Here is a 57,671-nt window from a genome sequence, read left to right on the forward strand (position 1 = left end):
CCATTGCCGCCTCCGTCGTGACGGACGCCTATGAATCACACGACCACCGAAAAGGGAATCCCTCGCGATTCCGCCCATCGTGAAGATGCTCTAGCAGGCACGTTTTGAGCATGAAGATGCGGAAGGACGCCAGCGTGGAGTGCTGCTCCCGCGCGTTTAGCATCACGTCTTGAGCTTCGCTCAAAGGCGGCGGAATGATCAGGTGGGCCAGCGATATCGGAAGGGGGGCGCAGTTCCCGCCGGGCCAGTCGTTTCCGCGTCACCTAACAAGGGCCAGAGTTGGCCTACGGCTATCATATATTCGCAATCATGCGATTTGATAGATTGCGACAGCCTGGACAAAATAGCGCGAAGCTAATTGCTCAATGGTAGCGCTATCTTTAGCATGGCGGAAAATAGAGAATCATCGGGAGAGCGCGGACATGACTCGCGATTTAGGAAAAGGGGGCATGTCGAGCTTTGACGAATGTGCTGCCTCCCTCCGATACGGTCGGGCGCATCACACAGGTCCGCCGCAACTGCCCCTGATGGCTAGCGCGTCGAATGCACTGGCCTCGCCCGCCATGACGGCGGTTAGCATTCAAGGGTCTTCGATCCTCCACGTGTTCGATGCAGCTGCTGCGGCCTCAGCGCATCTCAAAAAGACGCGCGGTGCCGGTTGGTCGAACAGATTCGCCAGCTGAGCGGCCAACCCGAATGGCCGACAGTAGCGCAGTACAGCTTTCACCAAACACCTTCCACCGGCTGATCACCCATCGAGCGAGTCACCGGCAATGACAATTCCCAGGAGAGATGCATGCAACATAAGGTTCTGTTCGCCTTGCTCGCCTCAGTGGCCAACTGCGCCGTTTCGGCTGCAGTGAACGCCCAATCCTTGACGATCACGCCGGCAAACACGCTCGAGAGGCAGGGCCTCACCGTCATTGTCGACCAGAACCAGTTCAGTCCGATCTTCTTCGACGAGAAGAACGCCGGCATCCAGATCGTGCTGCACGGAAACCGGATCGCGACCGACGGGGCGGTGCGCCTCGACAAGACGCCCGAACAATGGGCGCCCGTTCCCGCCTTCGTCGACCGCACCCGCGGCACGGAGCCCAACCAGATAGTGGTTCGCTCGACCTACAAGGACGTAAAGCTCGACTATGCCGTCAAGGTCACGGCCGAGGGTGACGGCTTCCGCATCACGGTCGATCTCGACCGTCCGATTCCTGCCGCGCTGGTCGGCAAAGCCGGCTTCAACCTCGATTTTCTGCCGAGCGCCTATTTCGGCAAGACCTATCTGATGGACGCCGCTCCCGGGCTGTTCCCGCGCCATCCGACCGGCCCGATGGCCAAGGACGGCTCGGGCGACCCGCTGCCGCTGGCGTCGGGCGGAAAGTCGGTCACGCTGGCGCCCGAAGATCCGATGACGCGCGTCACCATCACCTCCGATCGCGGGCCGCTGGCACTCTACGATGCGCGTGCGCGCGCGCAGAATGGCTGGTTTGTCGTGCGATCGATGATCGCCGAAGGCGCAAAGGAGAATGCCGTCGTCTGGCATGTACGCCCCAACGTCGTGAAGGACTGGGTGCGGCCGCCGGTCGTTTCGTTCAACCAGGCAGGCTATACGCCGAACCGGTCCAAGGTGGCCCTGATCGAGCTCGACCCGCACTTCACGGCACCGGCCGAGGCGGAACTGGTCCGCCTGACCGCCGACGGCCGCCAGGAGCCGGTGTTCCGCGCGCGTACGCAGTCGCGCGGGCACTGGACGCGCTACGACTATGCGGCGTTCGACTTCTCCAGCGTGCGAGCGCCCGGCATCTACGCCATCCGCTATGCAGGCACCACGACCAACCCGTTCCGCATTGCGGCCGATGCCTATGCGCGGATCTGGCAGACCTCGCTCGACACGTTCATCGCCGAGCAGATGGATCATGTCGGCATCCGGGAACAATATCGCGTCTGGTCGGCACCGTCGCATCTCGACGACGCCCGCCAGGCGCCGCCGAACATCGTGCATTTCGACGGCTACAAGATGGGCGCGAACCTGGATTCCCCGTTCAAGGCCGGCGAGCACATCCCCGGCCTCGCGGTCGGCGGCTTTCAGGACGCGGGCGACTACGACATCCAGACGCCCGAAAATGCGTCGGTGGTGCGCGATCTGGTCTGGGCTCGCGAACTGTTCGGTCTCGACTGGGACGAAACCAGCGTCGACGAAGCGGCGCGCGCGGTGGAGATACGCAAGCCCGACGGCGTGGAGGATTCGCTGCAGCAGATCCGGCACGGCGCGCTGCAGCTGCTCGCGCAGTACAAGGTGTTCGGTCACGCGATCGTCGGGATCGTCGACCCGGCGCTGCGCCAATATGCACATCTTGGGGATGCCGGCTCGCAGACCGATGGGCTGATCTTCGATCCGTCGCTCAAAGCCAGCGAGCGCAAGAACGGCGCATCGGGCGCGCAGGACGATCGCTGGGCGTTCACCACCGACCTCCCGGCCAACAACCTTTTCGTCGCGGCCGGCCTTGCCGGCGCGAGCCGCGCTCTGGCGGAGAGCGACCCGGCGATGGCAGCCGAAGCGCTCCACGCCGCCAAGGCGCTTTGGGCCAAGCAGCAGCAGGGAGTCATCAAGGCCGGCGACGGCCGCGACGATTCGACGTCGCCGCGCTCGGCGGAAGGCGCCAACGTCACCGCCACGGTGGAACTGCTGATCACCACCAAGGGCGACAAGGTCTACGCCGACCGTCTGCGCGCGCTGCTTCCTTTCATTCGCGACCATTTCGAGTGGACCGCCGCCCCGGCGGTGCGCGCGGTCCCCTTCATGAATGCCGACTATCGCGCGCAACTCGTGCCGCTGGTCCGCGCGATGAAGGCGAAGGTCGATCAGGATCACGTGAGCAACCCGTTCGGCGTGCCGATCGCCACTGGAACCTGGGCCGGCTCCAATCAGGTGGTTGCCTTCGGGTCGACGATGTACCTGCTGCACAAGGCGTTTCCGGAGCTGATCGGCACCAGCTACACGCTGGATGCGATCGACTATGTGCTGGGGCGGCATCCCGCCAACAACCTGTCCCTGGTTTCGACGGTCGGCACAGAGTCGAAGCTGATCGGCTATGGCCATAACCGCGCCGACTACAGCTTTATTCCGGGCGGCCTTGTTCCGGGCGTGCTGATCGTCAAACCCGATTTCCCGGAGGCGAAGACGGACTGGCCGTTTCTGTGGTTCGAGAACGAATATACCGTCAGCACCACCTCCGCCTATATCCTCGCCGCCCGGGCCGCGATGCCGCATCGGAGGAAGCAAACTAGACTAGGGAGACGCTCGCACAGGCGCCCAGCGCTACCGTGCCGCACGTGCCGTCGTGACGATAGTCCCATCGCCAGTACCGGCCGCCGCCAGGCTGAGCGAGGAGGTACATGCCGTGCATGTCCTGGGTTTTGAACGCTTTGTCCCGCGGTTTGCTTCGACGGGAAGCCTGCATGGGTGAGCATGACGGTATCTCCTCCGCTGGCGCAGTGTTGATACCGTCAAACATACCGTCAAGGGCTGTGGGTCCAATGGATCGACCCGGATTTAGGTGGATCAGATACCGCCAAAACCCACGGAGATCCGCCAGCTTTGGATGTCCCTGGATGTCTGTGGAAAGGTGGATGGTGCCGGTTGCAGGAATCGAACCCGCGACCTTCGGTTTACAAAACCGCTGCTCTACCAGCTGAGCTAAACCGGCCCTGGCTTGCTGCGAAGCGAGGCTGCGCCCGCATCTGCGCGGTTTGCCGCAGCGGGTCAAGCGGGAAGGGGGCGGGGGCGCGCTGGAGAAAGCCTAAAAAGATGCGCCCGTCCGGCGGGGCCGGGCGGGCGCAGGAACATGGAAAGCCCAGGATACGGCGCCGGCCAGGCCGGCGCCGTATCTGCACATTACATCCGCAGCGTGGCGCTGAGCGAGAACACGCGGCCGTTCTTGTAGATCGAGGTCGGTGCGTCCGGCGTCGAGCTGTACTGGTAATAGGTCTCGTCCAGCAGGTTCGATGCCGATGCCGTGAACGAGATCGCCTTGTTCAGATTGTACGAAATCTGGGCGTCGAGCTCGCGATAGGCGGCGGTGTAGTCCGAAGACTGCTGGCGGCCGAAGCGGTAGAAATACTTGGACCGGCGATTGTAGCTGACGCGCGCCTGGAACGGGCCCTTTTCGAAATAGGGCGAGATGGTAACGGTGTTGCGCGACAGATAGGGCAGGCCGTTCTTCGACTGGGTGTCGGCGTCGGCGAAGGTGTAGTTCGCCTGGACACCGAAGCCCCAGATCAGGTTGGCGTTGCCCGAGATCGAGAAGCCCGTCACCGATGCCTTGCCGCCGTTGACCGGACGGGTGATCGAGTAGCGGCGGGTCTGGCCGGTCGCGGTGTTGGTGATCAGCACGCCTTGGCCGTCGGGGCCGTCGTCCACCTCGTTGCCGACATAGTTGGAGATGTCGCGGTAGAAGAGCTCACCCGAGATGTAGCTGCCCGGTGCGAAATACCATTCGGTCGAGAAACCGAAATTGGTCGCCGCATAGGGCTTCAGGTCCGGGTTGCCGCCGCTGCCGGTCGAGGTGCTGTCGTCGAGCGAGAGCGAGCCGGCGAGATCGCTGTAGCGCACGCGCGCGATGACCTTCGCCACCGAGCCGCGCAGCACCACGTTCTCCCCCGCCTGGTAGATCAGGTTGGCGGCGGGCAGGAAGCGGTTGTCGTCGGTGTTCGAGCGGGTCAGCGTGTACACGGTCTGATTGGCTGCGTTCTGACCGGAGACATAATAGTTCGACTGGTCCTCGGTGTGGACGAAGCGGCCGCCGATGTTACCGCGGAATTTGCCGACCTCGAAGTTTGCCTGGACGTAGCCGGCGCCGATCCGCTCCTTCACCAGCCAGTAATCGCTTTGCGAGAGGCCGCGATCGACGGTGTAGGTGCCGTACTTGCTGAGCGTCGAGATGATCGAGGCCTGATCAAGCCCGTAGAAGGGCAGGCCGTTGCCGGTCGCGCCGAGACCGTCATACAGGCTCGGGTCGCGCAGCGTCGGGTTCAGGTCTGCCAGCGTGTAGTTCTGGTCGGTGTAGACCGCGTTGGTGTAGGTGGTGTTGCTGTTGGTGTGATCGGCATAGCGTCCGCCGAACAGGATCGTCGTGATCGGGCCCCAATTCACGTCGCGCTTGAAGTTCAGCTCGCCGAACCATTCCTTGTCGACGGTGAAGCCCGACTGGGTGGGAACACCGCCGATCTGGCGCGCGACAAAGGTGCTGCCGTCGGGCCGGGTGATCGTCTCACCGCCAAGCGCGGTGTAGTTGCTCAGCCACTTGCTCGCGTCGTTCGCCGGGCTCTGCCAGTTGACGTTGGTGTCCTGGCCGTTTGCGCCTGCGGTGAAACCCTGCTGGGTGCGGAAATCGAGCAGATATTCGGGATTCTTGCCACCGCTGGCCTTGGTGTAGCCGACATTGCCGGTGACGTCCCAGCCGCCGGGCTTCCAGTCCATCATCACCGAATAGGTATCGTTCTTCACGCGCGTGCGGCGATAATTCGCGTCCAGCTCGCCGGTCGCGCCCTTGCCGTTGGTGATCCCGGCGAAGGAGGCCGAGGTGACGATGCCGGGATTGCCGTCCTTGCCGGGGGTGAAGGTTGCCGACGTCAGGCCCGAACCGTCGTAGCCGAAGGTGTAGATCGAGTTCGACACGTTGTCGTAATTGCCGCGGATCACCATCGCCGTGCCGGTGAAGGTGAGGTTGTCGGCCGGCTTTACCTGGACTGCGCCGTTGAAGCCGATGCGCTCGCGCTGCTGGCGGAAATATTCGCGGGCGAGCATCGAGGCATAGCGAGCGGTACCGAAGGCTGCCTTGTCGGCGGCGCTCAGCGCGCTGATGGCGGTGCCGTTGACGGTTGCGCTCGCAGGGGCATTGCCGAGCAGGTCGGCACCGGTGCGATACCAATAGGTGGCGACGCCGGCGCGGGCGAGCTGCTGCTTGTCGTAATTGGCGCCGAGCAGGATGCCGAAGGTGCCGGCGTCATTGTGCCAGCTGTACAGCCCCGAGCCACGGACGCTGCCCTTCTCGACGCGGCCGTTATACTCGTAGCCGCCGGTTGCTGCGATCGTGTTCGGCTTCAGGTCGAGCGGCTTGCGGGTGACGACGTCGACGCTGGCGCCGATCGCGCCTTCCTGCAGCCGGGCTTCCGGCGTCTTGTAGACGACGGCCTGGCTGATGATCGACGGCGAGAGCAGCGAATAGTTGAAGGTGCGGCTCGAACGATCGGAGGGGTTGCCGCCCCAATCGGCCGACGCGATTGAGTGGCCGTCGATGGTCAGGCGGTTGAGCGCGGGCTCGACGCCGGCGATCGAGAGCTGCTCGCCTTCACCGAACTGGTGATCGACGGTGATGCCCGGCAGACGCGACAGCGATTCCGCGACGTTGGTGTCGGGCAGCTTGCCGACGTCCTCGGCGCTCAGCACGTCGACGATCGAGTTCGCCTTGCGCTTGGTCTCGATCGAGTCCGCGATGCTCTTGCGAATGCCGGTGACGACGATTTCCGATTGGTCGTCGCTCGCCTGCGCCAGTGCGGGCGCCGCATACAGGCCGGTGACGGCGATCGCGGCGATCGCCACCGAATTCAGCAGAGGAACCTTGAACGTCATAGTCTTCCCTTACTCCCCAGAGTGTCAGCCGTGGCTCGCGCCACGAAGGTTTTGTGCCGGCAGGACCGTGGTCTTGCCGGCGAGATCGGTAACCGCATAGGTAAAGCCCGGCTGCAGCGCATAGGCGCCGACCCGGCCGTGGCGGTCGATGGCGAGGAACGCGACCTGCGCGTCCTTCACGGCATCGCCGCGCAATTTGGCGATGTGCAGCACGGCCTCGCGGCAGGCGGCCATCGGATCCATGCCCGCACGCATCGACGAGACGACGCGCGCCGAACCGGCGATGCGCGTCACTTCCTCGCCCACGCCGGTGGAGGTCGCCGCACCCACGTCGGGCTCGACCATCAGGCCGCACCCGGCTTGGGGAGAGTCGCCGACGCGGCCGCGCAGCTTGAAGGCCATGCCCGAGGTGGTGCAGGCGCCGGCAAGGCGGCCATTGGCATCACAGGCGACAATACCAATCGTGTCGTGGTCCAGTGCCGAACCGCGCTGATTTTCTATATTGGCTACAGGCTTGTACTTGGCAGTCTTAAGCCATTCGCGCCACGCCCCCTCGGCCTCCGGGGTCAGCAGACGGGTCTTCGGGAAGCCCTGTTCGAGCGCGAACTGGCGTGCGCCTTCGCCCACCAGGAAGGTGTGCGGCGTCTTCTCCATGACGCGGCGCGCCACCGAAATCGGGTGGAGGATATCTTCGAGTGCAGCGACCGCGCCGACATTGCCGCGATCGTCCATGATGATCGCATCGAGCGTCACATGGCCGTCGCGATCGGGATAGCCGCCCAGGCCCACCGAGTGGTTCTCGGGGTCTGCCTCAGGCACCCAGCCGCCGGCCTCGACCGCGTCGATCAGCGAGCCGGTCTTCTTCCACTGGGCATAGGCGGCGGCGTTCGCGGCCGCGCCAAAGTCCCAGGTTGAGACAATCAGCGCGCGATTGGCCGAGCCTTGCGCCATCGCCGATGCGGCCGGCAGCGCTGCCGCGCCTGCCAGTCCCAATTTCAAAGCCTCGCGTCGATCCAGTCCCATCGTCGCATCCCCACGCGGCACCGCTGCGCCGCTCTCCTTGTTGCAGGCGGTGTCACATTGCTGTCACCGCTTGGCAGGGATGCTGTCATAGGTCCCATCGGTATACAATACCAAATAAAGAAACTGGTTTTATATATGGCAGCGGATGGTCTCATCCGTTACGTTTTTCGGGCGGGTTGTTGCCGAAACGCAACGGGCCGGAGCGCACCACCCGCGCCCCGGCCCGCTTGAAGCCCGCGATCGACTCAGCGCGGCGCGGTGAAGCCGCCGATCTCGGCGATGGCGAGCTTGGGCTCGGGCAGGGCGGTCTCGGCGAAGCGGAGGCGCAGATAGCGGGCGGCGCGCGCCTGTGCAAAGCCGATGCGCTGGGTGGAGAGCGCATAGGCGATGTTGCTGAACTCGCCGCTGGCGGCAGGTTGCCAGGTCTTGCCGTCGGTGCTGACCTCGGCCGCATAGCCCTTGGGCGGGGCGGCATCGGTCATCACGTGGCGCGAGGGCGTGAGGCTGAATCCGGCTAGCGCGGTTTCGCTGCCCAGATCGATCGTCACGTCGACCGGCGCGCCCGGCTTGGGAGCGGGTACGGTCCAGATCGTGCCGGGATCGCGATCGAGCAGCTTCTCGGCGCCCGCACCGGCGGCGCTCACGATCTTCCAGGTGCGCGTGTCGATCACCGTCGGGTCGGACGAGACTATCGGCGCGACCGGCACCGGTGCCACCGAGCGGAACAGCGCGAACTCGCTGATCGCGGGGCAGGCGGGTGCCTCCAGGATGCGCAGCCGCACCCTGCGCGGCGCGATCGGCTGCGGCAGGCGCAGGATGCGCTGGGCCGAGATGCATTCCTTCTCGGCGAGCTGCTGCCATTTGCCGTCGATCTCGGCATCCACGGCGAAGCGCGTCACGCGGACTCCCAGCGGCAGATATTCGCGCAGCCGGATGACGTCGAAGCGGGTGCCGGGCTTGAGGTCGAGCGTCAGCATCGGCGTGGTCGTGCCGTCGGGCGTGGACCAATAGGTCTCGCGGTTGCCGTCGAGGACGCGCGACGCCGCGAAGGCCGAGGCGCGGGTCGCGCTGGCATGGGCGACCGCGCCCTTGGCCAGATCCGTCGCGAAGGTGGCACGGATCGCGTCGCCGAAGCTCTTGAGGATCTTCACGTCCTGGTCGGCGATGCGGCCGCGGCGATCGGGGGGCAGGTTGAGGTTCAGATTGGTCCCACGACCCACCGATTCGTCATAGAGCCGGACCAGCCGCTCGGGGCTCTTCACCCGCGAATCCTCGTCGGCATGGTAGAACCAGCCCGGGCGGATTGAGACGTCGGTCTCGGCCGGCCACCACAGCGCGCCGCCGCGCACGCCTGCATTGCCTTCGCTCTGGACATAGGGGTGGTTGGGCATGGTCGGCCAGCACGGATCGCCCGCCACGCCGTCCTCATTGCCCACCCAGCGAATGTCGGCGCCGAGCGGATCGAAGGTGCAGGCATCGGGCTGGAGCTGGTGGACCAGCGCCACTATCGACGGCCAGTTGTAATAGGCCGGGGCGTCGATCTTCCGCGTCTCGCGCGCGCCGCCATAATAGCCGTCCCCGCCATTGGCGCCGTCGAACCACACTTCGAACAGCGTGCCGTACCGGGTGCAGAGCTCGGTCAGCTGGGCACGGTAATAGGCGATATAGCCGGGGCGGCCGTACTCGGCATGATTGCGGTCCCAGGGTGAGAGATAGACGCCGAAGGGCAGCCCGGCGCGCTTGCACGCGTCCGACATCTCGCGGACGATGTCGCCCTGGCCGTTCTTGTAGGGGCTGTTGCGGATGCAATGTTCGGTCAGCTTGGTCGGCCACAGGCAGAAGCCGTCATGGTGCTTGCAGACCAGGATCAGGCCCTTGAGCCCGCCCGCCTTGGCCGCCGCGACGATCTGGTCGGCGTTGAAGTCGCTGGGGTTGAAGGTCTTGGGATCCTCGTCGCCATAGCCCCATTCCTTGTCGGTGAAGGTGTTCATCGAGAAGTGGATGAAGGCATATTGCTCGCGCTGGTGCCACTTCCACTGGCGGGCGCTCGGCGTCGCGCCATAGGGCTTGGGCGCGGGCGTCCTGGTGGGGGCACCGGTCGCCGCGTGGGCGAGCGCCGGGGTGGCGATGCCGGCAGCGACCAGCGCGCGGCGGGAAATGGTCGTCATTTGTGTTCTCCGGAGAGGGGTTCTGGAATCAGCCAGGTCTCGGCGACCTGATGGCCACGGCCGCTGCCGCCCATGCCGGCAGGCCGCGTCCAGGCGAGATCGAGCGTGCCGCCGCGCGTGGCGGCAGCGGGGATGGGGATGTCCACCGTCATCGGGTTGGTCTTGCGATCGAGCGGCGGGTGAAGCTCGATGCTGCCATTGGCGACGAGCCGCATCGGCAGCCAATAATCCTCGCCGGCATAGGTGGCGACGAGGCGATAGCGGCGCTTCGGGTCGAGGCCGGTATAATGGAGCCGCAGCGGCGCGTCGTAGAGGCTCTCGGCATAGCTGATCCACGACATCCGCCAACCGTCGTTCGGCGTGCGATCGGCAATGCCGTCCACCGCGCCGTCGAAGCGCAGCGGATCGGTGACGGGACTGCTGCCGCGGACGAGATGCGGCGCGTTCCACGGATCGCCGAGATCGTCGTAGAGCGCGCCTTCCTTCGCCCGGGCATAGTCGGCGAGCTGCACCGGGGTGTGCGTGGCGAGCTGGCGTTCGATCCACACGCGGTCGTTGAGGTCGACATCGACGCGGTCGAGATTGGCGCCGCGCTCGATGGTGGTTGCGCCGTACAGCTTCACGCTGAGCTGGAGCCGCGCGCCCTGCCACAGCCGCTCGGCCAGCGCGAACAGCCGGGTGCGGAGCGCCGGCACGGGCGCGGGATCGGCCTCCGCCAGCCTTGCGCGCGCCGTCGCTGCGTCGGGCGCGGCAAGAGCGGCGGCCTCGCGGGCGCGGGCGGCGATCAGGCGGTGGCGGACGATCGCGTCGTACACCGCGCGGTAGCGGAGCGCATCGACCCGCCAATCGGTCCAGGCGGCAGGCTTGAGGCCGTCGACCAGCGCCAGCGTCGCGTCGATGCTTGCGTTCGCGGCGGGATCGCCTGTCCAGTTGTCTTCCAGCGCGAATAATGCCTTGGCCGCTGCCGGGTCTCCAATGAAACCGGTGGCATAGTCGCGCGCAAAAGCCTCGGGCGTGGTGTGCGGATCCCAGCCGAGGCGGAACCAGAGGAACTGGTTCACATCGTCGTTGACGCCCTCGGAATAGGTTACGAAGCCGCTGCTGCCGGGATCGAGATGGTGGAACAGGTGCGTCATCGCCCGCGGGCGCGGATCGATCGGCTCGCGGCCCTCGGTGAGGGCGAAGGCGGGGCTCCAGCGATCGACCGGCACCTGCGCGTGCATGGTGTGGGCGATGTCGGGATAGAGCAGCAGCTGATAGCCGGCAGGCAGGTGGCGCCGCTGGGTGGCGACGGGGTCGCGGGTCTGGGGCCCGGCGAAGATGCCGGTCAGCCAGCGCGGGCGGCGGGCGAGTTGCGCATAGAAGGCGTCGAGCCCCGCCGCGTCGAAGCCCTGGGTGGAGATCCAGACGCTGGCCGCCGGGTTTTGCGCGCGCAAGGTCGCGGCTTCCTCGGCAACCAGCGGGAACAGCCGGTCGGGCGCGGCATGGCCGGGATCGCCGCCGGGAACATAGAGGGCGTCGACCTGGGGCAAGGCGCCGAGCAGGATTCGAAAGCGGCCGAGTTCGTGGTCGCGTTCGGCTTGCGTGTCATAGTCGTGCAGGTTCGGATAATACAGCGCGAAGTCGATGCCCAGCCGGTGCGCGATCTCGCCGATGCCGCGCAGCGTCTCCAGCGGCGGGGCGGGGAAGAGCGGACTGGTGGCGTCGTCGTCGGAGACCGGCGCGATCACCTGCACGCCGCTGGCGCCCCACAGCGCGAAATCCTCGATCCGGCGGCGGAACATCGCCACCGTCCAGGCATCATAGCTGTTGTTCTTGGCGCGGTAGCCGATCTGGGTGAGCCGCACCGGCCGCGCCGGCGCGCTGTCGTAGCGCAGCGGCCGGGCGCCGGTCCGCAGATACCAGCCGGCGCCATAGACCAGCCCGCGTGTGCCCTGTGCGGTGATCACCAGCGTGTCGCCGATCCGCCGGACGGCGAAGCCCTCGCGCGGCAGGCGCTTCGGCGCCACCTTGCGCCACGCCGCGCGGCGCGGGGTGGGAAGGGCGGCCTCGACGGCTTCTTGCGGCGCGAGCAACACCCGCGCGCAGGGCGCGTGCCGCTCCTCCAGCTGCGTGCGCAGCAAGTCGGCCGCCACCGCGCCGCCGGCACCGCCGGCGACGCAGGGCGCCGTCGTCGTCAGGAGCGCGGCGGCGAGCAGCATCAGGCCGGGATGCGGCCGTTGGACGGCGGCCGGTCGGCCAGCGCGCGCCCGAAGCCGGGGTTCGGTTTCGCCGACATGGTGAAGCGCAGCGTGCCGCCCTTCACCAGATCGGCGTGCGCGATCCAGCTCTTGGTCCACGGCTTGCCGTTCCAGCTCACCGCCGCGATGTACGGCGTGTCGGCGCGGTTGCCCGGCGCCTGGATCACCAGCTTCCGCCCCTTGCCGACCATCACCTCGGCCCGCTCGAACAGTGGCGAACCGAACACATAGGCCGCCTCAACCGGATCGACGGGGTAGAAGCCCAGTGCCGAGAAGACGAACCAGGCGCTCATCTGGCCGCAATCGTCGTTGCCGATGATCCCGTCGGGATCGTTCTTGTACATCTCGGTGCACAGCCGCCGGACCATCGCCTGCGTCTTCCAGGCCGCGCCGACATAGGCATAGAGATAGGCGGCGTGCTGATCGGGCTCGTTGCCGTGGGCATACTGGCCGACCAGCCCCGAAATGTCGGGCGGGGCATTGTCGGGCAGGGTGGAGGGCGCGTTGAACAGCGCGTCGAGCTTGGCCTCGAACTTGCCGTCGCCGCCCGTGTGCTGGATCAGCCCATAGACGTCGTGCTGGTTGAGGAAGGTCGCCTGCCAGCCATTCGCCTCGGTATAGTCGCGCCACCAGGGCTTGGGCATGTGGCCGAGTTGGACGGGATCATAGGGCGTCCACCAGCTGCCATCGGCGAAGCGCGGGCGCGCGAAGCCGATGCTGCCGTCGATCACGTTGCGCCAGTTGCCCGAGCGCGTGCGTAGCCGCGCGGCATCGGCCTGCTCGCCGATCGCGGCGGCGAGATGCGACGACGCCCAATCGTCATACGCATATTCCTGCGTCCGGCTGACGCTCTCGAACCATTTGTCCGCAGGCACATAGCCCATGCGATCGTAGAGATCGCGGCCCTTGCTGTTGTCCTTGTCCGGCGCGGTGAAATCGAAGCTGCGGCGGCGGATCGCCGGCCAGGCGGCGGCATAATCGGCCTCGATGCCCTTGGCCTGCGCCTCCGCGAGCGGCACGACGCCGTGCCAGCCGATCATCGTGCCGGTTTCCTTTCCCTGCAGCGGCCAGACCAGCGGGCCATAGGGCGACTGTGCCGTCTGGCGGATCAAATCGTCGACCAGCGACTTGGTGCGATCGGGCGCGATCAGGGTGAGGAGGGGGTGGAGGGCGCGATAGGTGTCCCACAGCGAATAGGTGCTATAGGCCGCGCCGCCCTTGGGAACGCTGTGGATCTGCCCATCCATGCCGAGATACCGGCCGTCGAAATCGGAAAACAGCGTGGGGGCAAGCTGCGCATGGTAGAGTGCGCTGCTGAGGATCGTGCGCTGGTCGGCGGTGCCGCCCTCGACCTTAACCGCATCGAGCGCCGGTTGCCACCGGGCGGTGGCATCGCGGCGGGTGCGATCGAAGTCCCAATGTCTCGCTTCGGTGACCAGATTGGCGCGGGCGCCGGCGGCATCGACGCCGGAGATCCCGCAACGCACGAGAATCGGGGCATTTCCTGCGTCCGCATAGTGCAGGGCCGCCTTCAGTCGCCGTCCGGTGACCTTGTGGCTGCCGGCGGGCTGCTCGGCATCGTCATCGCCGTAGAAGGTGATGCGATCGGGTTGGCGCGAGAGCTGGAGCGCGAAGAAGATCTTGCGGCCCTTCGCCCAGCGGAAGACTTGTCGCCGACCGGTGATCGTGCCGTCGGCCTCCACTTCCATCAGCGCGTCGGCGATCAGCGGCGGGCTGTCCGAGCTGTCGAGCACCAGATGCGACAGATCTAGCAGGATGTGCCCGGCGCCGGCCGGAAATGTGTAACGATGCCAGCCGGTTCGCTCAGTGACGGTCAACTCCGCACGGACGCCGTTGTCGAGCGCCACGCGGTAATAGCCGGGCTCGGCATGCTCGTCGTGATAGCGCTGGCGATAGCCAGTCTCGGGCTTTTCGCGCGTGCCGGGCTGCAGCACCACGGGTCCCCGGGCGGGGACAACTAGTAGATCGAGCATGTCGCCGATGCCGGTGCCCGAAAGATGTGTGTGCGAGAAGCCGAGGATCGAGCCGTCGCTATGATAATAGCCCGAGCAGGTCTCCCAGCGCTCGACGCCGGTATCGGGGCTCAGCTGCACCATGCCGAACGGCACGGTCGCGCCCGGATAGGTATGGCCGGTGCCGCCGGTACCGATAAACAGATTTGGTGCAGTGCGGCGGAGCGATGTCGCCGCAGCGGGACGCGGAATGGCGGCGGCGGCGAGGCCGATCGCGCTGGAGCCGAGCAGGCGGCGGCGGGAGAGGATCACAAGGTTTCCTGAAGCAGCTTGGGTTGCACGGCCGCGAGGTGGACCAGCAGCTCGCCGAACAGGCCATTGGCCCAGGCGAACCAGTCGCGGGTGAACTTGGACGGGTCATCCTGGTTCACGGCCTCATGGATGAAGCCGGTGCCAGCGTCGCTAGTGCTAAGCATTCGCAGGATATTGCGAAGCGTTCGCACGTCGCCGTCATAGCTGAAACCGCGCATAATCAACGACATGGGCCAGACATGGCCCAGGCCGACATGCGGTCCGCCGATGCCTTCGACAACCTTGCCGAGCGACCAATAGGGGTTGGCGTCACTCCACGCCGCGGCGGCAGTGCGCTGCCATAGCGGGTCGTTCCGATCGACGCAGCGGAGATAGGCGAGGCTCGAAAGCGACGGCACATTGGCATCGTCCATGAAGATCGCGTTGCCGAAGCCGTCGACTTCATACGCCATCACCTCGCGCCCGTCGCGGAGCCGCATCGTGCCGTACGCGCGCAGCGCTGCCTCGACTTCACCGGCCAGGGACGTCGCATCGTTCGCAATTGCGGAATCCTTGCGCGTCGCCATCGCAAGCGCAGCAAGTTCGCGCAGGACCGTCACCGCAAAGTGATTTGCCGGAATCAGGAACGGATATACGCAGGCGTCGTCGGACGGGCGAAATCCGCAATGAATCAGCCCTACCGGGCGGCTGGGCGGGCCATAGCCGTCCAGCATCAGCGTCTCGGTCGGCCGGTCGCTGCTGCGCAGGAAGCGATAGGGCCCCGGCCCATCCTTGCGCTGCTGCTCGCGGAAGGTGCGAATAATGGTGCGGGCGGATTCCGCCCATTGGGCGTCGAACGGGGAGGTGTCGCCGGTCGCCTTCCAATAATCATGCGCCAATCGAATGGGATAGCATAGGCTGTCGATCTCCCACTTCCGCTCGGCGACGCCCGGCTTCATCTCGGTCTTGTCGTGCAGCGCCCAGCTCAGTTCGGTACGGGCGCTGGTATCCTCGAGAAAGGCGTTGGCATAGGGATCGAGCAGGATGCAGCGCGCCTGGCGCGCGATCAGGCCCTGGTAGAGGCGGCGGAGATCGGCGTCTTCCTTCGCCAGATGCAGATAGGGCCGCACCTGCGCCGAACTGTCGCGCAGCCACAGCGCGTCGATGTCGCCGGTGATGACGAAGGCGTCGGGTTTGCCGTCCACCACGCCCATCTTCACCGTGGTGTCGAGCGTGTTGGGATAGCAGTTGCCGAACATCCAGCGCAGCTTGGGATCGGCGATCCTGCTGGAAATGCGCGCGATTTCGCGCTCGACCGCCTTGCTGACGAAACGGCGGTCGGCCGGTGCGGGGCGCTTGCTGACGAACGCGGGCGTGTCCGCGGCGAAGGCGGGCGTGGCGGCGAGCGCCAGGCCCGAACCGAGCAGGGTGCGGCGATTGATCATTTCGGCAGCACCTGCGCGTCGCCGCTCAGCGTGAATTCGGCCCACCCGCCAGCGCCGTCGCCCGGCTGGCCGCCGCCGACCCAGACGCGATAGGTGCCCGGCAACACCCGACGAGTGCCGTCGCGCGCGACGCTGCTGATGCTGCGCGGATCGAGCGTGAACGACAGGCTGGCCGATTTGCCCGGCGCAAGCGACGCACGCTGGAAGCCGGCAAGCTGACGCTGGAGGACGGGGGTTGTGAACCCACCTGGTTTGTTGGCATCCGGCGTGACGACATAGACCTGTGCTACTTCCTCGCCGCTGCGGTTCCCCGCATTGGTGAGCTTGGCGCTGACCTGCACCGGCTGGCCGATGCCCGCGGCCTTCACCGCGACATCGCCATAGGCGAACTTGGTGTAGCTCAGGCCGTGCCCGAAGCCCCAGAGCGGCTTGCCGGTGAAGAAGCGATAGGTGCGCTCCTTCATGCCATAGTCCACGAATGCCGGCAGGTCGTCGGTCGAGGCATAGAAGGTCAGCGGCAGGCGGCCCGAGGGGTTGTTCTTGCCGGCGAGCGTCTCGGCGATTGCGGCGCCGCCTTCCTCGCCCGGGTACCAGGCTTCGAGGATCGCGTCGGCGAGGCTCGGATCGACCGCCACCGCGCTGCCGCTCGTGAGGACCAGGACCAGCGGCTTGCCGGTCTTGCGCAGCGCCTTGAGCAGGTCGAGCTGCGGGCGGGGCAGGGCGATGTCGGTACGATCGCCGCCGACGAAGCCGGGGATCGATACGCTGAGCGCCTCGCCCTCGAGATCGGGCGACAGACCGAGCACCGCGACGATCGTGTCGGCGTTCTTGGCGACGTCGAGCGCCTGGGCGAGCATCGGTTCGGCCGGCGGCTGCCACATCAGACGCACGCCGCCATCCTCGCTGCGATGGTCGATCTCCATGCGGAAGGGCACGGGCTTGCCGTCGCTGGCGACCTTCACCGCCACCCGCGCCTTGCCGAGCGGGCCGTCATGGAGGAGCTTGCCGTCCACCCACAGCCGCACCGCGTCGTGCGTGTTGCAATCCTTCCAGCAGGCGGGGATGTCGATCGCCAACTCATAGTCGCCGGCGCCCGGGGGCGTGAACTCGCCGCTCCAGCGCACCGCAAAGCCGGTGGGGTTGAGGCCCGGCAGCGGAGCGGCGCGGGCATAATTGAAGTCGATGCGGCGATCCTGCCGGGTAGTGACGGGCGTGCCGGTCACCGTCGGGGTGGCGAAATATTCGGCCTTGAGACCCGGCTTGCCGTCCGCGCGGAAGGCGGTTTCGGGCATGATCACCGCGCCGCCCTCGGCCAGCTGCGATCCTTGCGCGTACACGACGCGGTCCGCGCCGAACTGGCGGCGGATGCCGTCGAGCGGGGTCACTGGATCCTTGGCGGTGCCGTGGTAATTCCCCTCCAGCACACCGAGATCGTCGGCATTGGCGCCGATCACCGCGATGCGGCCGCCAGTCGAGAGCGGCAGGCGGTCGCCGTCATTCTTGAGCAGCACGATCGCCTTGCGCGCGGCTTCCAGCGCCAGCGCGCGCTGCGCCGGGGTGCCGCGTTCGCTGGGCTTGATCTTGCTCCACGGATTGGCCCCGCCGAACGCGATGCCAAGTGCACGGCGGGCGTCGAGCGCGCGCTTCAGCGCCACGTCGACCTCCGCCTCGCTCACCAGCCCGCGCTTCACCGCCTCCGGCAATGCCGCATAGGTGGTGCCGCAGTTCAGGTCGTTGCCGCCCTTGATCGCCACCGCGGCGGCTTCGGCCGCGTCGAGGCTGTAATGGTGGAACAGGTGGATATTGGCCACCGCGTCGCAGTCCGAGACGGTGAGGCCGGTAAAGCCCCAGTCCTTGCGTAGCCGATCGTTGAGCAGCCCGCCCGACGCGCAGGCCGGCGTGCCGTGGATCGAGTTGTAGGCGCACATCAGCGACTGCGCCTTGCCCTCGGTGATGGCCAGGCGGAAGGCGGGGGTGTAGGTCGATTCTAGGTCCTGCGGGCTGGGATCGACGTCGAAGCCGTCGCGTCCGGCCTCCGGCCCGCTATGCACCGCGAAATGCTTGGGCGTGGCGAGCACCTTGGGGTGCGCCGGATCCGGACCCTGCAGCCCCTGGATGAAGCCGATCGCGAGATGGCCGGTGAGGAACGGATCCTCGCCATAGGTCTCCTGGCCGCGACCCCAGCGCGGATCGCGGAAGATGTTGATGTTGGGCGACCAGATCGTCAGCCCTTCATAGATCTTGCGGTTCGCGCTGACCGGCTTGGCGTTGAAGTTCGCGCGCGCCTCGGTGGCGACGGTGTCGCCCACCTTGTGGAGCAGCGGCACGTCCCAGGTCGCGGCGAGGCCGATCGCCTGCGGGAACACCGTCGCATAGCCGTCGCGGGCGAGGCCGTGCAGGCCCTCGTTCCACCAGTCATAGGCGGGCAGGCCGATCTCTGGATCGGCGGGCGCGGTGCTCTGGAGCTGCGCGGCCTTCTGCTCGATCGTCATCTTGGCGATGGCGGCGGCGACCGGATCTGGATCGCTGGCGAGGAGAAGCAGGGGAAGGAAGGGCATCAACGGGGTCCCAGCGTACGAAGGGTAAGGGCGCGGGCGAGCGCGGTGCCGCTGGCCTCGGACGTGATGGTGAGCGTGCGGCTCTCGCCCGGCAGCAGGTCGAAGCCATTGTCGCTCGGATGCGCGACGGTGGTGCCGAAATCGAGCATAACCGCGCGGGCCAGCGCGCCCGCCGTGACGGTCACCTGCTTGCCCTGCCAGCGTACCGACAGGCGCGGGGCCGGATAGGCCATGTCCTTGGGCAGCGACCGTTCGACGAGTTCGCGCGAGACTGGCTTGCCGTCGATCCACAGCTCGGCGACGGCATAGCTGTCGGCGGGTGCCGCGGTGCCGAACAGATCGGCATCGGCGATCGTGGCGAGTTCGAGCGCGCCCGGCGACAGGTCGAATGTCGACGCCTTCGTGCCCAGCGGCTTGCCGTCCATGGTGAAGCCGCGGACGCGCCATTCGGCGGCGATCAGCTTTGTCGCGTCGGACACGGCGGCGAGGCGGGTCGCACTGTCCTTGTGCTCGGCAACGATCGCCTGGGGCGCGAACATCCGGCGCGCCTCGTACTGGAGCAGCTTCCACTGGCCGTCATAGTCGATGCTCGCCCAACTGATCGCGGGCCAGGCATCGTTGAGCTGCCAGAACAGCGAGCCCATGGTGATCGGCGCGCAGGCGCGGTGGTGGCGCGCGGCCATGCCGATCGCCTGCATCTGGTTGACCTGGGTGAGGTAGACGAGATCGGCGAAGTCGGCGGGCTTGCGCAGCCGCTGGTCGAGATAGAGCTGGAGGCGGCTATTGCCTTCGCCGGCCAGGAACTTCTGGTGCGCCTTGAGCACCGGGCTGTCGATCGCCAGCGGTCCCTTCCCCGCGAAGTCGCGGATCGTCGACAGGTTCGGCATCGCCTGGAAGCCGTATTCGGACATGAACCGCGCACAGCCGTTCAGGTAGTTCTCGACCGGCTTGGAGCCCGACCAGACATCCCAGAAATGGCGGTCCCCGGTGGCGTCGGTATCGACCGGGCCGGTATAGTCGTTCGACGGCGAGCCCGGCCAATAGGTGGTGCCGGGGGCTTCCTTCAGCACTGCGTCGCGCAGGGTGCGATCGAACAGCACGGCCATGCCGGCGCCGATCCGCTCCTGCTCGTCCGCGCCCACCGCCTTCTTGAACGCCTTGCGATCGGACCAGTTTTCCCAGCCCGACAGGATCTCGTTGCCGCCGTTCCAGCCGACGATCGAGGGATGCGGCTGGAGCCGGGCGACCTGCTCCTCGGCCTCGATGCGGACATTTTCGCGAAACGCCGCGTCGGGCGGGGTGATCGAGCCGCCGAACATGAAGTCCTGCCACACCATCAGGCCCAGTTCGTCGGCCGCGGCGTAGAAGGCGTCATCGAGATAATAGCCGCCGCCCCACACGCGGATCATGTTCATGTTGGTGTCGCGTGCGTCGGTGAGCATGCGGCGCATGCGTGCCTCGGTCACGTTGTTCGGGAACATGTCGAACGGGATCAGGTTCGCGCCCTTGGCGAAGATCGGCAGCCCGTTGACGCGGAAGCCGAAGCCGCCGGCCTGGGTCAGCAGCTCGACGGTGCGCAGGCCGATGCGCTGCGACACGCGGTCGCTGACCGCGCCGTCTTCCTCCAGCGTCGCCTCGACCTTGTAGAGCGGCTGCGCGCCATAGCCCGCCGGCCACCAGAGCTGGGGCTTCGCCAGGGTGAGCGGCACGCTGACGGCATTCTCGCCCGCGCCGAGCGTGAGCGTGCGGCTCGCCTCGATGGTCTGGCCGTCGGGGCCGGTGATGCGGGTGCGGACGGTGACGGCGCGCGCGCGGTCGCCGAGCAGCTTCCAGCGCGCGACCAGCCGCGCCTCGGCGGGGTTCAGCGCCTCTTGGTCGACGCGGAAACCGTCGATGCGGGCATCGTCCCAGGCTTCCAGGCGCACCGGCCGCCACAGGCCGATCTTGACGATGCGCGGCGCCCAATCCCAGCTGTAATCGTACTTGGGCTTGCGGATGTAAGGCGAGGTCTGCTTGCCCTTGGGCTCATCACCGAACGCGGAATCATATTCGCCGGGGAGCGGGAATTTCTCCGCCAGTACCATCGGCTGCAGCGTCTTGATCGGCGAGGCGATGGTGACGACCAGCTCGTTCGCGCCCGCCTTGAGCGCCTGCTTGGCGTCCACCCGCCAGCGGCGATGGGCGTTGTCGGTCTCGACCAGCTTCTGGCCGTTGAGCGTCACCGTGGCGAAGGTGTCGAGTCCGTCGAACACCAGGTCGAGATGGTCGCGCGCGAGCATCGCCGGCGTGACGTTGAGCGTACGGCGGAACTGCCAGCGGGTGAGGCCGGCCCATTGGATCGGCGCCTCGTTGATGCCCTTGGACGGATCGGGCACGCGCCTGGCGGCGATCAGATCCTGCTGGACGCTGCCGGGCACCTTGGCGGGAAACCAGGCGGCTTCCTTGGGGTGGGCCTTGGCGGCGTCGGCGTCGCTGGGGTCGATGCGGACTTCCCAGGCACCGTCGAGCGAGACCGACTGGCGGGGGTCCGCCCAGGCCGGGGTGACCAGCGCGAGAAGGGGCAGCAGGGCGAGCGCGCGGGCCTTCACTTCGCGTTCTCCGTCAGCACCACGCGTTCGACCGTGTAGAACGGGTCACTGAGCGGGGACGTGAACTGGAAGCAGATATCCTCGTCGCCGCTCAGCTTGGGCAGCGTGCCGGAGAAGCGGAACTGCTGCGGCGCCTTGGCGGGATCGGGCAGCGGGAAGGTGGCGATGACGATCGGCTTGATCGACGGATCCTTGGCGGCCGCGATGCAGCGCGCGCGGACGATCAGCTCGCCGTACGTGCTGACATTGTAATGCGCCCGGACCTTGTTGAAGTCGTGCGCCAGGCCGTAGTTGCGCGGCGTACGGGCCACATCGACGGTGAAGCCCGTTGCAATGTCCATCGGCGCGGCCGCATAGGCGGTGCAGGTGTCGAACAGGTTGACGTTGAACACCGGCGCATTTTCCTGCGCCTCGCTGTTCAGCGGCACGCGCAGGCCGAGCGCGCCCTTGGGGCACGCCACCATGTCCGAGCTGGTGCGGGTGAGCAGCGCGGTGCGGCTGGTGTCGAAAGCGCGCGGCGTCGCGGTGGCCACGCCGGCCGCGTCGAACGCTGCGGCGGTGATCGTCGTGCCGGGTTTGAGCGTCAGCGGCGCCTTGTAGACCGGCGACTTGCCGGTGGGCTGCTTGCCGTCGAGCGTGTAGCGGATCGTGCCGAAGCCGGTCTGGGTGGCCAGCGCCACCTTGGCCTGGTTCGCCCGCAGTGCCTCGCCGCGGGTGCCCTGCAGCTTGTAGTCGACCGCGAAGGCGCTGTCGGCGACTTCCATCCCCGAACGGCGCCAGCGCGCCATCTGCGGCTGGAGGCGCTGCACGAAGCCGTCAAAATCGCGCTTGTCCTTGCCTGACCAGGTGATCTCGGCGATCGCCGCCGCGCGGGGGAACAGCATGTGCTGCACCTGGTACGGCGTGATCAGATACTCGCTCCACGCATTGCCCTGCGCGCCGAGCACATGGCTCGCCTTGGCGGCGTCGATGCCCACCGGCATCGGCTCGTACTTGTACACGTCGGCCAGCGTCTGGATCGACAGGCGGCCTGGCGGCTCGTCGCGGCGGTCGCTCTGCAGGCTGTCGAGATAGAGGGTGGGGGCGGGCGAGAGCACCACGTCATGCCCCTGGTTTGCCGCATCCACTGCGCCCTTCTCGCCGCGCCACGACATCACCGATGCGGATTTCGGCAGGCCGCCCTCGAGGATCTCGTCCCAGCCGATCAGGCGGCGGTTGTGGCTCTCGAGGTACGCGCCGAACTGCTCGATCATCCAGCTCTGCAGCGCGTTCTCGTCCTTCAGCCCCAGCGCCTTGATCTGCGCCTGCACCTCGGGCGAGCGCTCCCACTGGTCCTTAACCGCCTCGTCGCCGCCGAGATGGACGTAGGTGCCCGGGAACACCGCCATCAGCTCGTCGAGGACTTCCTTGACAAAGGTGATGCCCTTGGGGCCGGGGTTGAACAGATAGGGGTTCACGCCCCAGTCGTGCGACACTTCGGTATGGTCGCCGAAGATGCCGAGTTCAGGATAGGCGGCGACCAGCGCCTGGGCGTGACCGGGCAGGTCGATCTCGGGGACGATCGTCACGCCGCGCTCGGCGGCATAGGCGACCAGCGCCTTCAACTGCTCCTGCGTGTAGAAGCCGCCGACCTTGGGGCCGGGCGCGCCGCCGGTGCTCGGCGGAGTGCGCCAGCCGCCGATTTCGGTAAGCTTGGGATAGCGCTTCACCTCGAAGCGCCATCCCTGGTCGTCGGTGAGGTGGAGGTGGAGCGTGTTGAGCTTCACCGAGGCCATCTGGTCGACCACGCCGTAGACGAATTCGATCGGCTGGAAATGGCGGGCGACGTCGAGCATCAGCCCGCGCCAGCCGAAGCGCGGCGCGTCCTCCACGTTTAGTGCCGGCAGCTTCACCGGCTTGCCGAAGCCATGGTCGGGGCTGAGCAGCTGGGCGAGCGTCATCGCGCCGTAGAGCAGGGCGCGATCGCCCGAAGCGGCGATGCGCACCCCCTTGGCGTCGACGGTCATCCGATAGGCCTCGGCGCCCTGGATCGCGGCATCGCGCTCGAAGCGGATCGCACCGCTGGAGCCGGTCGCGCCCAGCGTCAGGCCGCGCTCCACCTTCACATGGGCGGCGAGCAGCTTGGCGGCGGCCGCAGCGGCGGTATCGCCGGCGGGCACGGCGATCGCGGTGCCGTTCGCCACCGTGAAGCTGCCCTTGCCCAGCGTCACGCTGGCGGGGAGGGGGGTGAGCGGCGGCACGGTCTGGGCGAAAGCGGTCGAGGACAGCAGCAGTGCCGCCCAGCCGGAATGCCTTGCCGTTTTCAGGATCGCGCGCATCGGAAACTCCCCTCTTGTCGCGGCCGCCGAGCGGGGCCGGAGCAAGGGTGTAACCAATTTAGATCCTATCGGGCAACAGCCTTGCGTCTCCGGACATAGTTCTTTGCATTTAGCCTCTTGACCTCAGCCGTTGAGGCTGTTGGTATCATCGTACCAATGTAAGTCCGTAGGAAAGCGGGTACGCGCTGCGGGAAACCTGCCATAGACAAAGTTGTCGGGGCTTTGGCAACGGTGTCGGGCAAGGGGGAGAGATGATGACGTTTTCGGACCAGATCGGCCGGTTTCGCGAGGGCAACCCGTCGCCGCTCTATCTGCAGCTGCAGCAACTGATCCGCGAAGCGATCAGCGGCAAGATCCTCAACCAGGGCGACGCGATCCCGCCGGAGCGCGACCTCGCCGTCGAATATGACGTGTCGCGCATCACCGTGCGCAAGGCGATCGGCGGTCTGGTCGAGGACGGTTTGCTCACCCGCCGCCGCGGTGCCGGGACGTTCGTCGCCGAGCGTGTCGAGAAGAGCTTCTCCAAGCTCTCCTCCTTCACCGAGGACATGGCTGCGCGGGGCCGCGCCGCCAGCAGCAACTGGATCGCGCGCTCCACCGGCCAGGTGACGCCCGAAGAGGCGATGGCGCTGGGCCTGTCGCCGGGTGCGGCGGTGCTGCGCTTCTCGCGCATCCGCTTCGCCGATGGCGAGCCGATGGCGCTCGAATTTTCGACCATCGCCGGCTATTGCCTGCCCTCGGTCGATGCGGTGGGGGACTCGCTCTATACCGCGCTCGAAGCCGCCGGGAACCGCCCGGTGCGCGCTCTCCAGCGGCTGCGCGCCGTGCCGTTCCTCGGCGAGCATGCCAAGATGCTCGGGGTCGATCCCGGCCATGCCGGCCTGCTGATCGAGCGCCGCGCCTTCCTGCGCGACGGCCGCCCGGCCGAAGTGACCCGCTCCTATTATCGGGGCGATGCCTATGATTTCGTGGCGGAACTCAGCGACGTCTGAACGCCCGCCTGCCTGCCTGATTTTTGGAGATTGCTGCATGGATCGTCGCCAGTTGCTGCTCGGCAGCGCGGGGTTGGGGGCGCTTGCCTCGCTCGGACTGCCCGAGGCCGAGGCGGCCGCGCGCGCGGTGGAGGGCGACGCCTTCCCGATGCCCGCGCCCACGACTGCGCTGATGCCGCGCCTGCCCGACGGCGATCCCACCCGCACCCGCATCGAGCGCGGCTGGCGCTTTCATGAGGGCGATGTGCTGTCGGCGCCGCTCAAGGACCATGACGATACCTATGGCAGCGTGAAGGCCGGCAACGCCCGCGGCGCCGCCGCGCGCGACTATGACGACAGCGAATGGGTCGAGGTGCGCCTGCCGCACGACTGGGCCTCGTTCCAGCCCTTCGAGCAGACCGCCAATGTCTCGCAGGGTTATCGCAAGCGCGGCATCGGCTGGTACCGCCGCCGGCTGACGCTCGATCCCGCCGATCACGGCAAGACCATCGAGCTCCACCTCGACGGCGTCGCCACCAACGCCACCGTGTGGGTGAACGGCAGCGTCGTCGCGCACAGCTGGTCGGGCTATGCCAGCATTATTATCGACATGACCCCGTTCGCGCGCTTTGGCGACGAGGACAATGTCATCGCCATCCGCGTCGATGCCGAGGCGATGGAGGGCTGGTGGTATGAAGGCGCCGGCCTCTACCGCCATGCCTGGCTGGTCCGCCGTGGGCCGGTGTCGATCGTCACCGACGGGGTACATTGCGATCCGCGCAAGACTGAGACCGGCTGGAACGTGCCGGTGACGGTCACGGCCGGCAATATCGAGCGCGCACCGGTAGCAGTGGCGGTCGAGGCCGAACTGCTCGATCCCAGCGGCAAGCGCGTTGCCTTCGCCACGACGGCCGGCAGCGTGCCGGTGCTCGACCGCGCCGAGTTGGGCATGACGCTGAGCCTGGGCAGCCCCAAGCTCTGGTCGGTCGAGACGCCGACGCTCTACACCGTCCACACCCGCCTGCTGCGCGACGGCAAGCTGATCGACGAGCGGCGCACCCAGGTGGGCTTCCGCACCGTGCGCTTCGATGCCGACAAGGGGCTGTTCGTCAACGATCAGCCGGTGAAGCTCAAGGGCGTGTGCATCCACCAGGACCATGCCGGCACCGGCGTCGCGCAGTACGATGCGCTGCTCGGCTGGCGGCTGGAGCGGCTCAAGGCGATGGGCTGCAACGCGATCCGCATGTCGCACAATGCGCCCACCGCGGAACTGCTCGACTGGTGCGACCGGATGGGCTTCCTCGTCATGGACGAGAACCGCCACTTCAACCCGGCGCCCGACTATCTCGCCCAGCTCAGCTGGATGGTGCGGCGCGACCGCAACCATCCCAGCGTGATCCTCTGGTCGGTGTTCAACGAGGAGCCGATGCAGGGCACCGAGGCGGGCATCGAGATGGTCCGCCGAATGGAAGCCGCGGTGCGCAAGCTCGACGACAGCCGCCCGGTGACCTCGGCGATGAACGGATCGTTCTATAATCCGCAGAACGTCTCCTCGGTCGTCGATGTGATGGGGTTCAACTATTACCAAGGCGAGTATGACAAGTGGCACGCGCTCAACCCGACGCGGCCGAGCACCAGCTCCGAGGATACCAGCGCGTTCGAGACGCGCGGCGCCTTCGCCAGCGATCCCGCCAAGCACGTCATCACCTCGTACGACGATGAGGCCGCCTCCTGGGGCAACACCCATCGCAAGGCCTGGCAGCTGATCGCTGCGCGCGAGTTCATTGCCGGCGGGTTTGTCTGGACCGGCTTCGATTATCATGGCGAGCCGACCCCCTATGAATGGCCGACCATCGCCAGCTTCTTCGGCATCATGGACCTGTGCGGCTTCCCCAAGACCGCGTTCGGCATCCACAGCGCCGCCTGGATCGATGATGCGCCGGTGGTGTGGCTGGCCCCGCACTGGACCTGGCCGGGCAAGGAGGGGCAGAACATCAAGGTGTTCGTGGCATCGAACGCCGAAAGCGTGACGCTGCTGCTCAACGGCAAGGTGATCGGCACGCAGAAGGTCGATCGGCTGCAGGGCAATGAATGGCAGGTGCCCTACGCGCCGGGCCGGCTCGAGGCGCAGGCGATGCGCGGCGGCAAGGTCGTGGCGCGGATGGTGCACGAGACCGTGGGCAAGCCGGTTGCGCTGCGGCTCACCCCCGCGCGCACGGTGATGGCGGGCGACGACGAGGACGTGCAGCCGATCACCGTCGATGCGGTCGACGCGCAGGGCCGGCACGTGCCGACGGCGAACCTGATGACGCACTTCACCGTCGATGGCGCGGCGATCCTCGGCGTCGGCAATGGCGATCCGAACTGCCATGAGGCGGAGAAGGGCAATGCCCGCTCGCTGTTCAACGGGCTCGCCCAGATCCTGGTGCAGGCGGGCACCGGCCGCGGCAAGATCACCGTCAACGCGAGCGCCGAGGGGCTGAAGCCGGCGCTGCTGACGATCGACCGCGCCGACATCGCGCCGCGCGCCCAGGTGGGCGTAACTCCGCCGCTGATGGTGCTGGGCGACTGGCGCCGCTCGGGGGTGACGGCGGACAAGCCCAAGCCGGGCCTGGTGCCGGACAACAACAGCTGGGCGTTCCTGCGCAGCGCAATGCCGACCCCGGCCGAGCCGCAGCCGGGCTGGCGCGTCTACAACAACCGCCTCACGCCCTGGAAGCGCATCGCCGCGGGCGGCGGCACGCTGCGCTTCGCCAGCGTCGGCGGCCGTGCGGAACTGTGGGTGGACGGCAAGAAGCTCGCCGAGAAGACCGACGCCGCGCCGGCACCGCTGGAGGCCGCCTTCCCCGCGGGCAGCGGCCAGCGCACCGTCGAGCTGATCGTCCAGGCGCCGGCAGGGCAGCCATCGGGGCTGCTCGGTAAGGTTACCCTCACGCCGCGCTGAGCGGATCGGGGTGGGGCGTTCGGGCAGGATCGCGAACGTCCCACCACGCGGTTAACCATGGCCGTTCACGCCTGATTGGTGGACGCCCGATAGGGCTGCCGCTCCAGGGGGACGGCATGAATCATCTCATCGGGTGGCTGGTCGGCGAGCGCGTCGGGCGTGCCTTTCGTGCGCATGACTTTGCGCGCGGCAATGCGCTGTGGGGCCTGTTCCTGTGGTGGGCGGTCGGCTGGTTCGGCGCGACCGCGGCATTCTACAACCTCGGCAAGGTCTGGGTGCTGCCCGGCTGCATTGGTGCGATGGGCGGCGCGCTGTTGCTGTGCCTGCGTCGCCCGCTCGCCTCCGGGGTCAAGCAGGCGATGCTCAACGCGATCGGCTATAGCGCGCGCTGGGTGATGGCGATCAGCGCCGGCTATGTCGCGCTGCGCATCGTCTGCGCCGCGATCTATGGCGAGCTGCAGGCGCAGGGGTTGGCCGGACTGCCCTGGCAGAGCCTGCAATTCGCCTCGCTGCTGTTCGTCGCCGGGGGCAGCGTGACGATCGCGGTCAGCGGCATCTTCGCCGCCGACCGGCTGCGGCTGGAGCGCGAGGGCAAGGCGCGGCTCAGCTGGCGCGAGGCGGAGCGGCAGGCATCCGAGCGCGCGGACTCCGCCGCGCCGCCGCCGCCCGTCGTGGCGGAGGAGTGCTGGTGGATCGTCCTCGAAGTCGCGCCGGATGCGACCCGAGCCGACGTCGAAGCCAAAGCACGGGCGCTGCTCAAACAATATCACCCCGATCGCTGGATATCCGCCCCGCGCCACCTCAAGGCGCAGGCCGAGCACCAGACGATCCGCATCCTCCAGGCGCTCGCAGCGGCGCGGGCGGCACGGAAGGTGGATTGTCCGGCCTGATCTCAGCGCCTTGGCTTGTCGCAGTGAGGCAGCTTACGCCCAGTTGCGGACACTCGCGAGCCAGCTAATGTCTCGGCATCTCGGGGAGTCACGATGAAGCGCTATTTGTTCGTTTGCAGTCAAAATCGGCTTCGAAGCCCTACGGCCGAGCAAGTCTTCGCCAGTCGCCCTGACATTGAAGTGGCATCGGCGGGCACGAACAACGACGCCGAAAATCCGCTGAGTGATGAACTAGTCGCATGGGCCGACTTCATCGTGGTTATGGAGAAGACCCATCGCAACAAGGTTCAGAAGCGCTATAACCGCGTGCTAGGCAGCAAGCGGTTAATCTGCTTAGACATCCCCGATGACTACGAGTTCATGGATCCGGATCTGATTCGTCTGCTCGAATCACGAATGGCTCGCCACCTCCCTATGAGTGCTCCGGTTAGCGACCAGTGACCGCATTACACCAAGTCCGGCCGTTGGCCGCCGCGCCAGAGCGGCGGTTCGGGCTGCTCGATGCGTCGGGCAATGAGGACCAGGCGCGCGCCACACGCTGCGCCTGAGCGCGGCCGCACCTAGGCGGCCGCGCCCGGGTTCAGCCGCGCAGCTTCGCGAGGACCGTATCGTCGCCGAGCAGGTGCAGCACCGTGGCCGAGGGGCGGGCGAGGCCGCGCAGGCCGAGCGCCAGCAATGCCTCGCCATCTACCTCGGCCGGATCGCCGAGTTCGACGCGCAGGCGGCTGTCATGAGCGCTCACCGCGCGGAGATTCGCTGCGCCGCCCAGCGCCGCCAGCGCTGCCGGCTGGAGCGCCACCGTCGGCGTGCGGACCGGGGCTACGGCCGGTGCGGCAGGTGCCGCGACGCCGCCGCGCGCTGTCGCGTCGCGGATCTCGACCGCCACGACATCGGCGATCGGGCCGAGCACCACCTGCAGTGCGCGCTCCGAGGGGCGCAGGATGCCGTGTGCGCCGAGCGCCTTGAGTGCGGCATCGTCGACTACGGACTGGTCGGCGACGATCAGGCGCAGGCGGGTGGTGCAGGCGCCGATCTCGACCAGGTTCGCCGAGCCGCCGAGCGCACGGGCGAAGGCCTCGCCGCGGCTCGACGGCGCGACCGCGCCGGCGTTCGCGACGACGGGCGCCTCGGCCTCGCGGCCGGGGGTCTTCAGGTCGAAGCGGCGGATCGCCCAGCTGAAGATGCCGTAATAGAGCGCGAAATACACCAGCCCGACCGGGATCAGCAGCAGCGGCTTGGTCGCCTTGCCGAAGTTCAGGACGTAGTCGAACAGGCCGGCGGAGAAGCCGAAGCCGAGCTTCACGCCCAGAAGGTCCATCACCACCATCGCCACGCCGGTCAGCACCGCATGGACGACGTAGAGCGCGGGGGCGAGGAACATGAAGCTGTATTCGATCGGCTCGGTCACGCCGGTCAGCAGCGAGGTGAGCGCGAGGCTGAACAGCAGGCCGCCGACGGACTTGCGGCGCTCGGGGAGTGCTGCACGGTACATGGCGAGGCAGGCGGCGGGCAGGCCGAACATCATGACCGGGAAGAAGCCTGCCATGAACGCGCCCGCATTGGGGTCGCCGGCGAAGAAGCGGCGCAGGTCGCCCGTCGCGCCGTTGTAATCGCCCTGGACGAACCAGAACACGTTGTTGAGGATGTGGTGCAGGCCGGTCACCAGCAGCACGCGGTTGAGGAACCCGAAGGCGAACAGTCCGAAGCTGTCCGCGCCGGCGATGCCATGGCTGAGCCCGTCGACGCCCGCGCTGATGTGCGGGAAGCCGACGCCGACGATCACGGCGATGAAAAGCCCAGCCAGCCCGCTGACGATCGGCACGAAGCGCCGGCCGCCGAAAAAGGCGAGATAGGAGGGCAGCTTGATCGCCGAGAAGCGGTTGTAGAAGACGCCGCCGATCAGGCCCGAGGCGATGCCGATCGGCACGTCGAGCCGGGCGACCGCCTTGGCCTTCCATGCCGCTACGGCGAGCGCCGCCTGGTCCTTGTCGAGGCCGGCGCCGATCGTGTCAGGCACGGCGAGCAGGCTCTTGCCCGCCTCGGTCGAGACCAGGAAGCAGACGATGCCGGCGAGCGCGGCGGCGCCGTTGCCGTCCTTGGCATAGCCGGTCGCCACGCCGATCGCGAAGAGCAGGCCGAGATGCGAGAACAGCGCGTCGCCGGCGGCGCTGACGAAGGCGATGTTGAGCAGGTCGGGCTGGCCGAGCCGCAGCAGCAGGCCGGCCACCGGCAGCACCGCGATCGGCAGCATCAGCGCACGGCCGAGCGGCTGGAGCGTTTCGAGGATCTGCTTCATGCGGTGAATTCCCGGGCAAGGCGGCGGACATCGGCGGCGGTGGCGCAGGCCAGCGCGGCGGTGGCATGGGCGCGGGCGCGCTCGAGCGTGAGGGTGGCAAGCAGCGCCTTCACCTCCGGCACCACCGAGACGGTCGCGGAAAGCTCGGTGACGCCGAGGCCTATGAGGATCGGTACTGCCAGCGGATCGGAGGCAAGGCCGCCGCACACGCCGACCCAGCGGCCCTTGGCGGCGGCGCCCCGGCAGGTTTCGGCGATCAGGCGCAGCACCGCGGGGTGGAGCCCGTCGATGCCGCTCGCCACCGCCGGATTGCCGCGGTCCATGGCGAGCGTGTATTGCGTGAGGTCGTTGGTGCCGATCGACAGGAAATCGGCCTCGGCGGCCAGCAGGTCAGCGGTTGCAGCCGCGGCGGGCGTCTCGACCATGATGCCGAGCTCGACCTTCTCGCCGATGCCCAGCTCGCCGCGCAGGCGATCGAGCACGGCACGCACCGCACGCAGCTCGCCGACGCTGGCGATCATCGGCAGCATGATCCTGGCGACGCCGATCGGGCGCACGCCGAGGATCGCGCGGAGCTGGTCCTCCAGCACCTGGGGATGGGCGAGGCCGACGCGAATGCCGCGCAGGCCCAGCGCTGGATTCTCCTCCGTGGCGATCGGCAGATAGGGTGCGGGCTTGTCGCCGCCGATGTCGAGCAGGCGGATGATCAGCGGGCGACCCTGCAGCGCATCGGCAATCGCCTGGTACTCGGCGGTCTGCTCGGCCACGCTGGGGGGCGTCTCGCGATCGAGGAACAGGAATTCGGTGCGCAGCAGGCCGCTGCCCTCGGCGCCCGCCGCGACGGCGCGCTCGGCATCGCCGACCGAGCCGAGATTGGCGAACACTTCAATGCGGGTGCCGTCGGCGAGTCTGGCTTCGGCCCCCGCCGCCGCGCGGGCAGCGGCGAGCGCCGCCTTGCGGGCATCGGCGCGGGCCTGCGCCTCGCCACGCTGCGCCTCGTTCGGGGCGACGCGGAGCGTACCGGCACCGGCGTCGAGGATCAGCGTCTCGCCTTCCTGCACCGTGCGCAGGGCCGATCCCATTGCGACCAGCGCCGGGATGCCCAGGCTCGCGGCGAGGATGGCGACGTGCGAGGTCGGGCCGCCGCGCACCGTGGCGAAGCCGCAGACCTGCGCCGGATCGATCGCGGTGACCTGCGAGGGCAGCAGGTCGTCGGCGAGCAGGATCGTCCCTTCGGGGAAGACCAAGGGCGCGTCCTGCACACCCTCGATCGCCGAGACGACGCGGCGTTCGAGGTCGACCATGTCGTCGGCGCGCTCGGAAAGGTGCGCGTCGCCGCTCCGGCGGAGCAGATCTGCCTGGGGACGGATCGCCTGGCGCCAGGCCTGGCCGGCGCTGGCACCGTCGAGCACCGCGGCGCGGGCGGCTTCGAGCAGCTCGGGATCGTCGAGCATCGAGCGGTGGGCCGAAAGGATCGACCGCATCGGCCCGGCGGCGTGGCTGAGATCGGCCTCGATCGCGCGCACCACCTTGGCGATGCCGTCCTCTAGTCGTGCGCGCTCCAGGCTCGCACCCTTGCCGATCGGATCGATCGTCAGTTCGGGGAGGCGGAAGAAGCGGGCGGTGCCGATCGCGAGGCCCGGGGCGGCGGTGACGCCGGCGAGCACGCCGGGTTCGTCCGAAACCGGCGCGGCGACGGGGGCAGGGGCGGGAGCGGGCGTCGGAGCCGACGCAGGATCGGCCTTCTCGCCCATCCCGCTCTCGATCAGCGCGGCGAGCGTCGCCGCGGCTTCGTCGGCGCGGCCGCCCTCGGCGGTGATGCGGATCGTGTCGCCCAGCTTGATGCCGAGCGTCATCAGCCGCACCGGGCTGCGCGCATCGGCGCTCTGCTCGCCCTTGGCGATCGTCACCTTGGCGGCGAAGGGCACCAGCACTTCGCGCAGCTTGGCGGCCGGCCGCGCATGGATGCCGTGCGCGAGCGGCACGACCACGGTACGCGTCGCCGTCTCGCCGACGATCTCGGTGGCGGCCTCGACAACCGTGCCCGCACGCTCGATGGTGAAGATCGGTTCGCCCGGCGCGACCAGCCCGCTGCCGCGCTTGCCCGTGAGCGTCAGACCGTCCTGGCTGATCAGCAGCACCGGCGTCACCACCGAGGGCGCGCCGCACACGACGGAATCGAGATCGAAGCGGATCAGCACATCGCCCGCGCGCACCTGATCGCCCACCTTCACCTGCGGATCGAAGCCCGCGCCGGCCAGCTGCACCGTATCGATGCCGATATGCATCAGCAGCTCGACACCGTCGCCGGCGCGCAGCGTGATCGCATGGCCGGTCGGCTGCAGCACCGTCACTTCGCCGTCACAGGGGGCGTAGAGGCAGCCCTCGGTCGGGTCGATCGCCACGCCGTCGCCCAGCATTCGCTGCGAGAAGACGGGATCGGGAACCTCCTCCAGCGGCATCAGCCAGCCGGCCATCGGCGCGCCGATGGCAAGGGCCCCGGCCGAGGCGTCGTCATGGGAAGAGGGCGGCGCGATCGTGCTCAGGGCGGGTCTCCGTGCGATCAGGGGAAGCGGGTTGCGCCGATCCAGCACCCGGCGGGCTGGAAGTCGCGGGTAATCTGCACCCAGTCGGCGCGCAGCCCGGGGGCAAGCGCACCGCGTTCGTGCGACAGGCCAAGGAAGGCGGCAGGGCTGGCGGCGGCCATCATCGCGGCATCCTCGGGCGAGGTGCCGACGCGGGTCACCATGTGGCGGAACGCACCGGTCATATCGAGCGCCGAACCAGCCAGCGTGCCGTCGACGCCGAGCAGCCGCCCGCCTTCGACGCGGATATGCTGGCCGTGCAGATCGAACGAGGTCATGTCCGATCCTACGTTCGGCATGGCGTCGGTGACCAGCAGGAAGCGGTCCCGGGGACGGGCCGCCAGCGCAATGCGCAGCGCCGCGTCATGGACGTGGAAGCCGTCCGGGATGATCCCGCAATAGGCGGTCTGGTTTTCCAGCGCCGCGCCGACCACGCCGGGCGCGCGATGGAGCAGTGGCGACATCGCGTTGTAGAGGTGGGTCACGCCGGTCATGCCGGCCTCGAAAGCGGCGACCGCAGTCTCGTAGGGTGCGTCGCTATGGCCGATCGCGAGCAGCACGCCGGCATCGACGAGGCGGCGGACATCGGCCAGGTCGACCATCTCGGGCGCGAGCGTCACCAGCACCTTGCCGAGGCGCGGGCGGCTCAGCAGCTCGACCATGCCGGCGTCGAGCCCGCGGAACTTGTCCGCGTCGTGGATGCCCTTGCGCGCCTTGTTGAGAATCGGGCCCTCGATATGCACGCCGACGACGCCGGGGACGCCCGCCTCGATCGCGGCATCGGTGGCGTCCAGCGCCCGAGCGATCACCTCGGGCACGTCGCTGATCAGCGTCGGCAGGAACGCCGTGGTGCCGAACTTGGCATGCGCCGCGCCGATCGCGGCGATGCCTTCGACGGTGGTCGCGTCGTTGAACAGCACGCCGCCGCCGCCATTGACCTGGACATCGATGAAGCCGGGAACGATCCAGCCGCCATCGAGATCGATCGTGTCGGTGCCGCTGCCTTCAGCGGAAATCGAGACGATGCGGCCCTGGTCGACCTGGATCACCGCTTCCGGAAGCGTGCCGGCAGCGGTGACGATATGGCCGTTGACGAAGCGAAAACTGCTCATCGAGTCTCGGTCACCTTGCGGAGATATAGCGGGGCGTCGGGGTTGTTGCCGCGCGCCAGCGAGAGCGCGTTGACCATCGGGTAGAAGCTCTGGACCATCAGGATCGGCTCCACCGCAGGGTGGCCGGCAAGCACCGGCAGCGGCGAGGCATCCCCGGCTTTGGCGTCGGCCAGGCACAGGCGGGCGCCGCGCTCGGCGAATTCGGCCGAGGCCTCGCGGACGCTGTCACCGGCGGTGTCCGAGGTCGCGAAGGCGAGCACCGGGAAGCCCTCGCCGACGATCGCCATCGGACCGTGGCGCACTTCGGCCGCGCTGAACGCCTCGGCGTGCAGGCTGCAGGTTTCCTTGAACTTGAGCGCAGCTTCCTGCGCGACGGCGAAGCTGTAGCCGCGGCCGATCACGAACAAGTTGGTCGCGTTGCGCAGCGTGTCCACGACCGGTGACCAGTCGAAATCGCGCGCCTTTTCCAGCTGTTCGGGCAAGCCCGTGAGCGCGGTGGCGAGCGCTTCGTCCTGCGCCCATTCGGCGACCAGCGCGGCGAAGGCGGCCAGCGCGGTGATGTAGGACTTGGTCGCGGCGACCGAACGCTCCGGACCCGCCTTGAGGCCGATCGTGGTGTCGGCCATTTCGGCGAGCGGCGATTCCTCGTCGTTGACGAAGGCGACGACGCGGGCGCCGGCCCGCTGGTAGGCCTTGACGGTGGCGAGCAGGTCCGGGCTGCGGCCGCTCTGCGACACGGCGATGCACAGCGCGCGGGCGGTGGAGACGGGCGCCTCGAACACCGACGCAACCGAGGGTGCTGCGGAGGCGACCGGCACGCCGAGCATCGTCTCGATCAGATACTTGCCATAAGTGGCGGAATGGTCCGACGAACCGCGGGCGCAGGTGACGACCAGCGCGGGCGGGTCGGCGCGCAGTTCGCGGGCCAGCGCAGCGAGCGCCGGGCCGTTGGCGTCGAGCAGGCGGCGGACCGCGGCGCCGGCCTCGGCAGCCTCGGACGCCATCAGCGTCTGACCACCTGCGGGCTTTTCGATTTCAGCGATCATCGTCCCCCATTGCCTCCACTGGCTATGATGGAATCAGGGATAAGTTACATATTGGTATTGTTCAAGCGCTAGCTGCGTGCGTCGAGCAAATTACGCAGGGTAGAAACTTTTGCGGGGTCGGTGGCGAGGCGCGGGCCGGCCTGGAAACCGAACGCGATTTCACGCGTGTCGGCGCTGCCCTGCGGGCTGCGGCACGAGGCATGGACCTCGCGCACGCCGGTCTCGAGGATCGGTGGCAGCGTGGTCGCGTCGACGCCGCTGCCGGCCAATATGGTGATTCGGTCGCTCGCGGCCTGTACCAGCGCGGCGAGCGTCTCGCGCCCGTCGATGGCCTTGGGGGTGCAGCCGGAGGTGAGGATCCGGTCGAAGCCGAGCGTGATCGCGGTTTCCATTGCGGCCAGCGGATCGGGGCAAAGATCGAAGGCGCGGTGGAGCGTCAGCGACAGGCTGTGGCCGCCGCCGCGCGCGACATCTACCCATGCCGCGAGCATCTCCGCATCGAGCTGACGGTCGATGCGGCTGGCGCCGATCACCACGCCGACCAGTCCCGCCTCGGCGGCCGCGCGAATGTCGGCGGCGACCAGCGCGGCTTCGGCGGCGGTGTAGACGAAGTTGCCGTCCCGGGGGCGGGCGAGCAGGTGCACCGGGATCGGCGCCGTTGCGGCCGCGGCGATCAGCGATTCGGGCGGGGTAAGACCACCCACCGCAAGCGCGGCGCATAGCTCGATTCGGTCCGCGCCGCCGGTTACCGCGGCATCGATCCCGGCGACATCTTCCACGCAGACTTCGAGCAATCGACGCATGAGGTATTCGCCTCCGGGGCTAAGGTTCTAAAAAAGTCCTATTCCTCAGAGCACGCCGAACGTCCAGCCCTCCGTCCGGGCTAGATCGGGTGTGAGGCCGGCCGGACTCCACAGGCCCGGCTGTCCGGCGGCCACCCGCAGCCAGGCGGCGCTGAGGATCGCGTCGGTGGCATGGTCATCATAACGGGAGAGCGGCGCGTGCGGCGCCGATCCGAAGGCGGCGAGCATCGCGTCGAGCGTCTCGGCGTCGCGGATCTTCGAGATGCCCTTGCGCATGCCGGCGAGTCGCGCGGCGAGCGAGGTGTAGATTTCCACCAGCACCGGGCCGGTTTCGGGCAGCGGATCGAAGGGCCAGAGCCCCACCCGGCCGCGCAGGCGATGGAGGACGCGCATGCCGGTCAGGCTCGACTTGCCGACCTGGCTCGCCCCGACCAGGTTGAAGCAGCTATAGGGCGACAGCGCCATCGCTTCCTGTCCCACCTCACACACCCGGAACCGTCCGCGCCCGCCGGGGAAGAGGTCGCCGCAATCGCCCATCTGGCGGAAATGTCGTCGCGCCTCTTCATGCTGGACGAAGCTGGTCGCGGCGAGGTGCGGATCGGCTGCAGACAGGCGATCGACCAGCGCCCATAGCGCCGGGGCGTCGGCGGGGCTTTCGTCCCAGCCGGGGAAATAGGCCCCGGCATCTGCAAAGGGGAAGGCGGGGGAGAGATCGAGCCCGACCAGCGCGCGCGTGCCGCTATCGGCAAGGCCCTCCAGGAACGCGAGAATATCGGCACGCGACCAGGGGCGGTCGATCAGCACCGGCGCGGCGTCGCCTGCAGGGGCATGCGCCACGGCAAGCCCCTTGGGCCGCTCGACTGCTTGGCCGGACCAGTCGATCGTGATGAAGTCGGTGAATCTCAGGGGCGCGTTCCCAGCTCAGCGGCGAGGCGCTGGGCCTTCTTGGCGCGGTCCCACCAGGCGCGCTGGATGTAGAGCTCGATCCGCTCGCGCGCCGGGGTGCCGTAGCGGACCAGCAGCATCGGATAGTTGCGATAATGGTCGGTCTGCCAGAAGGTGTCGGGATCCGTCTCCAGCAGCAGCGGCTTCTCGTCCTGGCGGATCATCAGCCCGAAGCTGCCGGGCTCCCGGCTGGGCGAGATCAGGCCCTTGCCGTTGATCTTGGGGCAGGGCGTGTTCCACCAACTGCCGATTTCGACGTCCGGCAGCGTCAGCGCGAAGGCGCAGGCATCCTTCCAATCATCCATCGCGCCGCTGCTCGCGCATCGCCGCCCACCAGGCGAGCCGCTCCGCCACCCGTTTCTCGTGGCCGCGATCGGTGGGGGTGTAGAAGGTCTGCGGCTCCATCTCTGCCGGCCAGTAATTGTCGCCCGAGAAGCCGCCCTCGGCGTCATGGTCGTAGGTATAGCCGGTGCCATAGCCGATCTGCTTCATCAGCTTGGTCGGCGCGTTGAGGATGTTCTGCGGCGGCATCAGCGAGCCGGTTTCCTTCGCCACCTTCCACGCCGCCTTCTGCGCCTTGTAAGCGGCGTTGGATTTGGGTGCTGTCGCCAGATAGAGACATGCCTGGACGACCGCTAGCTCCCCCTCCGGCGACCCGAGAAAGTCGTAGGTGTCCTTGGCGGCCATGCACTGCACCAGCGCGTTGGGATCGGCCATGCCGATATCCTCCACCGCCATGCGGACGAGGCGGCGGAGCAGGTACAGCGGCTCCTCGCCCGCGGTGAGCATCCGCGCGAGATAATAGAGCGCCGCCTGCGGATCGGAGCCGCGCACCGATTTATGCAGCGCCGAGATCAGGTTGTAATGCCCCTCGCGGTCCTTGTCGTAGACCGCAACCCGGCGCTGCAGGAAGGCGGAGAGTCCGGCGGGACCGAGCGGCGCCTCGAACTGCACCGAGAACAGCGTCTCGGCCTGGTTGAGCAGGAAGCGCCCGTCGCCGTCCGCGCTCGCCACCAGCGCGTCGCGGGCTTCGGGGGTGAGGGGCAGGGGGCGTTCCTCCAGCGCCTCGGCGCGATCGAGCAGCTGGCACAATGCGTCGTGATCGAGCCGGTGCAGGATCAGCACCTGCGCGCGGCTGAGCAACGCGGCGTTGAGTTCGAAGGACGGGTTCTCGGTGGTCGCCCCCACCAGCGTGACCGTGCCGTCCTCCACATAAGGAAGGAAGCCGTCCTGCTGGGCGCGGTTGAAGCGGTGGATCTCGTCCACGAACAGCAGCGTGCGCTTGCCGATCCGGGCATGATCGCGCGCCTCGGCGAACACCTTCTTGAGATCGGCGACGCCCGAGAACACCGCCGAGATCGCGACGAAGCGCAAGCCCACCGCATCGGCGAGCAGCCGCGACATGGTGGTCTTGCCGGTGCCCGGCGGTCCCCAGAAGATGATCGAGCTGAGCTTGCCCGCCGCGACCATCCGCCCGATCGCGCCCTGCGGCCCGGTAAGATGCTCCTGCCCGACCACTTCGTCGAGCTTCTGCGGGCGCAGCCGATCGGCGAGCGGGCCGCCGGCGGGGGTGGAGTCGGCAGCGGGTTGTTCGTGGGTCGCAAAAAGGTCGGCCATTGCAGCCAAGATAGGCAGCTGTGCTGCGATTTGCATCCTTCCTCGGCATTGGCGCGGGTTGATCCCGCGCAAGGCATCCGCTTTCGCCCCGCCGCACCCTCCGCGCGGTATCAAGGAGGATCGGGCATGGACTGCGACGTCGTCATCGTCGGGGGAGGGCCGGCGGGCCTCGCCTTCGCGCGCTCGCTGGAAGACAGCGGGCTGAGCATCGTGCTGCTCGAGCGCGCGTCGCTGGAGGCGCTGGCGAGCCCGCGCTTCGACGGGCGCGAGATCGCGCTCACCCATGGCTCGAAGCGCATCCTCGACGCGCTCGGCGCTTGGGAGCGGCTGCCGCCCGACGAGATCGCGCCGATGCACGCGGCCAAGGTGCTGAACGGCGACTCGCCCTTCGCGCTCAACTTCACCGCGGGGGGCGGGGAGGACGACCAGCTCGGCTATCTGGTGCCCAACCATCGAATCCGCGCCGCGCTGTACGATGCGGTGAAGCACCAGCCCGGACTGCGGCTGGTGACCGGCGCGGAGGTGGTCCATGCCCGCTCGGGCGCGACCGGGCCCCGCGCGGAAGTGCTGCTCTCCTCGGGCGAGGTGGTGCGGGCGCGGCTGCTGGTGGTCGCCGACTCGCGACTGTCCAAGACCCGCGAGGCGCTGGGGATCGATACCGACATCAACCCGCTCGGCCGCTCCATGATGGTGGTGCGGGTGCGCCATGAGCTGCCCCATGGCGCGACCGCGCTCGAATGGTTCGACCATCGCCAGACGCTCGCGCTGCTGCCGCTCAACGGCAACCTGGCCGGTGCGGTGCTGACCCTGCCCGAGGAGGCCGCGCGGCGCGTCGCGGCGTTCGACGACGCCGCGCTCGGCCGCGACCTCACCCGCCGCTTCCGCCAGCGGCTGGGGCGGATCGAAGTGGTGAGCGATCGCAACGTCTATCCGCTGGTCACCACCTGGGCACATCAGTTCGTCACCGGCCGCGCGGCGTTGATCGGCGATGCGGCGGTGGGGATGCACCCGGTGACGGCGCATGGCTTCAACCTGGGGCTGAGCGGGCAGGCGCTGCTCGCGGCCGAGGTGCGCGATGCAGTGCGGCGGGGGATGAATCCGGCACTGCCGGCGGTGCTGCGGCGCTTCGAGAACGGCCACCGTGCGGCGTGCAAGCCGCTCTACACGGGGACCAACCTGCTGGTGCGGCTGTTCACCGACGAGCGGCTGCCGGCCCGCGCGATGCGGCATGCGTTCCTGCGGCTGGGGGCAGGGCTGCCCTTCGTGCGCCCGACGGTTCTGGCGATGCTGACGCATTAGGGCATCTCTTAAGCCCCTCCTCTTCAGGGGAGGGGTTTGGGGTGGGGCCGTGTCTCACAGAGACCAACCGACGTTCTGGAATTCCCTCCACCCCAACCCCTCCTCCAAGGAGGAGGGGCTAAACTCGCTTCAAACACCCTTGCATAAACTCTTTCAAGATATATCTTGTGCGCATCAAGACTCGAACAGGATGCACAGCACCATGTTTTCTCCCTTCGGCCGTCATGGCCATCATCACCATCACCATCATCACGGCCATCAGTTCGGCCCCCGCGGACGCGGCGGCTGGGGCGGGGGCTTCCCAGGCGGTTTCGACATGGCCTTCGCCATGGGCGAGCGCGGGCCTGGCGGGCGCGGCCGGCGGATGTTCGGCGGAGACGAGCTCCGCCTGATCCTGCTCAAGCTCATCGAGGAGGCCCCGCGCCACGGCTATGACCTGATCCGCGAGATCGAGGCGCGCTCCAACGGCGCCTATGCGCCGAGCCCCGGCGTCGTATATCCCACGCTGACCATGCTCGACGACATGGACCTGATCGCCGAGCACAAGAGCGAGGGCGCCAAGAAGCAGTTCGCGATCACCGAGACCGGCACCGCGCATCTTGCGGAGAATGCAGCGGAAGTTGAGGCACTCTTTCAGCGGTTGGCGGACCTTGGCGAGCGCCATGCCCGCACCAGCGGCGGCCCGGTGCGCCGGGCGATGCACAACCTCAAGACCGTGCTCGCCGCCAGTGTGTTCGACGAGGAAGTGGATCCCGAGCGCCTGCACGCGATCGCCGAGATCCTCGACGAAGCCGCGCGCAAGATCGAGCGGCTGTAGGAAACGATGCCCCGGATCGAGGTGTTACGCCGTCGTCTGGGGCTCGTCCCCACCGCGGCCAAGGAGAGAAGAATGACGATCGCCCCGTTCACCGCCCATGCGCTGGTGCCGACCGAGCATGCCAGCCGCTACCTGCAGCAGCTGTGCAAGCATTGGGAGCACAACCTGCAGGTCACTTTCACGCCGGAGAACGGCACGGTGATCTTCCCCAAGGACGCCCGCGGTGCCAATCATCCCGGAGATGCGGCGGTGACGTTCGACGTCGCCGAGACCGGGCTGGAGGTACGGATCGATGCGACGTCCACGGAGCAGCTGGAGGGACTGAAGGATGCCGTTGCAAGGCACCTCGATCGCTTCGCCTTTCGCGAGGGCGCACTGACCTTCGACTGGCACTAAGCCACTAAAAAGGGGCGGGAACCGCGTGGTTCCCGCCCCTTCTTGCTGGTAGTCCGGATCAGAAGCTGAAGCGGACAGAGCCGGTGATCGTCCGGCCCGTCAGCGTCTGGGCAGTCGCGATGCCCGAGGCCGGGACCGCGGCCGAGTTGACCGAGACGAAGGCCAGCTTGTCGAAAACGTTGTAAACGTTGAGGCCGATCTGCACGCCGTTCACCGGGCGAACCTGCACGAACGGGCTGACGATCGCATAGCCCGGCTGCTTGAGCAGGTTGCCGTCCTGCGCGAAGCTGCTGGTGGTGCCGATCACGTTGGTGCCGATGGTGAAGCGCTTCACCTCGAACTGCGGGGTCGCCTGGAAGATCAGGTCCGGCTGGTGGCGCGGGGTGTTGCCGACCAGGGTCTTGTCAGCCTTGTCCGCATCGATCTTGGCCTTGGTGTAGGTGGCGCCGAGGCGCAGGCTGAGCGGCCCATGCTCGAACAGGCCTTCGAGCTCGACGCCCTTGGCGCTATAGTCGCGGTCGATCTGCAGCACGACGGTGCCGCCCCTGGCATCGGCACCGATCTGCAGGTTCTTGTCGGTGGTGGAAGCCCAGAAGCCGGTGGCGAACAGCGTCACGCCGTCCTTGCGGAACTTCACGCCCGCTTCGGCCTGCTTGACCGGGCCAAAGGCCATCGCCGGATCGGTCAGCGCACCCGAATTCGGGTTCACCGCGGGCGAGAAGAACAGGCGCTCTGCGCTGGCGCGGGCACCGCGGCTGTAGCGGGCAAACACCGACAGCGGCTCGGCAACGCGGTAGTTCACGCCGACCGAGTAGGACGCGTATTTGTAGCTGTAATCCGCCAGGCCCGGCTGCGACAGCGGCAGCACCGCGACGCTGCGCTCGGGCAGCGAGATTGCGCCGTCGCGGTTCATGTCGACCGGCGCCACGCCGACGCGGCCGCCGCCAAGATCGGCGCCGTACAGCGTCCCGCTGACCTTGCCGAAGTCGTAGCGCAGACTGCCGCCCACCGAGAGCGCGCCGATCTGGTAGTTCACCGAGCCATAGGGTGCGAACACGCGATACTGCAGGTCGTAGCGGCGGCGATAGCCTGCGCCACCACGGATGCCGTAGTTCAGCACGCCGCCCTGCGTCACCGGAACGCCGCCCGCGGTGAGCACGTCGACATACGCCGAGTTGCCGCCGCTGGCGATGTCGTACACGTCGGAGATGAAGTCGAGGTTCTGAACCATCGCCTGCGAGGAGGCGTAGAGGCCGGCCGTGGTCGTCAGCTTGCCTTCACCAACGTTCCATACGCGGCTGCCGCGGAAATCGTTGGTGAAATTGTCGAGCTTCTCGAGGTCCGAGTGGAGTTCCAGCCCGTACATCAGCAGTCCGTTGCCATTCAGCGTGGTCGGATTGGTGATCGTCTGGCCAGTCTTGGGGCCGGTTGCGTAGCGCAGCGTCGCGCCGGGGCCGGCAAACGCCGGGGCAAGCGCGGCCGCCGGCAGCACCGCAAACGAGCTGCCCTCGTTATAGGTGCCGGAGATCGCGGCGTAGCGCATGCGATCGCTGAAGGTCCAGCCGGCGACGTCGAACTGCGCTTCCAGGCCGATCGACGCGACCTTGCTGCGGTCGCCGTCGCGCAGGTCCAGATTCTGGACGTTGTTGTTGCCATCGAGCGCGAGGATCGAGGTCTTGTAGCGCGAATAGAGGGTGTCCTTCCGCGGATCGAAGCCCGGGATGGTGCTGTAGCTGGGGTTCGCGTTGGTGCCACGGACCGCCACGGGCAGCATCGCATAATTCGGCTCGCGGTCGTCGAGATACTTGCCGTACAGGCGGATATAGCCGTTCCCGAACGTCTTGGTGACGTTCATCTTGATCTGGCCGCCCTTAAACGCGTCATAGCCGGTCGCGCGCGGGCCTTCGCCCTGGCGATAGAAGCCGCCGACGTTGAAGCGCACCGTCTTGCTGAGATGACCGCCGTAATCGAAATCGACGCGGCCGAGTTCATGGTCGATGCCCGAGGAAAGCTGGATCGTGCCGCCCTCTTCCTCGCCGGTCTTGGAGAGGAAGTTGACCAGGCCGCCCGGCGAGTTCGAGGCGAAGGTGGAAGCCGAGCCGCCGCGGATCGCCTGGACCTGCGACAGGCTGAGATCGGTGCGCAGGAACGCGGTGGTCGAGGCGAAATGGATGTCGCCGAACTCGAGAACGGGCAGGCCGTCTTCCTGGATCTGCAGGAACTTGGAGCCGTCCGCTGCCATCGGCAGGCCGCGGATGGTGACCGCGGTCAGACCATCGGTGCCGGCGGTTTCCGCGCGGATGCCGGGCATATTGCCCAGGACTTCGGCGATCGAGCGGGTGCCGATCTTCTGGATCTGGTCCTCGTCGATCGAGCTCGCCGAAATCGCGGAATCGAGCAGGTCGCGGCCCTTGGCGACGCCGGTGGTGAAAGCCTGCTTCTGCGGCTTGGCCTCGGCCGAGTCGCTGTCATGGGCGGCCCGCGTTTCGGTGCCGCTGGAAGCCTGTTGGGCGTGCGCGGGCAGCGCAATCGTCGCTGCGGAAAGGGCCAGCGCCAGGCGGAAACGTGTATTCATCACAACCCCATTTGTCTCGATTGTTTCTGAAGGCGCATTGGGGTGGCGGGGGTTAAGGCATTGAAAGGGAACCTATAGGTAGAAGTACGAGTCGTCACCGCGCATAGTGGGAACGTTTGCCTGTCGGTGCCGGAAATCTTTCTCCTCGCGTCCGAATTTCGCATTCTCTCGTATATTCGGTAGCGTCGAAGCAGCAGTCGGTTGGCAGGGGAGAGTGGAGCAGTGATCGAATCGCGCATCCGGAAACGCCACCCCAATGAAAGCGCGCCGCAAGAAGCGCGATTGCTCGGTTTGTTGGCAGACTGTGCTGGCAAGATGCTCGGCGCATCGGATCCGACGGCGATGATCGACTATCTGTTCGAGATGGTCCGCGACGAGCTGCTGCTCGACGTCTATTTCCACTATCGCGCGGAGCCGGATCACCTGCTGGTCCTGGAGGCGAGCGGGGGACTTTCCGAGGCGCAGAAGACGGCGGGTGCGCGGCTGCAGTTCGGGCAGGCGGTGTGCGGGATGGTCGCGCGCGATCGCACCCCCCGGGTCGTCGCCCAGGTACAGGGCAGCGACAATCCGATGACCAATTTCATCCGCGACGTCGGACTCGACAGCTATGCCTGCACGCCGCTGCTCCACGGCGAGGTGTTGCTCGGCACGCTCGGCTTTGGCCGGCGCAGCGGCGTGCCCTTCACCGAGATCGAACTGCGCTTCCTGCGCACCATCTGCAGCTATGTCGCGGTGGCGAAGAACCGGCTGCTGGTCGAAGCGGAAATGCTCGCGGCGATGAAGGCACGCGACGCGCTCGACAAGGCGCAGCGGGCATTGATCGGCAGCATTTCGCGCAGCGCTGCCGAAGAGGACGCGGCTACCGCGGCGATGCTCGCGCACGAGATGGTACAGCCGCTCTCGGCCGCGTCGAATTACATTGCGACGGTGGAGATGGCGCTGCGCGGCACCGGCGGTCCCGATGTGCTGCGGCAGCTGGCGCGGGCACGGGCGCAGATCAGCCGATCGTCCCAGATCGTCGTGCGGACGCGGGCGCTGGTCGAGCGCGGCGAGGTGGATGCAGAGTTTGTACCCGCCGGGACGCTGTTCGACGAAGCGCGCGAATTGTTCGAGGCGGTGTGGAGCGGAACGCTCCCGCAGATCGACGTGGAAATCGAAGACGGATTGGGGGCGCTGCTCGCTGATCGCGTGCAGATCGGCCAGGTGCTCGCCAACCTGCTGCGCAATGCTGCCCAAGCACTGCATGGCACGGAGGGCGCCTGGATCCTGCTGTCGGCGCGCGCCGTGGAGGACGGGGTGGAAATCGCGGTGACCGACAATGGTCCCGGCTTTCCCGGCGGGATCATTCCCGAGCGGGGGCGGTCGACCAGCGGCGGGCAGGGGATCGGCCTCACCGTCACCCGGCGGATCCTCGAGGCGCACGAGACTGCGCTGGACCTGCAAACCCCGGCAACGGGCGGCACCCGCTTGCGCTTCGTGCTCGCCGCGCGAGAGGTTCTAGGCTAGCTCAGCGCGCGCGGCGGGCGAGCACTTCGAAATAGCTTTCCAGTACCGCGTGGTTCACCCGGTCCCACACATAGGCCTGCGCTTTCTCGTGCCCCGCCGCGCCCGCCGAGGCGGCGAGCGCCGGATCCTCGATCAGACGGGCGATGGCGCCGGCATAGGCATCGACGTCGCGGGGCGGCACCAGGAAGCCGTTGACGCCTTCCTCGACCAGGTCGATCGCGCCCGTCGCGCGCGCGGCGACGATCGGCACGCCGCAGGCCATCGCCTCCGAGGTGACGTTGCCGAACGTCTCGGTGACCGAGGGGTTGAACAACACGTCCATCGAGGCGACCGCGCGGGCGAGATCGTCGCCGCGCTGGAAACCGGTGAACACCGCCTCCGGCACCTGCTCGGCGAACCATTGCCGCGCCGGGCCTTCGCCGATCACCAGCACCTTGTGCGGCACGCCGCGCTCGGTCAGCCGGTTGCAGACCTGCGCGAAGATATCGAGGCCCTTTTCCAGCACCAGCCGCCCCAGAAAGCCGACTGCGAACTCCCCGTCGCCGATGCCGAGCGAGCGGCGCCAGGCGAGGTCGCGGCGGGCCGGGTTGAAGCGCGCATGGTCCACCCCACGCGACCAGATGCGGATCGGCGTGGTCACACCCCAGCCGCGGATCAGGTCGGCGGTGGAATCACCGGGTGTCACCACCTGGTCGACACGGTTGTAGAAGCGGGTCAGCAGCTTGATGATCACCGGCGCGACAAAGCCGAGATGATAATAGGCCGGGTAGGTCTCGAACCGGGTGTGGAGCGAGGCGAGCGTCGCGATGTCGTGCTTGCGCGCCCAGCGGACGGCCCCGTGGCACAGGAATTCTGGCGCCGAGACGTGCACCATGTTGGGCGCGAAGGCTTCCAGGTCGTCACGGATGCTCTTGGGCAGGCCGGTGGCGAATTTGTACTCGGCGCGGCCACCCGGCACCGGCCAGGCCGGCACGCTCACCAGATCGCCGGTGGGCTTGAAGGCGGGGTTATCGGTTGTCGGCGAATAGATTCGGACCTTCACACCCTGGTCGAGCAGATAGCCGACGAGCTTGTTGAGCGCCTGGTTCGCGCCATCGCGAACATAGTTGTAATTGCCGCTGAAGAGCGCGACGCGAAGATCCGAGGGTTGCATGTTCGCGCTTCGCATAGTCGCGTGTGCGCGGCCCGGCAAGCGAACGTCATCCCCACATCACGGAACAGCGGCGCAGCCCGCCAGTTCTGCGATCCATGAGCAAGCATTTCGCGAAGGGCGCCGCGGTGCGCTGGAACTGGGGCAGCAGCCATGCCGAGGGCAAGGTGGCCGAGCGCTTCGAGCGGCGCGTCCAGCGCACGATCAAGGGCGAGAAGATCGTCCGCAACGGGACCAAGGACAATCCGGCCTATCTGGTCGAGCAGGAAGACGGCGGCCGGGCGCTCAAGCTGGAGAGCGAGCTGGAAGCGGGGTGATGTTCTTAAGCCCCTCCCCTTCAGGGGAGGGGTTGGGGTGGCGCTGTGTCTCACCGAGACCAACAAATGGTCTGGAATCCCTCCACCCCAACCCCTCCTCCAAGGAGGAGGGGCTTAAGCGCGGACCTCACCGCGTATACAGCACCCGCGCATCGGCCTTGAACGCCTCCGCGCTCGCCTTGCGCGAATAGAACATGTGCCCGCCGGGATAGACGCCCAGCTTGACCCTCTGCTCCACGCCGAAGCGCGGCATCTGATCGATGATTAGCCGAGATCCGAAATAGGGGCAGGACAGGTCGTTATAGCCATGGACGATCAGCACCCCCATCTTGGGATCGTTGGCGACCGCCTTGCGCAGATCGCTCACCGGCGCGTCGTCGGGGGTGCCGCGGTCCCAGGCCGAATTTACCGAGAAGGACAGCGCGTTGTAGCGCGCGTTCGTCTTCCAGCCTACTTCGCGGGTGATGAAGTCGACCATCGCGCTGGTCGTCGGCGCGATGATGCCTTCCAGGATCGGATCGCCGGACTTGCGCTCGGCGGCATTGGGGAAGGGATCGAACGCATCGACGTTCGAATCGTAGACGCTGCCGATCTTGCCGTCGTCGCGGTGGACTTCGCGCAGATAGGTGCCTTCGTCGATCCGCCCGTCGAGCCGGCGGACCAGCTTGGGATCGAGCCCGGTCAGCTCGGTCACCTTGTCGCTCAGCCGTGCGGTGGCCTGCGGGTCCGAACGGCCCGCGAGCAGATCGGTCGCGAAGCCGCCGCGGGTATAGGCCTCCACGCCCGCCATCGCCTGCGCCGACAATTTGCCTTCGCGCTCGAGATGTCCGGCGGCCATCGAGGGCAGGGTGATCATCCAGGGTAGCGGGGACAGTGCATCCGAGCCCGCGGTCGCGGCCGGATCGAGATATGGCGAGACCATTACGATGCCGTTGATGCCGACGCCGAGCTGGGTCTGCAGCTCATAGGCGATGCGCGGCGCGCGATAGCCGCCATAGCTTTCGCCCATCACGAACTTGGGCGAGCGCAGCCGCTCGTTCTTGACCAGCCAGTCATAGACGATGCGTGACAGATACTTGATGTCGGGCTCGTTGGCGTAGAAGGCCTTCTTGGTCGCGTCTTCGTCGACCAGGCTGCGGCTGAAGCCGGTGCCTACGGGATCGATGAACACCAGGTCGGTCATGTCGAGCCAGCTGGCGGGATTGTCGACGAGCAGCGGCGCATCGGAGGGCGCATCGCCCTTGTCGCCGAACTGGACGCGCTTGGGCCCCACCGCACCGAGGTTTAGATAGACCGAGGAGGCGCCGGGCCCGCCGTTAAAGGCGAAGGTCACCGGCCGCTGCGCGCCGCCGCCGGGCACGACATAGGCGGTGTAGACCACCTCGCCGATCTTCTTTCCCTTGGCGTCATAGACCGGCAGCTTGCCGACGGTCGCCTGGTAGCGGATCGGCTTGCCGCCGATCACCGCGGTCTGTGCGATGGTCTTGTCGTCGGGCAGCGGCGGCAGGTCGGATTTGCCGGCCTTGTCGTCGCTCTTCTCGGCGGCGGCGTCGGGCTTCTTGTCCTGCGCGGGTGCCTGCGGCGCGAGGAGCAGGGCGGCAAGCGACGCGGTGATCAAAATGCTGTGGCGCAAGAGCGGGTCCCCCGGTGATGGTTGCCGGCGCAGCCTAGCGGCGGCCCTGCGCCGAATCTACCGGGTGCGCCTCACAAAGCGCGCCACATCCACTGCGCAGCGGGGCCATAATGCGCCACCTTGGCGGCGAGGGCCTGGGACGGGGCGCCCGCCGCGAAACCCAGCCTCCGCCAATAGTCCGCCGCGCCATCGATCGCGATCAGTTCGGCGCGGTTGAGCCCGGCTGCGATGGCATCGGCAAAGGCTGTTTCGACCAGCAGCCGGCCGATGCCCGTGCCTCGGGCTGCTTCCGAGACGGCGAGGTCGTGCAGGTACAGGGTGTCGCCCGTGGTCTCAGGGTCGAGCACGGCACCCACCGGCGGGGGGGACTCGCGCGTCCAGCCATGCGCCAGCAGATAAGCGACGAGGGCACCGTTGCGCTCGGCCGCGAGATTGAACGGCGCGGCGACGTGGAGCCGGCTGGCGAAGGCAGCTTCCGGTTCGACGAGGAAGGCGGAGTAGGCCTGCGCCTGCAACGCCAGCGCCTGGGAAAGGTGGCGGGCGTGAAGCGGGGTAAGGATCGATGCCGACATGCAGCCTGCTGTGCCACTGGCAGCGCTCAGGAGCCAGCGCGGCGCCGTTTTTGCAGCTTTTTCGGGGACCGGTAAAATGCCGTAACGATCATGCTACTAACCCGTAAAGGATCGGGAATCTATAGTTAACGACCGCTCATCCTTACCCGATAACTATAGTCCTGCACCAGATATTTCCACCATCCGCGACAGAACAACCGCACTTGTTCGGCTGACAGCAGCCAGTTGGTGCGGAGCCTGTCGTGTCTTCTGTACGTTTACTTTGTTGCGGATTCTTTTCCGTGGGCGCGTTGCTGCTCTGCGCGGCAAATGATACGCCCAGTCTCGAAGATCAGGTGCTCGACCGGATAAACCTGCTTCGGCAAAATCCTGCCGCCTATGCCGATCGTCTTCGCCAGCTGCGGCCTCATTTTCGCGGCAACACGCTGTACCTGCCGGGGCGGCCGCGGGGGCTGATCACGCGGGAGGGCGTCGATGCGGTCGAGGAGGCGATCGCGTTTCTCGAACTCCAGCCGCCACTGCCGCCGCTGAGCCGCGCGGAATTGCTGGGCCTCGCGGCGCGGGATCATGCCGTGGTGCAGGGCGCGCTCGGCACCCGCGGCCATTTCTCGCCCGACGGCGCCTCACCGGGCGATCGAGTCCAGCGCCGCGGCGGCGGGCGGCTCGTGGGGGAGGACATCTCCTATGGCTATGCCGATGCCGACGAGGTGGTGCGACAGCTGGTGATCGACGACGGCGTGCCCGATCGCGGCCACCGCGAACTGCTGTTCAACCGCGAGTTGCGCTATGCCGGCGTCGGCTGCGGCAGCCATAGCGCGTACGGCCATATGTGCGTGATCGACGTGAGCCGCACCCGCAACGGCATGTCGGTCTACGCCACGCTTGCGCAGAACGAGGCGCGGTAGGGAAGGCGCGGCTGACCGGCTGACCGGCTGACCTGCAGGCGCGGCGGTCGAGCTATGGAAAAACCATGGAAAACGCTGCCGAGCTTCGAAGCGCGGAGCCGACCGGCGCTGCAGCCATGGCCCCATTGCCGGCTATGCGGCACGCCGACGGCAACTGTGCGGCCGCACGCATTGCGCTTCGCAGAGGATATCCAGGCCCAGTCTGAAGGGTGTCAGCGCACCACCGATACGAGGTCGCCGCGTTTGACCACGCCGAACAGCCGCTGCGCGAAATGCTCCGGCACGCCGATGCAGCCATGCGTCGCCAGCCCCTCGCGCACATTGCTGCCATGGATCGCCACCCCGTCGCTGGTCAGCCACAGCGTATAAGGCATCATCGCGTCATAGGTGTTCGAACGGTGGTTCTTTTCCATTCCCCGGATCGGGAAGTTGCCGATCGGGGTCGGAGTCTCGTCCTGCCCGTAGAGGATCACGCTGGTTGCGATCTCGTCCTCGCCGCGAAACACGGAGAGGATCTGGCGCGTCAGGTCGATGCGCAGCCAGATCCTCCCCGGGGGAACGCCATGATCGTTCCAGGCGAACTCGCCGAACTGCATGTGATCCGGAACCCGCAACAGGCTCCGCACCACGCGTGTGCTGCCATCGCCCAGCCGCAGCTGCTGCTGATCCCCGTCCGAAAACCGAATGCGATCGGTATCCGCCGGCGAGATCAAGCGACCCGCCCGGCTGTCCTGCTGCACGTAGTGCGGGACGAACGCCTTGGCGGCCAAGGTGACGAGCAGCAGGGAGGCCGCGCCCAGCGAAATCCAGATTCCGAGCTTGGATCGACCGCGCATCAGGCCTTGGCTTCGCTCCGGTTCCGCCGCCGCATTTCCGCACCGACCAGCCCGAACGCAGTGACCAACATCAGCCATTCCGCCGGTTCAGGAACCGCTGGCGGCGTCGGCGTGGGTGTCGGGACGGGCGGCGGTGGCGGCGGCGTCGGGGTCGGCGTCGGCGTAGGGACCGGCGTCGGCGTCGGTGTAGGGACCGGCGTCGGCGTCGGCGTTGGCGAAGACGTCGGAGTCGGCGTTGGTGTTGGCGACGCCGTCGGCGTGGGAGTGGGCGTCGGCGTGCCGATACCGAGCGGCGGCGCACCACCGCCACCGCCACCACCTCCGCCGCTGGGCACGATCGAGTTGCCGGTGAAGCTGGCCGGTCCGGGTGCCGGGACGACATCCGCAAAGGGCGACAGCGAGTCGAAGCTCGAAGGCAACCCCGCAATGTCGATCGGCGGAGCGTCCGACGGCAGCGGCAGCGATGCCGGGATCGGTGCCTGATCGGCCGAGAGATCGAATGCCTTGGGCTGCGCGACGCCGTTCTTCGCCAGCGAGTCGGGCGTCAGCGCGTCCCGTGGGTTCTTGGCGACTCGGCTGTATTTGCGCTTGCCCTTCAGGCTGTGCGCACCGGCTTCGCGAACGCCAGGCGACCGTGCCGACAGGACCGAAAGCGCCTTTGATGCTTCTTGCACCGCAGCGGCAACCGTTGGCACCGCAATCCCGGCGGACGTCGCCGAAAGAAGCGAAATGGTTGCCGCAGAAGCACTTAGCCTGCGAACCGCCCGAGATCCAAAGCTGTCCTTCCCTGTTTTCAAGTTACTGCTCCCACCCCCTGTTGCACGCGCTTGCGAAAAGCCCCTTAACTCTTTCGCGAGAGCGGCAAATATTAACCTGTACAAACGAAGTCGCCGCCAAATAGTTCCTTTGATCATGCACGGCAACACCAAACGGCGTTTCGCACCCTCGATCTTTTCGCAGGTGTACCAAAATGAAAATCTGTTCACCAGCATAAATATGCATTTATGCAGATATGGAGCTATTTCCCCAAGAGCTGATCGACTAAGCTGTTGAGATTCCTGTAATCCGATACACGCAATGGCAGGGGTTCGCCACCCTTTGCGTTCGGGGACGCCGGGGCCAGCGCGCGTTCGAAGCCCAATTTGGCGGATTCGCGCATCCGCAGGGCGGCATGGGCGACCGGGCGGACTTCGCCGGACAGCGCGATTTCGCCGAACACCACCGCATCGGCGGGGATCGGCCGCTCCGACAGCGCCGAGACCAGCGCCGCCGCGACCGCGAGATCGGCGGCAGGATCCTGCACGCGGTAGCCGCCGGCGATGTTGAGATAGACCTCGCACGCCGAGAAGCTGAGCCCGCAGCGCGCCTCCAGCACCGCCAGCACCATCGAGAGGCGCGGCGAGTCCCATCCGACCACCGATCGCCGCGGTGTCGCGCCCGAGGCGAGTCGCACGGTCAGCGCCTGTACTTCCACCAGCACCGGCCGCGTCCCCTCCAGCGCGGGGAAAACGACGGTGCCGGTGACGTTCTCGTCGCGCTGGGTGAGGAACAGCGAGGACGGGTTGGCGACTTCGGCCAGTCCTTCCGTCTGCATCGAAAAGACGCCGATCTCGTCGGTACCGCCGAAGCGGTTCTTCACCGCGCGCAGGATGCGGTAGAGATGGCTGCGTTCGCCCTCGAAGGCGAGCACGGTGTCGACCATGTGCTCCAGCACGCGCGGGCCCGCGATCGAGCCGTCCTTGGTGACGTGGCCCACCATCACCAGCGCGGTGCCGCGTTCCTTCGCGAAGCGGATCAGCTCCTGCGCGCTGGCGCGGACCTGGCTTACGGTGCCGGGCGCGCCTTCGATCAGGTCTGAATGCATCGTCTGGATCGAATCGATGATCAGCAGGTCGGGCGGGGTGGTCATGCTCAGCGTCGTCAGGATGTCGCGCACCGAGGTGGCGGCGGCGAGCTGTACCGGTGCCTGGCCGAGCCCGAGTCGCCGCGCGCGCAGCCGCACCTGGTCGGCTGCTTCCTCGCCCGAGACATAGGCGACCGACAGCCCGCGGCTGGCGATCTTCGCCGCCGCCTGGAGCAGCAGCGTCGACTTGCCGATGCCGGGATCGCCGCCGATCAGCGTGGCCGAGCCTTCGACGAAGCCGCCGCCCAGCGCACGATCGAATTCGGCGATGCCGCTCGGCATCCGCTCCGGCAGCGCGACTTCGGCGTCAAGGCCCGAGAGCAGGATCATCCGGCCGCCCGATTGCAGGTGATGCTTGGCCTGGAACGGCGTAGCGGGGCCGGAGGCTTCCTCGACCAGCGTGTTCCATTCCGCGCAATCGGCGCACTGGCCCGCCCATTTCGAGGTCGCCGAGCCACAGGCCTGGCACACATAGCGCTTCTGGAGTTTTGCCATGGCGCCCCTGTAGCGCGACAGAAACGAAAAGGGAACGCCCGGCGCTCCCCGGTGCCCGCACGGCGCCTCTTTTCCCGATGCGCTACGCTGCTATGGAGCGGGTATGACCGGGCTCGACATCGTCACGCTTCTCATCATCGCAGGTGCCGCCATCCTCGGCTTCCTGCGCGGCTTCACCACCGAGGTTCTGGCGTTCCTCGCCTGGATCCTCGTCGTGGTGGCGGTGAAGTTCTTCCATACCGGCTTCACCGCACTGCTCGCGCCGCTGATCGGCACCGCGGGCGGGGCGGCGGTGCTCGCCTTCGCGCTGCTCGCCGGGATCAGCTATTTCGGCGGGCGGCTGATCGCCAACACGCTGGGCGGACAGATGCGCAATTCGGTGCTGGGGCCGATCGATCGTGCGCTCGGCGTTGGTTTTGGGGTGGCCAAGGGGCTGATCCTGGTCAGCATGGGCTTCCTGGTGCTGATGCTGGTGCTCGACACCTTCGAGGGCGGGCGGACGCACCGGCCGAAATGGATTACCAAGTCGGTCACCTATCCGCTGCTCGACACCACCAGCGCCGCGATCGGCGATTTCGTCGACCGCCGCCGCAAGGGCGAGCCGGTGTTCGGTGGGGACAATGCGAGCGTGGACGCATCGACGACGTCGAACGAGGACCGCCCTCGTCGCCGCAAACCTGACTGATCCTGGCCGTACCGGGGGGGATCAACGGCGCAACCCATACGAAAGGCGGGCAATTGGCGCTCGCAACTGCGGGACGGCTACCCTAGATCAAAGAGCATGAACGCCCCGCTCTACAATATGGAAATCCTGCGCCTCGCCGCTGCGATCCCGCATCACGAACGGCTGGAGCAGCCCGGCGGCACGTCCGAGAAACGCTCGCCGGTGTGCGGCAGCCGCGTGACGGTGGACATCGCCGTCGACGAAACCGGCAAGGTTGCCGAGGTGGGCATGCTGGTCCGTGCCTGCGCCCTGGGGCAGGCATCGGCGGCGCTGATGGGCGAGGCCGTCCTCGGCCGCACCCCCGCCGAGATCGCCGTCGCGCGCGACCAACTCACCGCCTGGCTTGCCCGCGAGCGCGACGTGCCGCCCGAATGGCCGGGCATGGAATTGTTCGTCCCCGCGCTGCCGCATCGCGGCCGCCATGCCTCGATCCGGCTCGCCTTCGAGGCCGCGGCAGAGGCTGCGGCGCAGGCAGCGGAGGCGCGCGTCTGATGGAGCACGGTGCGGACGGTTCGATCCTTGCCGATGCGGTGCCGATGCTCGGCTTCGCGTTGTTCTTCGTGCTGCTGTTCCGGCGGCTCGGGCTGGGTGCGACCCTGGGCTTCCTCGTCGCCGGTGCGCTGGTCGGGCCGCATGTGCTGCGGCTGGTCGGCGATGCCGAGGGCAAGATGGGCATTGCCGAGCTCGGCATCGCGCTCCTGCTGTTCCTCGTCGGGCTCGAGCTGAGCCCGTCGCGGCTGTGGCGGATGCGGCGCGACATTTTCGGGCTCGGGCTGTTGCAGGTCGCGCTGTGCGGCGTCGCGATTGCGGCGATCGTCTGGGCGGTGACGGGTTCCACGCTGGCAGCGGCATTGTCACTGGGGCTGCCGATGGGGCTTTCGTCCACCGCGCAGGTGCTGCCGCTGCTGCAATCGGCCGGGCGCCTGCGCACCCCGTTCGGCGAGCGCGCCTTTGCGATCCTGTTGTTCCAGGATCTGTCGATCGTCCCACTGATCACCATCGTCGCCGCGCTCTCGCGCAACCCGGCCGACCAGGGCGGGCCGCCGGGCTGGCTGCTCGGCCTCTACACCGTCGGCGCGATCGTCGGACTGGTGGTGGCGGGGCGCTTCCTGCTGCGCCCGCTGTTCCGGCTGATCGGCAATCTGGACGAGCGCGAGATGTTTGTATTCGCCGGCCTGCTGACGGTGATCGCCAGTGCCGCAGTGATGGAGGCGCTGGGCCTGTCCGCCGCACTCGGCGCGTTCATCGCCGGCGTGATGCTCGCGGACTCGCCCTTCCGCCACGAGATCGAGGCCGATGTCGAGCCGTTCCGCGCGATCCTGCTCGGGCTGTTCTTCGTCGCGGTGGGCATGACGCTGGACCTGCATGCCATCGCCGAGCGGCCCTTCTTCGTCGCCGGCATGGCGCTGGCGCTGATCGCCGCCAAGGCGACGCTGATCATGGGACTGGCGCTGCTGTTCGGGATGAAGTCGCGCGGCGCCTTTGCGCTCGGCGTGCTCTTGTCCCAGGGCGGTGAGTTCGGTTTCGTGCTGTTCGCCCAGGCGCAGAAGGCGCTGCTGATCGAGCCGCAGGCCGCCAGCGTGTTCAGCGCGATCGTCACCGTCTCGATGGCGACCACGCCGTTCCTGATGATGGCGACCAGGCGCCTGCGTGCCGAGCCGGTCAAGGCGGGCGCCACGCCCGACGGTCCTCGCCAGGAAGGCGCCAACGCGGTGGTCGTCGGCTATGGCCGCTTCGGCCAGACGGTGGCGCAGATGCTGATCGCGCAAGGCATCCCGGTGACGATCATCGACCGCGACGTGGAGATGATCGAAACCGCCGGAAGCTTCGGCATGAAGGTCTATTATGGTGACGGTACCCGCACCGATCTGCTGCGCCAGGCCGGTGCCGCCGAGGCCGAGCTGATCCTGTTCTGCCAGGACGGCGACTCGATGGATACCGAAGTGGTGGAGGGGGTGCATGCCGCCTTCCCGCACGCCAGCATCTTCGTGCGGGCCTATGATCGCCGCAGCGTGATAAAGCTCAAGGGTGCGCCGCTCGCCGGGGTGGTGCGCGAGGTGCTGGAGAGCGCGATCGTGATGGCTCGGCGCGCGATGGACTCGGTGGGCGTCGACGGTGCCGAGATCGACCGGACCGAAGCCGAATATCGCCGCACCGATCTGGCGCGGCTGAAAGCGCAGAAGGAAACCGGGGACCTCTATGCCGGGCGCGACGGCCTGTTCAGCCAGGCGTCGGCGGCCACGGCGGCGGTGCAGGATCGCGGCGATGGCTGATCGGGGAGCGAACGCATGAACTGGATTGCGGTACTGGCGGCGCTCTCGGGCGCGATGGCGGTGGCCGCCGGGGCCTTCGGTGCGCACGGCGCGCAGGGGCAGGCGGTCGAGTGGCTGAAGACCGGGGGCCAGTATCAGCTGGTGCACGCGGTGGCAGCGCTGGTCGCGTTGCAGCTCGGCGCGCGCGGGCCGGCGGCGTTGTTCGTCGGCGGCGGGTTCGTCTTCGCGGGTACGCTCTACCTGATGGCGCTGGGCCTGCCGCGCTGGCTGGGGGCGGTGACGCCGATCGGCGAGGCGGCGCTGATCGCCGGCTGGCTGTGGCTGGCCTGGGCCCTCGCCTCCAGGGTGACGAGATGAGCGATGTGCAAGCGCCGTGGGATGCGGCGCAGGTCCGCCTCTGGCTCGAGCGTCGCATCAAGGCCGCGCGCTCGGACCAGGATGTGGCCGATCGCTATGGCCGCGATCGCGAGGACGATTATGACAAGGCTGCCGCCGAGGAGTGGGTGTGCGAGCAGCTGCGGCTCAGCGACGCGGTGGACGACCAGGCGCGGCTGGGCGATGCGCTGAAGGCGTTGCTGGCGAAGGACGACTTCTACCGCGCGGGGGTACGCAACGACCAGCGCTTCGAGCGCGAGGTAAAGGCCTATCTCCGCAAGCTGATCAAGATGGCGAAGACGAACACGGGGTTCGGGAAAACGCTGCGGTATCAATAGGCAGCGCGCGCTGCATCGCTGCCGCCCCACGGAAAGCCGCCGGCCCCGGGGAGGCCGACGGCGCTGGAGGCCCGCGCTTTTCTCCGTGACGACGTGCACGACCTCGGCATGCCGACGCTCAGTTCAGCAGAAACTCCCGGATTTCCTCGGCGATGGCGTCCGCGTGCGTTTCCAGCGCAAAGTGGCCGGCGTCGAGAAAGCGGATGGACGCGTTGGGCAGGTCGCGGCGATACGCTTCGGCGCCTGCGGGCAGGAAGAACGGGTCGTTCTTTCCCCACACCGCGAGAAGCGGCGGCTGGTACTTGCGGAAATAGGCCTGGAAGGCGGGGTAGAGCGCGACGTTGCTGGCATAGTCGCCGAACAGGTCGAGCTGGATCTCGTCGACTTCGTCCCCGCCGATATACCAGGCGTCGAGTGCGCTGCCATCGGGGGAGAGCAGGCTGGTGTCCGGCACGCCATGCTCATATTGCCAGCGGATCGATGCGGGCGTCAGCAGTTCGCGCAGTGCCTCGCGGTTTTCGGCGCTGGGATCGCGCCAGTAGCGCTGGATCGGATTCCAGCCGGTGCTCAGGCCTTCCTCATAGGCATTGCCGTTCTGCGAGACGATCGCGGTGATGCGCTCCGGATGCGCCATGGCAAGGCGCAGGCCGACCGGCGCGCCGTAATCGAAGATGTACAATGCATAGCGATCGAGACCGATCACCTCGGTGAAGCGCCCGATCACCTTGGCCAGCGCGTCGAAGCCATAGCGGAAACAGTCGCGCGGCTTCATTTCGGTCTGGCCGAAGCCGGGTAGATCAGGGGCGACCAGGTGGAAGCGATCGGCGAGCAGCGGGATCAGGTCGCGGAACATGTGGCTCGACGAAGGAAAGCCGTGGAGCAGCAACAGCGCCGGACGGCTGGGGTCACCGGCTTCGCGGTAGAAGACGATATGGCCGTCGACATCGACGGTGCGATAGCGGATCGCGGTCATGTGGAGATCCTCGTGCAACGAACGCCGCCGGCCCTTTGCGACCGGCGGCGCGCAAGGTCAGGCCTGCGCGGCCATCGAACGGGCGACGTCGGCGGCGCTGATCCCTTCCAGCGCCAGGCCATAAGCGGTGCCCTCGTCGATCA

42 protein-coding genes, 1 tRNA gene and 1 pseudogene (1 of these 44 running past the window's edge) are annotated in these 57,671 nt (G+C 67.6%); 16 read left to right on the forward strand and 28 right to left on the reverse strand.

Going from position 1 to position 57,671, the window contains the following annotated elements; translation table 11 throughout:
- The first annotated feature begins 796 nt into the window (after positions 1–796).
- Positions 797–3,418: a glycoside hydrolase family 9 protein gene (locus ABIC35_RS16650; protein WP_121076306.1), complete on the forward strand. Its 2,622-nt coding sequence runs from the start codon at positions 797–799 to the stop codon at positions 3,416–3,418.
- On the opposite strand, the pseudogene ABIC35_RS16655 reads toward ABIC35_RS16650, so the two are convergent.
- From ABIC35_RS16655 to ABIC35_RS16705, 11 genes and pseudogenes are all read right to left on the reverse strand, one after another.
- Positions 3,348–3,512: pseudogene (locus tag ABIC35_RS16655) on the reverse strand (hypothetical protein); the annotation flags it as partial. The gene ABIC35_RS16650 and the pseudogene ABIC35_RS16655 overlap by 71 nt on opposite strands.
- 116 nt (positions 3,513–3,628) lie before the next feature.
- A tRNA-Thr gene (locus tag ABIC35_RS16660) sits at positions 3,629–3,704 on the reverse strand.
- Positions 3,705–3,892: 188 nt separating this feature from the next.
- Positions 3,893–6,628, reverse strand: a complete 2,736-nt coding sequence (locus ABIC35_RS16665; protein ID WP_121076309.1) for a TonB-dependent receptor — start codon at positions 6,626–6,628, stop codon at positions 3,893–3,895.
- 24 nt (positions 6,629–6,652) lie between these two features.
- Positions 6,653–7,651: a N(4)-(beta-N-acetylglucosaminyl)-L-asparaginase gene (locus tag ABIC35_RS16670; protein WP_121076312.1), complete on the reverse strand. Its 999-nt coding sequence runs from the start codon at positions 7,649–7,651 to the stop codon at positions 6,653–6,655.
- A gap of 245 nt (positions 7,652–7,896) precedes the next feature.
- A complete protein-coding gene (locus ABIC35_RS16675; protein ID WP_121076315.1) occupies positions 7,897–9,819 on the reverse strand; it encodes an alpha-L-fucosidase in 1,923 nt (640 codons plus the stop codon).
- A complete protein-coding gene (locus tag ABIC35_RS16680) occupies positions 9,816–12,020 on the reverse strand; it encodes a hypothetical protein (RefSeq protein ID WP_121076317.1) in 2,205 nt (734 codons plus the stop codon). Before ABIC35_RS16680 ends, ABIC35_RS16675 begins: the two co-directional genes overlap by 4 nt.
- Complete coding sequence (locus tag ABIC35_RS16685) at positions 12,020–14,341, reverse strand: GH92 family glycosyl hydrolase (protein WP_121079298.1); 2,322 nt, start codon at positions 14,339–14,341, stop codon at positions 12,020–12,022. Before ABIC35_RS16685 ends, ABIC35_RS16680 begins: the two co-directional genes overlap by 1 nt.
- Complete coding sequence (locus tag ABIC35_RS16690) at positions 14,341–15,768, reverse strand: glycoside hydrolase family 125 protein (RefSeq protein WP_121076320.1); 1,428 nt, start codon at positions 15,766–15,768, stop codon at positions 14,341–14,343. Before ABIC35_RS16690 ends, ABIC35_RS16685 begins: the two co-directional genes overlap by 1 nt.
- Positions 15,765–18,326: a glycoside hydrolase family 3 C-terminal domain-containing protein gene (locus ABIC35_RS16695; RefSeq protein WP_121076323.1), complete on the reverse strand. Its 2,562-nt coding sequence runs from the start codon at positions 18,324–18,326 to the stop codon at positions 15,765–15,767. Before ABIC35_RS16695 ends, ABIC35_RS16690 begins: the two co-directional genes overlap by 4 nt.
- Positions 18,326–20,914, reverse strand: a complete 2,589-nt coding sequence (locus ABIC35_RS16700) for a beta-mannosidase (RefSeq protein ID WP_121076326.1) — start codon at positions 20,912–20,914, stop codon at positions 18,326–18,328. Before ABIC35_RS16700 ends, ABIC35_RS16695 begins: the two co-directional genes overlap by 1 nt.
- A complete protein-coding gene (locus ABIC35_RS16705; RefSeq protein WP_121076329.1) occupies positions 20,911–23,232 on the reverse strand; it encodes a beta-N-acetylhexosaminidase in 2,322 nt (773 codons plus the stop codon). The genes ABIC35_RS16700 and ABIC35_RS16705 overlap by 4 nt, the downstream gene beginning before the upstream one ends.
- Before the next feature lie 254 nt (positions 23,233–23,486).
- Between ABIC35_RS16705 and ABIC35_RS16710 the strand changes: the two genes are divergently transcribed.
- The 4 genes from ABIC35_RS16710 (at position 23,487) to ABIC35_RS16725 (ending at position 28,478) form a co-directional block, all read left to right on the forward strand.
- The gene (locus ABIC35_RS16710; protein WP_121079300.1) at positions 23,487–24,224 is read left to right on the forward strand and encodes a GntR family transcriptional regulator; all 738 of its coding nucleotides are present in this window, start codon (positions 23,487–23,489) and stop codon (positions 24,222–24,224) included.
- Between the two features lie 37 nt (positions 24,225–24,261).
- A complete protein-coding gene (gene galA / locus ABIC35_RS16715) occupies positions 24,262–27,147 on the forward strand; it encodes a beta-galactosidase GalA (RefSeq protein ID WP_121076332.1) in 2,886 nt (961 codons plus the stop codon).
- Positions 27,148–27,263: 116 nt separating this feature from the next.
- Positions 27,264–28,037, forward strand: coding sequence for a J domain-containing protein (locus ABIC35_RS16720; RefSeq protein ID WP_121076335.1), 774 nt, complete (start codon positions 27,264–27,266; stop codon positions 28,035–28,037).
- Positions 28,038–28,130: 93 nt separating this feature from the next.
- Positions 28,131–28,478: a low molecular weight protein tyrosine phosphatase family protein gene (locus ABIC35_RS16725; RefSeq protein ID WP_121076338.1), complete on the forward strand. Its 348-nt coding sequence runs from the start codon at positions 28,131–28,133 to the stop codon at positions 28,476–28,478.
- A gap of 139 nt (positions 28,479–28,617) precedes the next feature.
- Here the strand turns inward: ABIC35_RS16725 and nagE are convergent, their stop codons facing one another.
- The 8 genes from nagE to ABIC35_RS16765 all read right to left on the reverse strand — a co-directional run bounded on the left by nagE (position 28,618) and on the right by ABIC35_RS16765 (position 38,441).
- Complete coding sequence (gene nagE, locus ABIC35_RS16730; protein ID WP_121076341.1) at positions 28,618–30,333, reverse strand: N-acetylglucosamine-specific PTS transporter subunit IIBC; 1,716 nt, start codon at positions 30,331–30,333, stop codon at positions 28,618–28,620.
- Entirely contained in the window at positions 30,330–32,810 is a 2,481-nt protein-coding gene (gene ptsP, locus ABIC35_RS16735; protein WP_121079302.1) for a phosphoenolpyruvate--protein phosphotransferase, read from the reverse strand. The genes nagE and ptsP overlap by 4 nt, the downstream gene beginning before the upstream one ends.
- 86 nt (positions 32,811–32,896) lie before the next feature.
- On the reverse strand, positions 32,897–34,030 hold the full coding sequence (gene nagA, locus ABIC35_RS16740) for an N-acetylglucosamine-6-phosphate deacetylase (protein WP_121076344.1): 1,134 nt from the start codon (positions 34,028–34,030) through the stop codon (positions 32,897–32,899).
- Positions 34,027–35,076: an SIS domain-containing protein gene (locus ABIC35_RS16745; protein WP_121076347.1), complete on the reverse strand. Its 1,050-nt coding sequence runs from the start codon at positions 35,074–35,076 to the stop codon at positions 34,027–34,029. The genes nagA and ABIC35_RS16745 overlap by 4 nt, the downstream gene beginning before the upstream one ends.
- A 68-nt stretch (positions 35,077–35,144) precedes the next feature.
- The gene (locus ABIC35_RS16750) at positions 35,145–35,879 is read right to left on the reverse strand and encodes a copper homeostasis protein CutC (RefSeq protein ID WP_121076350.1); all 735 of its coding nucleotides are present in this window, start codon (positions 35,877–35,879) and stop codon (positions 35,145–35,147) included.
- Positions 35,880–35,924: 45 nt separating this feature from the next.
- Entirely contained in the window at positions 35,925–36,785 is an 861-nt protein-coding gene (locus tag ABIC35_RS16755; RefSeq protein WP_121076353.1) for a hypothetical protein, read from the reverse strand.
- Positions 36,782–37,129, reverse strand: coding sequence for an MmcQ/YjbR family DNA-binding protein (locus ABIC35_RS16760; RefSeq protein ID WP_121076356.1), 348 nt, complete (start codon positions 37,127–37,129; stop codon positions 36,782–36,784). The genes ABIC35_RS16755 and ABIC35_RS16760 overlap by 4 nt, the downstream gene beginning before the upstream one ends.
- Positions 37,122–38,441, reverse strand: a complete 1,320-nt coding sequence (locus ABIC35_RS16765) for a replication-associated recombination protein A (protein ID WP_121076359.1) — start codon at positions 38,439–38,441, stop codon at positions 37,122–37,124. Before ABIC35_RS16765 ends, ABIC35_RS16760 begins: the two co-directional genes overlap by 8 nt.
- A 126-nt stretch (positions 38,442–38,567) precedes the next feature.
- On the opposite strand from ABIC35_RS16765, the gene ubiM reads away from it, so the two are divergent.
- From ubiM to ABIC35_RS16780, 3 genes are all read left to right on the forward strand, one after another.
- Complete coding sequence (gene ubiM / locus ABIC35_RS16770) at positions 38,568–39,740, forward strand: 5-demethoxyubiquinol-8 5-hydroxylase UbiM (protein WP_121076362.1); 1,173 nt, start codon at positions 38,568–38,570, stop codon at positions 39,738–39,740.
- Between the two features lie 202 nt (positions 39,741–39,942).
- A complete protein-coding gene (locus ABIC35_RS16775; protein ID WP_220667349.1) occupies positions 39,943–40,557 on the forward strand; it encodes a PadR family transcriptional regulator in 615 nt (204 codons plus the stop codon).
- A 72-nt stretch (positions 40,558–40,629) separates the two neighbouring features.
- Positions 40,630–40,953, forward strand: coding sequence for a DUF2218 domain-containing protein (locus ABIC35_RS16780; protein WP_121076367.1), 324 nt, complete (start codon positions 40,630–40,632; stop codon positions 40,951–40,953).
- A gap of 58 nt (positions 40,954–41,011) precedes the next feature.
- Here the strand turns inward: ABIC35_RS16780 and ABIC35_RS16785 are convergent, their stop codons facing one another.
- Positions 41,012–43,528 (reverse strand): TonB-dependent receptor domain-containing protein, encoded by a 2,517-nt coding sequence (locus ABIC35_RS16785; protein WP_121076370.1) that lies wholly within the window; start codon positions 43,526–43,528, stop codon positions 41,012–41,014.
- A gap of 294 nt (positions 43,529–43,822) precedes the next feature.
- Here ABIC35_RS16785 and ABIC35_RS16790 point away from each other — a divergent pair, with 294 nt between their 5' ends.
- Positions 43,823–45,034: an ATP-binding protein gene (locus ABIC35_RS16790; RefSeq protein ID WP_147425867.1), complete on the forward strand. Its 1,212-nt coding sequence runs from the start codon at positions 43,823–43,825 to the stop codon at positions 45,032–45,034.
- A 1-nt stretch (position 45,035) separates the two neighbouring features.
- Here ABIC35_RS16790 and ABIC35_RS16795 read toward each other — a convergent pair whose 3' ends face one another.
- Complete coding sequence (locus ABIC35_RS16795; RefSeq protein ID WP_121079304.1) at positions 45,036–46,187, reverse strand: glycosyltransferase family 4 protein; 1,152 nt, start codon at positions 46,185–46,187, stop codon at positions 45,036–45,038.
- A gap of 95 nt (positions 46,188–46,282) precedes the next feature.
- Here ABIC35_RS16795 and ABIC35_RS16800 point away from each other — a divergent pair, with 95 nt between their 5' ends.
- Positions 46,283–46,501 carry a DUF2945 domain-containing protein gene (locus ABIC35_RS16800; protein WP_121076376.1) on the forward strand — a complete coding sequence of 73 codons (219 nt, stop codon included), beginning with the start codon at positions 46,283–46,285 and terminating at the stop codon, positions 46,499–46,501.
- Between the two features lie 127 nt (positions 46,502–46,628).
- On the opposite strand, the gene ABIC35_RS16805 is transcribed toward ABIC35_RS16800, so the two are convergent.
- Together ABIC35_RS16805 and ABIC35_RS16810 are read right to left on the reverse strand one after the other, a co-directional pair.
- A complete protein-coding gene (locus ABIC35_RS16805) occupies positions 46,629–48,134 on the reverse strand; it encodes a S10 family peptidase (RefSeq protein ID WP_121076379.1) in 1,506 nt (501 codons plus the stop codon).
- Between the two features lie 71 nt (positions 48,135–48,205).
- Positions 48,206–48,706: a GNAT family N-acetyltransferase gene (locus ABIC35_RS16810; protein ID WP_121076382.1), complete on the reverse strand. Its 501-nt coding sequence runs from the start codon at positions 48,704–48,706 to the stop codon at positions 48,206–48,208.
- 281 nt (positions 48,707–48,987) lie between these two features.
- Here ABIC35_RS16810 and ABIC35_RS16815 point away from each other — a divergent pair, with 281 nt between their 5' ends.
- Positions 48,988–49,611, forward strand: a complete 624-nt coding sequence (locus ABIC35_RS16815; protein WP_354278525.1) for a CAP domain-containing protein — start codon at positions 48,988–48,990, stop codon at positions 49,609–49,611.
- 212 nt (positions 49,612–49,823) lie between these two features.
- Here ABIC35_RS16815 and ABIC35_RS16820 read toward each other — a convergent pair whose 3' ends face one another.
- From ABIC35_RS16820 to radA, 3 genes are all read right to left on the reverse strand, one after another.
- A complete protein-coding gene (locus tag ABIC35_RS16820; protein ID WP_121076385.1) occupies positions 49,824–50,447 on the reverse strand; it encodes a L,D-transpeptidase in 624 nt (207 codons plus the stop codon).
- Positions 50,447–51,121 (reverse strand): hypothetical protein, encoded by a 675-nt coding sequence (locus ABIC35_RS16825; RefSeq protein ID WP_121076388.1) that lies wholly within the window; start codon positions 51,119–51,121, stop codon positions 50,447–50,449. The genes ABIC35_RS16820 and ABIC35_RS16825 overlap by 1 nt, the downstream gene beginning before the upstream one ends.
- A gap of 344 nt (positions 51,122–51,465) precedes the next feature.
- A complete protein-coding gene (radA, locus tag ABIC35_RS16830; protein WP_121076391.1) occupies positions 51,466–52,845 on the reverse strand; it encodes a DNA repair protein RadA in 1,380 nt (459 codons plus the stop codon).
- Positions 52,846–52,948: 103 nt separating this feature from the next.
- Here radA and ABIC35_RS16835 point away from each other — a divergent pair, with 103 nt between their 5' ends.
- From ABIC35_RS16835 to ABIC35_RS16855, 5 genes are all read left to right on the forward strand, one after another.
- Entirely contained in the window at positions 52,949–53,530 is a 582-nt protein-coding gene (locus tag ABIC35_RS16835; RefSeq protein ID WP_121076394.1) for a CvpA family protein, read from the forward strand.
- 96 nt (positions 53,531–53,626) lie between these two features.
- Complete coding sequence (locus tag ABIC35_RS16840) at positions 53,627–54,061, forward strand: iron-sulfur cluster assembly scaffold protein (RefSeq protein WP_121076396.1); 435 nt, start codon at positions 53,627–53,629, stop codon at positions 54,059–54,061.
- Positions 54,061–55,842 (forward strand): cation:proton antiporter domain-containing protein, encoded by a 1,782-nt coding sequence (locus tag ABIC35_RS16845; RefSeq protein ID WP_121076399.1) that lies wholly within the window; start codon positions 54,061–54,063, stop codon positions 55,840–55,842. The genes ABIC35_RS16840 and ABIC35_RS16845 overlap by 1 nt, the downstream gene beginning before the upstream one ends.
- 15 nt (positions 55,843–55,857) lie before the next feature.
- On the forward strand, positions 55,858–56,199 hold the full coding sequence (locus ABIC35_RS16850) for a DUF423 domain-containing protein (protein WP_121076402.1): 342 nt from the start codon (positions 55,858–55,860) through the stop codon (positions 56,197–56,199).
- Positions 56,196–56,555, forward strand: coding sequence for a hypothetical protein (locus tag ABIC35_RS16855; protein ID WP_121076405.1), 360 nt, complete (start codon positions 56,196–56,198; stop codon positions 56,553–56,555). The genes ABIC35_RS16850 and ABIC35_RS16855 overlap by 4 nt, the downstream gene beginning before the upstream one ends.
- A 118-nt stretch (positions 56,556–56,673) precedes the next feature.
- Here the strand turns inward: ABIC35_RS16855 and ABIC35_RS16860 are convergent, their stop codons facing one another.
- Together ABIC35_RS16860 and ABIC35_RS16865 are read right to left on the reverse strand one after the other, a co-directional pair.
- Entirely contained in the window at positions 56,674–57,528 is an 855-nt protein-coding gene (locus tag ABIC35_RS16860) for an alpha/beta fold hydrolase (RefSeq protein ID WP_121076408.1), read from the reverse strand.
- Positions 57,529–57,585: 57 nt separating this feature from the next.
- On the reverse strand, positions 57,586–57,671 hold the 3' portion of the coding sequence (locus ABIC35_RS16865) for an enoyl-CoA hydratase/isomerase family protein (protein ID WP_121076411.1). Its footprint extends 685 nt past the window's final position; 86 of the gene's 771 nt are visible here — the last part of the coding sequence; the start codon falls outside the window, past its right edge — the gene reads right to left on this strand; the stop codon is at positions 57,586–57,588.

This window comes from Sphingomonas trueperi (assembly GCF_040545965.1).
Taxonomy (GTDB): domain Bacteria; phylum Pseudomonadota; class Alphaproteobacteria; order Sphingomonadales; family Sphingomonadaceae; genus Sphingomonas; species Sphingomonas trueperi_C.

Excerpts from the sequence above, each read along its gene's own strand:
- ABIC35_RS16650 (WP_121076306.1), top strand. The coding sequence starts at position 797 with ATGCAACATAAGGTTCTGTTCGCCTTGCTCGCCTCAGTGGCCAACTGC.
- ABIC35_RS16665 (WP_121076309.1), bottom strand. The coding sequence starts at position 6,628 with ATGACGTTCAAGGTTCCTCTGCTGAATTCGGTGGCGATCGCCGCGATC.
- ABIC35_RS16670 (WP_121076312.1), bottom strand. The coding sequence starts at position 7,651 with ATGGGACTGGATCGACGCGAGGCTTTGAAATTGGGACTGGCAGGCGCG.
- ABIC35_RS16675 (WP_121076315.1), bottom strand. The coding sequence starts at position 9,819 with ATGACGACCATTTCCCGCCGCGCGCTGGTCGCTGCCGGCATCGCCACC.
- ABIC35_RS16680 (WP_121076317.1), bottom strand. The coding sequence starts at position 12,020 with ATGCTGCTCGCCGCCGCGCTCCTGACGACGACGGCGCCCTGCGTCGCC.
- ABIC35_RS16690 (WP_121076320.1), bottom strand. The coding sequence starts at position 15,768 with ATGATCAATCGCCGCACCCTGCTCGGTTCGGGCCTGGCGCTCGCCGCC.
- ABIC35_RS16695 (WP_121076323.1), bottom strand. The coding sequence starts at position 18,326 with ATGCCCTTCCTTCCCCTGCTTCTCCTCGCCAGCGATCCAGATCCGGTC.
- ABIC35_RS16705 (WP_121076329.1), bottom strand. The coding sequence starts at position 23,232 with ATGCGCGCGATCCTGAAAACGGCAAGGCATTCCGGCTGGGCGGCACTG.
- ABIC35_RS16710 (WP_121079300.1), top strand. The coding sequence starts at position 23,487 with ATGACGTTTTCGGACCAGATCGGCCGGTTTCGCGAGGGCAACCCGTCG.
- galA (WP_121076332.1), top strand. The coding sequence starts at position 24,262 with ATGGATCGTCGCCAGTTGCTGCTCGGCAGCGCGGGGTTGGGGGCGCTT.
- ABIC35_RS16720 (WP_121076335.1), top strand. The coding sequence starts at position 27,264 with ATGAATCATCTCATCGGGTGGCTGGTCGGCGAGCGCGTCGGGCGTGCC.
- ABIC35_RS16725 (WP_121076338.1), top strand. The coding sequence starts at position 28,131 with ATGAAGCGCTATTTGTTCGTTTGCAGTCAAAATCGGCTTCGAAGCCCT.
- nagE (WP_121076341.1), bottom strand. The coding sequence starts at position 30,333 with ATGAAGCAGATCCTCGAAACGCTCCAGCCGCTCGGCCGTGCGCTGATG.
- ptsP (WP_121079302.1), bottom strand. The coding sequence starts at position 32,810 with ATGGCCGGCTGGCTGATGCCGCTGGAGGAGGTTCCCGATCCCGTCTTC.
- nagA (WP_121076344.1), bottom strand. The coding sequence starts at position 34,030 with ATGAGCAGTTTTCGCTTCGTCAACGGCCATATCGTCACCGCTGCCGGC.
- ABIC35_RS16745 (WP_121076347.1), bottom strand. The coding sequence starts at position 35,076 with ATGATCGCTGAAATCGAAAAGCCCGCAGGTGGTCAGACGCTGATGGCG.
- ABIC35_RS16750 (WP_121076350.1), bottom strand. The coding sequence starts at position 35,879 with ATGCGTCGATTGCTCGAAGTCTGCGTGGAAGATGTCGCCGGGATCGAT.
- ABIC35_RS16760 (WP_121076356.1), bottom strand. The coding sequence starts at position 37,129 with ATGGATGATTGGAAGGATGCCTGCGCCTTCGCGCTGACGCTGCCGGAC.
- ABIC35_RS16765 (WP_121076359.1), bottom strand. The coding sequence starts at position 38,441 with ATGGCCGACCTTTTTGCGACCCACGAACAACCCGCTGCCGACTCCACC.
- ubiM (WP_121076362.1), top strand. The coding sequence starts at position 38,568 with ATGGACTGCGACGTCGTCATCGTCGGGGGAGGGCCGGCGGGCCTCGCC.
- ABIC35_RS16775 (WP_220667349.1), top strand. The coding sequence starts at position 39,943 with ATGTTTTCTCCCTTCGGCCGTCATGGCCATCATCACCATCACCATCAT.
- ABIC35_RS16780 (WP_121076367.1), top strand. The coding sequence starts at position 40,630 with ATGACGATCGCCCCGTTCACCGCCCATGCGCTGGTGCCGACCGAGCAT.
- ABIC35_RS16785 (WP_121076370.1), bottom strand. The coding sequence starts at position 43,528 with ATGAATACACGTTTCCGCCTGGCGCTGGCCCTTTCCGCAGCGACGATT.
- ABIC35_RS16795 (WP_121079304.1), bottom strand. The coding sequence starts at position 46,187 with ATGCAACCCTCGGATCTTCGCGTCGCGCTCTTCAGCGGCAATTACAAC.
- ABIC35_RS16800 (WP_121076376.1), top strand. The coding sequence starts at position 46,283 with ATGAGCAAGCATTTCGCGAAGGGCGCCGCGGTGCGCTGGAACTGGGGC.
- ABIC35_RS16810 (WP_121076382.1), bottom strand. The coding sequence starts at position 48,706 with ATGTCGGCATCGATCCTTACCCCGCTTCACGCCCGCCACCTTTCCCAG.
- ABIC35_RS16820 (WP_121076385.1), bottom strand. The coding sequence starts at position 50,447 with ATGCGCGGTCGATCCAAGCTCGGAATCTGGATTTCGCTGGGCGCGGCC.
- radA (WP_121076391.1), bottom strand. The coding sequence starts at position 52,845 with ATGGCAAAACTCCAGAAGCGCTATGTGTGCCAGGCCTGTGGCTCGGCG.
- ABIC35_RS16835 (WP_121076394.1), top strand. The coding sequence starts at position 52,949 with ATGACCGGGCTCGACATCGTCACGCTTCTCATCATCGCAGGTGCCGCC.
- ABIC35_RS16840 (WP_121076396.1), top strand. The coding sequence starts at position 53,627 with ATGAACGCCCCGCTCTACAATATGGAAATCCTGCGCCTCGCCGCTGCG.
- ABIC35_RS16845 (WP_121076399.1), top strand. The coding sequence starts at position 54,061 with ATGGAGCACGGTGCGGACGGTTCGATCCTTGCCGATGCGGTGCCGATG.
- ABIC35_RS16850 (WP_121076402.1), top strand. The coding sequence starts at position 55,858 with ATGAACTGGATTGCGGTACTGGCGGCGCTCTCGGGCGCGATGGCGGTG.
- ABIC35_RS16855 (WP_121076405.1), top strand. The coding sequence starts at position 56,196 with ATGAGCGATGTGCAAGCGCCGTGGGATGCGGCGCAGGTCCGCCTCTGG.
- ABIC35_RS16860 (WP_121076408.1), bottom strand. The coding sequence starts at position 57,528 with ATGACCGCGATCCGCTATCGCACCGTCGATGTCGACGGCCATATCGTC.